The organism is Paenarthrobacter sp. NPDC090520, from assembly GCF_044769205.1.
Taxonomy (GTDB): domain Bacteria; phylum Actinomycetota; class Actinomycetes; order Actinomycetales; family Micrococcaceae; genus Arthrobacter.
In genome coordinates, this window is record NZ_JBIVXM010000008.1 from 114589 (window position 1) to 172259 (window position 57671).

Genomic DNA, 57671 nt, shown 5'->3' on the forward strand with positions numbered 1-57671 from the left:
ATGACTTCGATCTGTCCGATGGAACAACGACAGTTGCTGTCGAAGTCACGACAATTGCTGAGACCGAGACGCTCCGAGACAGTGCGCAATTCAATCACCACTTCCCAAATCTCGCCGCCGAGCTTGAGGGGTTAAAACAGGGTTGGCTGGTCGTGGTCTCTAGTAGCGGAAACGCACGGGAAATTCGTCGGCAGTTGGAGACTTGGCTCGCAGATCTAGAGCGCCTAAACCTGTCTTCCGTCGAGTCAGTGAACTTGCAACAGCATGTATTCAGCGCTGAAGCGGATCGTCCTGTTTGGTACAGCACGCTGGTGGCAATGCAAGCAGCTGGGGTAATTTCTGCAGAGGTGCTGCCAACCCTCCCTGCCGGCCAGTGCAGGCTGCTCAAGGTTGATGATGGGTTCTCGTGGGACCCGTCGGATGCCGAGTACGTTTCGATGTTTGTGTCAGAACAACTTGCCGGTAAGCACGAGTCGGATGTTGAGAAAATGGATCGGGCCGTGGCGGATCGTCGTGTGCTATTCCTCTGGCTGGATTTCGAGAGCCACTTCGACGTCACGCGTCGATTGGACAATGGACTCCTTGGCGGAACTGTCCGGAACGCAGGAAGTGTCGACGAAGTTTGGATAGGTCGACATTTCACAAACGATGACGTCAGTGTTTACCGGTGGTGCGAAGCTGATGGCTGGGTTGTCCATCATTTGCAAGAAGCGGATCTCGTGGAACGCTGATCAGGAAGCGGTAATGGGCCTCGGGATGTCCCCAGCAGGTCCACGGCTGTCGCAATGCGGATATAGGTCTGGGCTCGAGCAAAGTGATGTGACACCACCAATTTGGCTGACGGGATCTATGGCAGCTGTTTCAGAGCAGAATTTGCCACTGTCTTTCATCTGGGTACCATCGGCAGGTACTTTTCCTGCTCTTCGACCTTGCCGCGGCAAAAGTCGTGGGCGGGCCATTGACGAGATGCTTCCCTCTCAAGTGGTGAACCCAGACGCCCTGGAGGGCAGCGCGGGCGGCCGCCGTGTACCCCTTATTCGGCGTCCTGTGCAGCCTCCGAAGGGCGCTACAGGTTTGAGGCTCTGGCGCGCCAACCTCGTCCTTCGCTGAAGGCCCAGCGCTCTACTTCATCCGCGCCCACCGTGCGTTCCGGCGTCGATAGCTCACTGGCCCAATCCTGCATGAGTTCGCAGGCTGCCATGTACGTGGACACGGGGTAGCTGGCGGACGGCGGCTTGAATCTCTTGTCGTTGGTTTCTGCATGGAGCGTCGCGAGCACCCGTGCATCAACGATCACGCTTGGGTGATCCACTTTGCCGGCACCTGCGAAGTACAGGAACTTTGTGAAGAAGTTCGGTCCCCAGTGCTTCAATGCGGTGTGGCTGGGCTTGAGGAGAAGGAACGCTGCCTTGGAATCAGAGACGGCTAGGCACGCCGCGTCGCGTAATAACTGCCCTGACCGAGTGGTGTCAGCGGCCACGGACTTGATGCGTCCGGGAGTGTTCCGGTGATTGGACCCGGTACCCCAGGCCAATGCGTGCCAGAACAGGCCGAGCGCTGCTGTTCCGGAATCGTCCCTCCGTGCTGCCGCGGCGAGTTGAAACAAACTCCGGCGGCTGATCAAGCCAACGTCCTTACCACCGTCTTCGCTGACAAGCGGAGCTCCTGGAAGGAGGCCTACCAAGGCATTCCATTTGCCGATGTTAAGACGGAAACCGTGCCTGTGGATAGCGTCTTGGCGCGGATACTCAGCAACCCATGCGGCCAGCGCGTCGGGTCGTCTTGTCATCGCTGTCCCTTCTTTCCGGTACGCGGCGGGGTCGATGAGCGTCGTGTCCTCGAGTTTGCACTAGAAGCTGGGTACACCGAGAACGTCGTACAGGAAGTTTTCAGCTACGACAGGAATTCCATACTGGCGGGCCTTCGCTGCCTTTCCTGACAGGCTGTCGGGATCCGCAGCGATCACAAGGTCAGTCTTCTTCGTGGCTCGTTCAGCGACGACGTAGCCCATCTCGGTGAGGAAGCTGGACAGCTCACTTCGCTCCCGGGTCATGGCCCCGGTCAAAACAAGTGTTGAACCAAGAGTGATCTTGCCGGTAACCGGCCCGGAATCAACAGGTGCCGTGGGCGGGTTCGTCAGGGCGTGCGCGACAACGGATGCATCTACGTCCAACAGCTTGGCGGCTTGATAGAGCTCGGCTTCCTCATCGGGTGTAATGATGCCGTCGGCCCACGCAGCGACAGCGAGTTGCTCGACGTAGTAGGCGTGAAGTTTCCGGCAGCGGTCCTGACTGATGCCGAGCTCATCAGCCAAGCGAACCAGGGCCCGTGTTTCGTGGACCGATAGGTGCAAATCCAACATGGCTTGACCGAGGAGAGCCAGGTACTGGTCATGCTCTTCCGGTCCGGTGTACTCGGGCATATGTACCGTTATGCGTGAGAGGAAGTGCTTCTCGACCGTACCCAGCGCTTGGCGTTTGTGGGGAACGAAAGCTGTTGGGCCGGGATTGCTGGATGGCCACGACATCGAGGATGCGATGTCCAGGGCTTGGGACCACTCCGGCCGGTCGGGGTCGAGGTCAATGTACCGGCTGAGAAGCCAGGCCGCTGCCTCTGCGTCATCTCCGGCCGAGTGCGCACGGTAGTTTTCGATGCTGAAGAACTCACAGCAGTGCGCCAACGACCTTGCGTTGCCGATGACGTAGTCATGGGCAAGGCGCATCGTGCACAACCCTTGAAGGAACCCGTCAGGGATTACGACACCAGCCCTGGCCAACTCATAGCCGAGGAAGTCGGCATCAAACCGCAGATTGTGCGCAACCATGATGCAGCCCTGAAGAACCTCCGTCAGCGCCGGGGCTACTTCCGAGAAAGTCGGCGCATCGAGTATTTCGGCGGCGCTGATTCGATGGATTCGTTGGGGACCCAGGTCTCTCTGTGGATTGACCAAAGTTTCCCAACGGTCGACGATCCTACCGCTGGCGTCTACGCGCACCACGGCGATCTCAGCAACACGGTCATGCATCGTCGTGAAGAGCCCAGTCGTTTCGACATCGACGACGGCGAACATCGGCTCAGACATGTTCCACCGGCGCCGGTGCCTGCGAAGGCCACGGGCGTGCGACCGGGCCTCCGGCTTCCTTGAAATACGAGCGCGACTTCTTCAGCCGATCGCTTTCGATCTCCTGCCAGTAATTGAGGAGTTGAATACACCCGTTAGCCACACGGAGCGCCTCAACGTTGACCGGATCCTCACAAGCCGGACTGCTTTCCCACACGCTCTGGAGCGGGGGAGCGGGCCAGTCAATGTCCTGAAGCGGGGCCCGGCGTTGAAACTCGGGGAGCGGAAGGCCCGCCGCTTTGGCTTCCTTACGAGCGGCTGCCATGTTGGCGTTGTACTCGCGGCGGCTATCGTTCTCAGCCCAAAAGAGCCCTTGCAGGTAGTCGGTCCACGACGCGCAATCAGCAAGGAATTCCTCAGGCAAAAAAGCCGTGGCCTCCAGCACAACTCTTTCCTGACAGTGCTTCTGCGCCCTTGAGGTCAGGAAGATCGGCCGGTTGTATGTAAGACTCCGGAAGACCCGCTCATCAAAGCCATCGGTGACGACCGCATTCGTTGATCCTGCCCGTCCCGAACCCGTAAGAGATGCGGTCGAAACCTGCCATACAGCCCAGCGGCCATCGTGGACATCCAGGACCGCGATCCCGTGAACATCAGCGCCGATTACCGGCATATTTACCCCCATGAGTAGACGACGATCCAAATCATATGCGTGCTCACGGACAAAAAATTGATCCCACGATTCGACACGCTAGTCATTCGTACAGTAGCGAGCTTCTACCAAATAGCGGACTGCTTTTCACGAAAATGTCATTCATGAGGGCCGCTGCCTACGAGGGTCGAGTCGAAATTGCGATCTGCTTGAGGATGCATTGGCCGCAGTCCCGAACAGTGCGCCAGCAGTGACAAAAGGGACCAGAACTCGGACTTATTGACGACGGTTGTCCCAAGTCAGGCTCTCTGACAATGGTGATTTCCTCTCGATGCGATTGATAGAGTCGGGCCCATACAGGGGTTAAGACCCCGCTTCGGGTGAGGGGAAACAAATGGGGTTTGGGTCTTGGATCAGAGGCATCCTTGGTGAGACACGGGGTGTGCAGCACCCGGATCCCGAGCAAGGAGTCGCCGATCAGCCCATCACGACATTGGCGATATCGTCGCATTATCAACAGTGCCTGGAAGTGGCGGGCACAACCACTTTTGCGAAGGACGCCGTTGCTGCCTTGGCGGACCGACAAGAATTCGCTAAGCGCGGCTATTACGAGGGGCAGGCCCAACTGCAGCGGGAACCGGAGAACCTCGTTGATGCAACGGCGGTGGCCGTCCTGGTGGCCGGTGAGAAGGTGGGCTGTCTCCCTTCCTACGTAGCCCGAGAACTGCCCCTTACTGTCGGAGTGAGTGAACCAGTTCTGTACCAGCTTCACGTATTGCGAGACGAGAAGCTCTTGGCCAAGGCATACGTTTGGCTGGGTGACGGAGAACCTCAGTGGACCTACTCGCATGACAATCCACCAGCGCTCTCGTCCGCGGAGAGAAGCAACAGTTCACATGTGGCTATGTCGACGATGGTCCGAGAGGCTGTAGCGGGTGGGGGTGAAAGGGCGCGACAGTTCAAACGTGGAATGGTTGACGGCGTCCACTACCTTGAATTGGTCGAGCCTATCAAGCAGCTTAAGCGTGAAGGCCGGAATGAAGAAGCACTCGTGCTGTGCTACAAAGCAATTCAAGCTGCCGAACAAGATGCCGGCGGCCGAGAACCCGCGCCTTGGTACACCGAACAGGCAGCCATCGTCCATAGAAAGCTGGGGGAGAAGGACAAAGAGATCGAGGTCTTGAGGCGCTGGTTGGCGCGGTGCCCGGTCGGCCGCCGCGCCGGAAGCAAGATCGCCGAGCGTCTTGCGAAGCTTGAGCAGAAATGAAGGCAAACGGACCCGAAGGGCTGTCCGGCCCTGAGCCGGGTACCAGTGGTATGTTCGCCGTGCGGATGAACAGCCGGACACCCCCGCGAAAGCACTTTGGGGAGACGCTTCGCGCCAGCAAATATGGCCACCGACTGGTACGAGACGAGTACGCCCTTGTGAACAAGCGGAGATCAACTCGACTAGCTCGGGAGCTCTATACAGACGCCGCCTGGGAAGCCGAGGCATGGGCCTTCGAAGACGAAGATCATCTCTTCTTCAACGACGATTACTGCGCGTTGCAGCGGGAAGCAGCACTGGAGAACTTCGATCTGAACATGGAGTTCTTCAGGGGACTCTCCGGAAAGGACTTCCTGGGTTTGGTATCCGAGATGCTCGAGGCGCACAAGAATTTGCGGGTCGTATCGAGTCTGTCCGAGTTCAGTGGCGTGGAAGGCGTCTACGTGATGGTGCTCGACAGGTACAAGCAGATCTACGTCGGTCGTGCGGACGATATCCGGTCACGGATTAAGCGTCATTGGAGCGGAACTAAACAGTTCGATCGCCTCATCTTCGGACATAAGGATTCATCAGTGTTGTCCATTGATTCATTCCGAGCTCTGGACACCACCCGCATTTTTGCTGCGAAGACAGCCAGAGGGTGGGCCCAGGAGGAACGCATGGTTAGGGCACTCCCGGCCGATTTCCTGCTAAACCGTGTCCCGGGTGGCGAGAGAATCATGGGCAACCGCTTCCTCCTTTCGGAGATCAAACAACGACGTCTACGGCAGGTGGATCCTTAAGAGCTGACTCACCAAAAGCCGATCACCTTCATTCATCAGGTCCGATACTGCCGTGGCAGCCCTGCGAAAATCAACGCGATGCGCATTCTGTCCCGGACAGTGTGCTGTACGTTGGCGGCCGGTTTCGCGAGGACGACGCGATCAGCGCCTTTTCGGCGGTAGACCAGGACGCGCATAGGTATCAGCAGGACATCACGTTGCATTCCCGAACCTTCATCGTGGCTGACTCACTCGCGAGAGACCTCAGTCACCTTCTCAGGTCACTGCAAAATGTCCGAGGGTCAGTGGCCACAAGATAACGAAATTCTTCGTAACTAGTGGTCTCTGCCCAGCACGGGCGTCAGCCCACCGCGACCAGGAACTCGGCGACGTCTCGGCATCCTCAAACGCGGGAGCTGCACAAATGTGCCGCAGTCATTGCTTACGGAAAATATCTTGGGCGTCGCAAGTGGTGACTTGAGCTGTCGGGTTAGGAATTACATTACATTTCAGAGTGCCGCCTTGGACGGTGACGAGGATGGTTCTGGGACTCACCACGCCGGGGACTATCACTTCGCTTGAATTTGAGCCGGTAACCTTTACATCACTGGTCTGGTCGCCGACCGAGACACTTGCTACTACTTGTCCCTTGAAGTCGGACTTTGCCGCGAATGAGAGCACAACCTGACCTGTTTCCCCGGGTCGAAGGTTATAGGCAAGCGGAGTATTCGGTTGCCCTGAGCCTGCTGGGCCAAACGCCGTTTCGTCGAAGAAAGCACCTTCGCCGGAATCGAGCAGGAGCCGGCCAGGTTCAGCGACAACGCCACCATCCCCTGATTTATCACACTCCACTACAAATGCAGCGCCTACGGGTGTGGAAGTTTCCGGTACGCCCCGGACATTTGCTACAGCAATTGAGCTGCCGCCACCAGCTGAATTCCTAAGGTCCAGAATGTAATCCCGTTGGAAACGAACACCGTGCTGATCCAGCCAGGTCTCTTGCTCAGCAGTGCACAGTGGTCCCCCTGCCGGAAAGGAGTCAATGGGTGCACCCACGGGGAGGGCGAAGTGCACCACTGTGTCAGGACGGAATGGTTTCATTGAAATCTTGAGGGACTGAGCACTGGATTCGTCTTTAAACAGGATCGGGAAAACCGAAATGACACCGGTGACCAAGGTGACTACCGTCACAATCAACGCCCAGATCCGAGCTGTCCGAGATTTCAATACGGCGCCTCTAGACGCGGCCGCGGGCACCGCACCGAGGGGAATAGCTTCCGACGTGCTTCTCGGAGTCGGACGACCGGACTTTGGTACGGATGCCGGCGCCTGACCTTCCGTCGTCCTGTCGTTCGAATGTCGCAAAGGGGCATGTGATTTCTTCACAGTCGCATGCCCCTGGCCGCGTTGACTACTGTCCTTCTCAGCGGGCTCATGCGCGGATTCCTCTGAAGGATTGAGTTGATCCTTTTCTGTCTCAGCCAAGGTGGTTCCCCGACATCAGTTGCTGAATTGAACAGATGGTTCGGGCCGCGTACTTTGCGCTGCCTTGGGGGCAAGCAGTGCCTCCGTCAATGGCAAGAAGTGGCATTGGCATAGTGATGAACACTGCTTTGCCGCTTTCCAGCGCGGGAAGGGGAATCTGTACTTCTTTCTCCCCATCTGACGCGATGACGGTAGCAAGTGCGCGGCCTGTGATTGATGCGACCTTGGGGGCCACTTTGAGGTCTAACTGTGCGCGGGATGTCTCGCCTGCTGCCAGGTTGAATACCGCGGGTCTACCAGCGGGAATGTGTCGCGTCAGGTCCTCCCCGTAGAGTGACGGACCGCCGAAGATGCCAGTCCCGGCGTCTGAGGGCAGGAGGACTTCGCGGGAGTTTGCATTTCCGGCCGTTGCCCCTCCGGACCAGTCATTGAAGTTTGTACACGCGATGCCGAAGCCCGCATCATCGATAGGTGTAACGACACCTTCCCAGCGGAGGTCCTTAAACGAGAGCGACTGACTCGATTTCGAGGTGTTGGTTAGGGTTACCTGGCCTATTCCGAGCTTTCCGTCGACAGCGTACAAATTCTCCGTGGCAAGTACTGCGTTCTTTTCCAGCCATGCGCGTTGGGCGGGTGTACAGCCCTTCCTTGACCCGAGACAGTCTTCGTGGGCCTTGATCGTCTGGAAGTCTTTGCGCATGCAACTCAAAGATGCCAGAGGAGCTGACTCTATCGGAAACTCTTGAGCATTAGCCCCTGATTTAATGATCCAAGTCTCACTGGTGATAATCATTTCCGTTCGTGGGATGACCTCCAGAGAAAGCCCCTCTGGTGAGACGGGCATCGTTGGTGTCGCGATAGCAAGCTGAGTGGCTGGCATGGTGGGCGATTCCGTCGAGGGCGGAGCAGACGCGGATTGTTGCACCACCCGCCCTGCGTCAACCGTCGCCTTCTGCGCCGTAAACCAGGTGATGCCACCGGCCCCGGCCGCAACGACAGCTAGTGTCGCCCCCAGGCCTGCTAGAACTTTTTGAACTCGTCCAACCATCGATGTGCCTCAAATCAATAGTCTGCACCTGTTTATTGCCATGCTGAAATGATGCGAATTCCACGAAGGACTTCGTGGTCGGAGCCTACAGGGCTGAAATTATGCACCACCATACATTTGAGAAGAATTACTCATGATGTAACAACAGCGGGCATCCTATATCCTGAGCTCAATTCGGCCGGTGGCAGCTGTGCGACAGGGGAACGCGGTGCTTAGATCAGGTGGAATGGCGTGGAGTCACCGCAAGGCCATTGCTGTCGTTCTCGTAGTCTTCTGTCTCGTGCTGGCTTCCTGCTCCTGGCCGTGGGAGCAGAAGCCCAAGCCGGAACAGTCTAGTGACTCTCCCCGCGTAACGGTCAGTTTTCCGAACGCCTCACCGGGGCTGAATGCGAAAATTGAACACTTGGAAATCAACGAGGCCATGAGGGCGGCTCTGCCATCAGGCGCAACGCTTCATGAGGGTGTCGCGCTGTCAATGGTCCAAGGTTCATTTCCCGCAAGTGGGGCTGTGATCTCCTTCGAACTGGAGGAGCCCCTCGCTCCAGACCACGAGGCCAACGTAGCCTACTGGAGCACCGACACAGAGGAATGGGAAATCAGTCCTTCTGAGCTTTCGTCGGACAGACGAACAGTTTCGGCTACGGTCAACCACTTCTCGCCTTACAGCCTCATCGAAAAGGCATACAACGGAATCGGCAAACTCTTAGGCGACAAGACCGATCCACCCACTTGCTCCGGAGGCATCCCTTCTTGGGCCGATCCCCAATTCTCTGAGGACAACATCAATGCACCGGTCCTCTGGTGTGTTGGGACAGACAGGAGTAGCCCGGACATCATGGAAGTCCGGGTCGTGATGAACCGACCAAACGCTGGCTCCATAACAACAGCTATCAAGCCAGCCTGGGTATGGAGTGACATGTGGGACGAGGCGGCGCCTGTCACCTGGACGCAGATGGCCGTCGGCGCCGCGCTGGACGGCGGATGGGGCGACAGCTACCTGGTTCAGCCACTCGGTGAATACAGGTTCGGCTTCAAGCGCGCAGAACTGCTGGAGTTGTGGGGTAGCAACACAAACCAGCCGTTGGTAGAGGTTGACTTCCAACTGCCGTATGTCGTCGCGGGTCTCATGTACCAAGCAGTGGAAGGAAACGCGGGTGGCGGCCTGGTAGGGGCATTCATCATGATGTCTTTGATCGAATGCGGAGGGAAGCTCAACACAGCATCAAAGAATTCATCCGTCAAAGAAGCATTCGGGGCTATTCTGCCATGCTTGAGTGACCGCAAGGACGCGATAGCGGTGGCCACGGCCAAAACGTGGCTGAAGATGAAGCCTGGAGCCAATTGGGAGCAGTCAATTACTGCTGGGAAGACCATCGGAAAAGCGCTAAGGGTCGCAGGCCAAACCTATGCCGTCGCAAAACTTACCTTGACGGCGGGAGCTATCATCGGAGACAGCCTGCTCGACCCGATCCTTCGCCAACTCTTCTTCCTGCCTGCAAACGATGAACTGAAGCGGTATCTGAAGGCGAAGTACACAACTAAGACTGAAATCATCGAGCTGAATCCGTGGACGGACCCGGATACCCTCAAGAAATCGAAAACCGAAAATGGCGGATCTACGATGTCCAATAAGGGCATGTGTGTTGGGTCCAATGTCTCGTCTCGCACCGACGCCTTCAGATGTTTCCCGGACAGAACAGGCCTCTTTGACCCATGCCTCGTCAAGCCAGGGGACGCAACCGTGGTTGCATGTATGGACGGGGACCCGTCGTCATGGAGGATATTCACGGGCATGAAAGTGACACCACGCCCCAACAGTTCTTCTGCGGAGAATGAGCCGTTTTACATAGAGCTAGCCAACAACATGGTTTGCCGCCTGAGTTCGGGGGCCGGCCCAACCCCGCCTCCTGGTTATGACGGTTGGGCAGGAACCTGCAAGTCCAAGTCCGGCTCTGGAGACGTCGAAGTGCTGTGGGCCATGTCGAAGTCGAGAGCCTTGTACGGCAGCTCCGTTTATGCCCGAAAGGGTCCTCAAGGTTACCTCCAGGCGGCCGTTGGTCCCGAGGGGAGTCAACCTGCTCTCATTGACGCGGTCCGAGTGTACCGCTAGCGATCGGCAGGGCGGACTGCCCATGCAAAGGGCCGTAATCTCAGGGTTTGGAGTTCGAGGCCATGTTCCGCTTGCCGCACCAAATGAGCGCTTTTCGCTGGACGAGGACATTGGGCGGGATTTGAATCAATGATTCATCCAATGCATCACCGAGACTCACCTTGCCGCTGGTTTGCAGTCGCTAGGCGCAGAACCTGCTGGAATACCACTGCATCACTCGCCCCTATAGCTTCCGTCCAAAGCGCCCACGGGAAACTCGATCCAATCAGGTTCAGTGGCTCCAGGGCCGACGCTAAAGATCTTCCACCCGAGACCCGCTAAGAACACTAAAGTGATGATATTGACGTTGACTTCAACATATCCGGCCTGATTAGGTACGGGAGGCTTTCCCCCTTGCACCAGTCGGACGTATGCCACTTGCGGTGCCGGGTACCAAATGTGGGCGGCCGTTGAAAAGCTCTCGAGTGCCTTCCCCAGTTTTTGGAAGTCAAGGTCGCTAAACTTATTCCATCCTGAGGCATTTACCGCAAGTAAAGGCGCCACTTCGGCCGCTGTCACAGGGGGTTCCTGCCGCGAAATGAGGTTCATGAAGCCCAAGGCAGCCCCCATTGGGTTGAACGCGTTTGAACTATCTCCGATCTGCTTCAAACCCTCTGTCTCGTTCGGCTCCGGTGCGCTGGTGTCGGGAACCTGCTCAGATAACTGTCCGTCAAAGGACCTCTCCCAGCGGACGCCTTTGCTGTCGGTAAAGAAGACCCTTGCAACTGGGTCAGAAGGAAGACTAATTCCGCCGCTCCGGCCAAGTAGCGCTAAGGTTATGTCCCAGGAGCGGTTCCGTCGAGGTGGCAATACGGGAATGGGGGCGGGAACAGCGAGCGGTCCTATCTGGACAATGGGCCGACCAACGCCTATGACTACGTGAACGTCGAAAACAGGTTCATTGCTCTCATTTGCGAGATAAACGGTTCCTCGCCGAACATAGTTCGCTCCGCTGCTGGACACTTCATATGAGGTCTCAACCCAGGCAGAAACGAGAGAAGCTACCCCTAGCCTGTCGGCCTTCGCTTGCGCCTTGCGCTCTCGAGCGAGGGCTGTCTCCGCGACCGAAGCTCTTATTCCTCCTATAACAGCCAGCAGGACGGCAATAGCCGTCGCTCCGACCGTTCCGAAAGCCTGCCAAGCGTCCCACCACTTAGCGTCCCAAAAATCGGGCATTCCCTACCTCTTCACATCTCTTTTATGTTCGATGCTGTCAGTCCAGGTCAGTTTGAAGGCGATCGGCCGCTCTTCAATGGTGACTGTTCTCGTCAGCAGCAGAATGGGAGTCCCAGCGTTTCCGGGCTCCCTGGCGGGTGATTCCGTAAGCTCTGCCGATTTTGTCCCAGGAAAGGCCGTCGGCGCGTGCTGCGGCCACGGCCTCATCGAGCTGGGTTTCAATCTTCTTGAGTTGATCTCCCAAGGTGCTAATGGTGTGGAGGTGGACGTCAGGGGCTACGTGCTGCTGCCATCGCTCAACGAAAAGGGGTTCCAGGTCTTCACGGTCGCTGACGTACTCCGGGTCGTCGCTGGAGGGATCCCCGGCGTAGATGCGTCCGCCAGCAAAGTCCTCGTCTGCTGGGTCCCAGACCCTTGTCCATAGAGGATCGAGCACAACGTGCTTCTTGAACGGCTCGCAGCTGCACGCGACTCTCCAGCCGATCACCTGCGACGGCGGCCGCCACGCCGCACTGTTCGGGTCGTCGTCGTTCTCCCAGACTGTTTTGCCGTCCGGTGTCATCAGGCTGATCTGCATGTGTTTCCCGCCGGAGCCGTACATACCGTCGGCGAAGACGCAGACGACGTAGCCTTCGTGGTCGCTGCCTTCGGTGAACCAGCCCATCATGCTTCCCCTCATCGGCCTGCCGTTGGTACTCTGAACAGTATGCCTGAGCGCAACCATGGTTCACAAGAGAGGATTGTTAGGCAACCTTAGTTGACGTAATATCGGTTATAGGCGTTGCGAACGAGTCGCGACTGGTCGAGAGGATCGGGCATCTGGTTGATCCCAAAGTGGGCACGAGCAGAGCGGCGGTCCGGCGGTTGGGATACTCTCCGCGTGGTCATGGAGAATGGCCGTTATGGGCGTGCTCTTTGATTATTTCTCGGCTGGATCCGACGAGGAGGCCGCGGCGGTGATTGATCGGCCAGGCGGGCCGGGTTACCCGGCGGCAATCGTCCCGTCGGTTGAATCGAGACGTGGCTTTTTTGGTCTGAGACGGCGATCAGCAGAACGTCTGACCTCCAGTGCACCCGGACCGCTCGTTTATGAGACGGTCTCCGTGAAGGGCATAGATCCTGTGGTGCAGCTCGGCGCGCTCGAAGAGCTTCTAACCGGTCGGGCTTACGACGACGTCGTTGATGACCCTCGAAGCGGCCACACCTTGGCGACGCGAGACGGGGATGAGCTTCTGGTGGTGACTCTCACTGACTCTTTGTTCCAGGCCCTGGCCTGTATCGACGACGACGTTATTGAGCAGGCGGCGGTTCCGTGGTCAGAGTCTGAAGAGTTCTTCGACGCGGCGGATCCCCGGGATCTTGCCGACTTCCTAAAGGACCTTTCGGCCCTGGCACGTCGGGCGGAGGCTGCAGGACATCGTCTTTACTGCTGGGCTTCCTTGTAGCTCGCAGCGGGCTTTTCTCCTCATAATGAGGCCGGTGGTGTTATCCAAACCGCTGGAATCGAAGCAGGAATGGGGCTTCCGCCACGTCGACCGTTCGCAGTCGTAGGTCACTGCCAGCCTCGACGACGGTTTCGGGTGCGCGTGGGTGGCCAGTGGAGGTCAATCTGGACGGGCTTCTTGTCTTCCTTCGGCTCCGGTATGCCCCTCTCGCGTCGCCGGGCCCGGGCATCCCAGTCGCGCCGCGCCCAGAAAAGGAGAAGCCATGCAAAAAGGCCAACCACGACCGGCAGGATCATTCTGGCCCATACCCCGTCCGAAACCGAGGACACAATGGACGTGATCAGCGTAACGAGGGCCAACCCTACAATCATCGCGGCGAATGTCGTCATGAACCACAACGGTGCGACTACAGGCACGTACTTCCCTGTAAGGGTTATCTCATCCCTGCGATAGCTGTAGAGATCACCGTCTATCGTGCGGGCGAGAATACGTTCCTCACCCGTAGAAACGGCGTGGTCATGCCATCTCCAGACGCCTTCATCGATTTCCGAGATACTTCCAGCCCGGCTGCTGGCGTGATCCCTCGCTGAAGGCCGCGTCAGATCACGAGGAGAATCGGTCACCTGCTCAATATAGGCGACATCAAGCAGCAAGCCTGGCGCGACAGCATTTACGACGCCGGGGTGCCTGTCACGATGGCAAAGCAAATATGCCACAGCCTGTGGCACATTTGCGCGCGTCTGAAGACTGGCCGGTCATCCGGGTTGTCAGTGGCCCCCGATAGGGTTGAGGTCATGACAGACTCGCGTGACTTGGACCTGCCCTTTGGCTATCTGGACCTTCTGGAAGGTCTGAAGGCAACGGTCAAGGCAGCCAGGGCCAAGGCGCTACGGGCGGTTAACACCCAGCTCATCGAGCTGTATTGGGCGATTGGTCAAGGAGTTCGGCGGCAGCAGAAACAGCAGGGCTGGGGGAGCGGGGTCATCAAACGACTCTCGGAGGACCTGCGCCAGGAGTTCCCGGACATGAAGGGCCTCTCACCTAGAAACATTCAGTACATGACCACCTTTGCAGGGGCTTGGGAGGAGGGCCCAATTGCGCAACAAGCTGTTGCGCAATTGCCGTGGGGTCACATCACGGTCCTGTTGGACAAGCTTGATTCGCAGGAACGCCGGCTCTCGTACGCTGTGGCGGCAGTCGAACATGGCTGGACCCGAAATGTTCTGCTGAACATGATCATGAACCGAACACTGGAGAGGACCGGCACGGCGCCATCGAACTTTACGCAACAGCTTGTTGCGCAGGATTCGGGGCTGGCACAGCAAATCGCAAAAGACCCGTACAACTTCGAGTTCCTGGGCCTTTCCGGCAGTGTCGCCGAACGGGACTTGGAACTGGCACTGACCAGCCGCATCACCGAAACTCTGCGTGAGCTTGGGCCCGGATTCTCGTTCGTTGGCCGGCAGGTGCACTTCGATGTCGACGGCGACGATTACTACATTGACATGCTCTTCTTCCACATGGACCAAAACCGGTACGTTGTCATCGAACTCAAGACCGGCAAGTTCCAGCCCGAGTACGCCGGCAAGCTCAACTTCTACGTCGCCCTGGTCGATGACATGCTCCGCCGCGAGCACCACAACGAAACCATCGGCATCCTTATTTGCGGCACCAAGAACGACCGCAGTGTCCGGTACAGCCTCGGCCGTTCCACCTCACCCATGGCCGTCGCCGCCTACACCTACGACAAGCTCCCCGCCGACGAGAAACTCGCCCTGCCCAACGAAGGACACGTCGTCGCTGCCCTCGAATGGGCCGAACCCGAGTCAAACCAGCCGGACCAGGAATAACCCGGGGATACTGTCTCCGGTCAAGAACCACAACCTGTCGCTCTTGGCCCAGACTCCACCAGTAACTCCCCCGCTGAAAGTGTTACCGGGATACCGGAACGTGCAACGGTACTCTGGGGACATGGCCGACCGGGAAGCTACTGCGCAGACAACCAAGCCGAAGAGCACGACCAGACCGAAGAACAAAGGCACTTGGAAGCGGAAAAGCTTCGCCAATCGGCAGCTGGACGCCCGCGCGTGGCTTGAACGTCTCGTCCCACCCGAACGGATCACCGACGCCCGCGTGAACCAGCTGGCAGATTTCGTCGACAGGTACCGGCCCGGGTCCAAGTTCCAGATCATCGCCGACGCGATGGTCAAGAACAACGAAGTTCCCACCATGAAGAACGTTGCCGCCCGGTACGAATCCCGTAAAAACGCCTACCTGCGCCGCAACGCACCTATAGCACCCGTGAACCTCACCCTGGCCATCGTCGATCAGCTCACCACACTGATCCGCGTTTCCTGGGAACGTCGGGGCCACGGACCCACTTGGACGGAGATCCGCACCGTCATGGGGTGGGACCGCGGCCAAACCAAGCAGGCCCTCACCCAACTCCGCACCGACGGACTCCTCTCCTTCACCAACGACAGCGGTTCCCTCACCCTCACCGGCAAAGCCGCGCACCACGGCGCGACAGCCAAAAAATCGGCCTGACACCGTCACCTGACGGGCTCAGAACCAGAAAGAAGCAATTGGACAATTAAGTCTTACCGCTGTTCCGAGACGGCCGCCGAAGCCAATTCCTAAGGCCACCCGCCGAGTGAGCGAGTACGCGTCCACGGGATGTTCAGAGACTACTTACCCTGTGAGTCCCTGTGAGTCTTGTGAGCTTCGAAAAAATTAGTTCACCGTTTACCAACGCAGGTAGGCGATCTCTGCCTTTCGGCTTCACGTTGATTGCGTTTTGGGTAACGTAAGGACACTCTTCTGTTCCTGGGCTTGAGCGAGACGAAGGTACTGGTAGACGGTCTCCCGGCTGATTCCATATTCCTTGGCAAGGACCGATTTCGGCACCCCAAGGGCAGCCCGGCCAACAAGTTCTGCCGCCTTATCCAGAGTCAGTGACTTCTTACGTCCACGGTACGCCCCGCGCTGTTTGGCCAATGCGATGCCTTCGCGCTGACGTTCCCTGATCAGCGACCGCTCAAACTCAGCGAACGCGCCCATCACCGAGAGCATGAGGTTGGCCATCGGGGAGTCCTCACCGGTGAAGACCAAGCCCTCTTTGACGAACTCGACCCGTACACCCTTCCGCGTGAGCGTCTGGACAAGGGATCGAAGGTCGTCAAGGTTTCTGGCGAGCCTGTCCATGCTGTGCACTATAACGATGTCGCCGTCGCGGGCGAAACGGAGCAACTCGGTAAGCTCGGGCCGGTTCGAGTCCCTTCCTGAGGCCTTATCCGTGAAGACACGGTCGAGGATTTCACCCTCGAGCTGTCGCCGTTCGTTCTGGTCGAGAGTGCTGACCCGCACGTACCCGATTCTCTGACCCGCCATAAGAGCCTCCAACCTCGGCATGTCAGGTTGAACTCTAAGAATCCCACCCGGGCCTGTCCAAGAAAAGGCCAACGGGCTCTAACCTGACGTGATTTCAGCCGGCACCTGACGTCAGGTTGGGGTGTGGTTCAGTCGGACAGCGTAGAGATGCGAAGTCGGTAGATCCTAGGGCGACTGAGCGCGAGTGGGATCGCGCAGAGGACTGAGATGGCCTCGCTGCCGACGGGATGAGCGGCGCAAGATGCCGCTCATCCCCAGCTGTGGCACCGAGAGCGTGACATTCGGGGCCGCGTCTGGGAAACGCCCCGGATGACTGGCCACGGAAGGTGATCGGGTTTGGCGTCAGTGCGGACTATGAGGATGTCGTGTTCGGAGTACTCGGTCTGACAGATCTGATTGGTCCGCTCCGACCGGCGGAGAACGGTGCTCGTCTTCACCAGGAAGGCGCACGGCGCCACGCGATAGCTCGATGTTCCGGCGCCTGACGCTTGAAGCGCATTTTGCCCCTACGCACCGCAGGTTCGATAAAGTTCCCCGATGTGGCCGGGCTGATGATGGTCAGGATCACGAACGCTCTTCCGTCGCGTCAGGGATCTCGGCGAGCTCGAGAAGCGTGCGACGCAGCGCTGCCTGTTCGACCTCGTCAATGTAGGGCGAATCGACGCAGGCCACAGCGCCCTCGGCGGCGAAACGCACGAGCAGCCATCGTTCGAAAGGAACGCCGTCGACCTCGAAGGCCTGGCGCCACCGATCGGCGTCCGCCCGGGCGATGTTGTGCACAGCCTCGTTGTCGCGAAAGAAGAGAAGTGCGGCCATATGCATGAAGGCGGTTACTGCGCCCTGGCTCTCGCCGAGCAGTGCTCGCACGTACGCCCGAAGGACGCGGCCGGGAGTCTGGTCATCGGGCTCGATCAGCTCGTGGACGCTGGTCCATAGACGCTCTGAGCTTTCCTCGCAGACCGCGATCGAGATCTCGGCCTGTGACGAAAAGTGGTGCAAGAGTCCGCCCTTCGACACACCTGCGGCGGCTGCGACGCGATCGAGCGGCGCGGGTTTGCCGCCCTGAATGAGGAGCTCCACGGCGGCATCGATGATCGCTCGACGCGTATGCGTCGGGTCCTTGACCGAGCGAACCCTTGCGGTCGGTGATGTGTTTTCAATGGGCATGATTTTAGGATACCGTCTAGACGGTCGGTATTCTTGGGATATGAGTCGCGGTATAAATGGATCGGTTCAACCATGGCGTGTCCACGGGCTCACAGATTGTGGCCCTGAGCAACGCGACGCTCGTCGCCCTCGCCCGCGCTCAGGGCCCACAGTGCGAACTCCGACGAGCCGCCGGGGATGATCAGAACCTACCCACTGGTGAAGCTCGCGAACATCAGAGGCATGGAGCAGGGTCATCGATTGTCTGCATCGTCTTTGGCATCGCTGGCGATCGCTCTTCCGTGCAACACCCGCCCCCAGAACTCACCCATCCCACCGTCAATCGCTGACCCGACAAGAACCGAGGTTCGAAATGAGTGCAGTGCGCAGCACGCCCAATAGTCAGGGCTCTTTCCGCCGCAGATCACGCATTGCCAGCACAGTTGGTCTGGCTTCAGAGCTCTTGATCGTCCTAGCCGGCAGCGCCTACGTCGTCAGCCCACAATTATGGATATTCACGGCGTGGATGCTTTTCGCGATCACCTACGTAGGCGTGGGCTGGGCATTGGCGTGGTCCGGGGAGCGGCAGTTCATCGCAGTGGGCGAATCTCGACGTATCCTGCGGTGGTCGTGGATCCCGCCCATCGTCTCGAGCGTCACCGGCATCACCTCGGCGGTCGTGGCCCTAGGCACTAGAGACAGCATTGCCCACGACCTTGAGAGCGCTTACGTGGCCGGCGCAGCATCCATCGGGATCATCCTGTCCTGGCTCCTCCTAAATGCCGGCTTCGCCAAGATGTACCAAGCCATCGACGCCAGCGAACCCGAGCGGAGCGTCTACTTTCCCGACGAGCCGGGACCGACGCTCCTTAGCTACATCTACTTCGCTTTCACCGTCGGCACCTCCTTCGGCACCGGCGACGCCGCCATCCGCTCGGTGCGCATCCGCCGTACCGCCGTCACACACAGCGTCGTGTCGTTCTTCTACAACGCACTCGTCGTTGCCGTCGCTTTCCAGATATTGCAGCAGATCGTCGCCTCAGGAAAGTAGCGTCCGCCATCGCCACTGTGCGTGCGTCGCCTACGCCCAAACTCCCGCCTCCCACTCCCTAGAGAACAGACAGTGAACTCCGTCGGGCCAGCGTAGGCCCTTAGAGCGCCCTTCTTCGAGTCTTGCAATGTAGCGGGTGTGGCTCACGGCCTCAGGTGTCTGGTCGTTGAACTCCTCGACCTCTAACCTTCAACAAGAGTGGATGGCGATCAAGCTGTGACAGTGTTTCCCTCTTACGTTTGTTTGCAGGGCGTAGCCGGTCCAGCAGGCGAAAGGGGAACTATGGATTCCAGCTCTGACCGGAAGATGATCCTCCTTACTCCTACCGAGTGTTCAAAGATCCAGAAGATGTCCTGCTGGACCAGCTCGTCCTCGACTGTGCCTTCACACTGGAAGCCGTCCGGCCAACGAAGCAGAACACATCGCCCGGACAGTTTCGCACTCGACAGATCGAGGAACGTAGCTTCTCCGTCAGATGGTTTCGTAGAGGTCACGGTGTTCCCTCAGATAGCGGTGTACACAAGGCGCTGGTTTGAGAATTCAAGAACTCCGAGCGGACCGAGTTCGCGGCCATAGCCTGAGCTTTTGACGCCTCCGAACGGCAACTGAGGCATCTCGGCTGAGGAGGCGTTAGCGAAGACCATGCCCGTGACTAGATCGGTGGCGACCTGCTTAGCACGTTCAGGGTCTTGGCTGAAGACCGCCCCTCCGAGCCCATATTTAGTGTCATTGGCCAGGACGACGGCTTCATCGTCATTCCCGACCTTGTAGACGACAAGCACCGGGCCGAAGAGTTCCTCATGATAGGCGCGCATTGCTGGTGTAACGCCAGTCAGAACTGCGGGCGAAAAGAATGCTGTGCTATCAGTTGCCAGTTCGCCGCCAACTTGAAGGGTGGCACCCTTACGGACCGCGTCCTGGAGTTGTTCTGCGAGCTGTTGGGCAGCGGCCCTGGAAGCCATCGGAGCAAAGGTCCCCGGTTCCTCGCGCGATGGATCGCCGGGTTGCAAGTCTTTGGCCAATTCAATTAGCTCATCTACAAACGCATCATGAATGTCTTCCATGACGATAATCCGCTTGTTCGAATTGCAGGCCTGACCCGTGTTCTCCATACGGGCAGCCCAAGCGTCCCGGGCGGACTCTCGGACATCCACGGTGTCCAAGACGATGTATGCATCGGACCCACCCAGCTCCAACACCGCTTTTTTCAAGTTTGCGCCGGCGAGTCCGCCGATGACCGCTCCAGCACGCTCGGATCCGGTGTATGAAACCCCTTGCACCCGTGAATCGGCGATAACCGACGCGACTTGTTCGTGGGTGGCGAAAACATTCGAGTAGACGCCGTTGGGCACATCGGCTTCTGCGAAGACGTCTTGGATAGCTTGCGCCGAACCCGGGCACGATTCCGCGTGTTTGAGAAGAACCGTGTTGCCCAGCAGCAGGTTGGGGGCTACGAAGCGGGCCACCTGGTAATAGGGGTAGTTCCAGGGCATGACGCCCAAGAGCGGTCCCAAGGGTCGTTTCTGGACAACCGCCGTCGCGCCGGTGATTCCGGGCACTTGTCCTTCAACCAGCATGCCTGGGCCGGTTTCGGCGTAGTACTCGAAGATCTGTGCACTGAATTCCACTTCTGCTTTGGCCTGGGACAAGGGCTTACCCACTTCGTTAGTGGCAATCAGCGCCAGTTCATCGGCCCGTTCCCGGAAAATTTGACCGACTCTCGCCAGTGTCAGCGCCCGTTCCTGCGCTGGCCGCTGCGCCCAAGAGCGGTAGGCTTGCTCGGACTGATGGAGCACCGCCTGAACGTCCGCATCCGTGGCTGAAGGGAACGTTCTTTCAACTAAACCGGTTGCGGGGTTGATCGCGCGGTAAACGGTTCCCGTGACACTACCGAACATCAAGAGGGCTCCTTCACGTCAGCGCTGCCGCTGGCTTCGGCCCTGGTGAAACGGTTGAGGACGTTCCGAGTGATTTGTTCTGTAAACGGGTCGCGGTGGATCAGCCCGTTAACCCATTCCGTACTTCCGGCAGTGAGGACTTCGCCCTTTCCACGCACGAAGGCGGCAATCATAGCTGCTCCGCGGACGGTATCTGTTTGGTATTCGGGCGGGTTTCCGTCATAGGCCTCTTCGAGAAGTGCCGTGGCCTCCTCGAGTGGGGCGCCAATGGGGACGGTGCCGGACCACCGGTCTTCGGCTCCGAAGACCGCCGGTGTCATAGCGAGGATTTCCAGGTTTTCCGGTGCGCCTCCCTCCCCGGTTGCGTAGGGAAGACCCTTGCGGAAGGTGTAGTCGACCCCGTCGACTTCGAAAGCGGCGACACAAATCGGTGCGGCGCCAAAAACATCACCGTAATACAGGTCCGTGGACTCGAAGATCCAGTGTTCGGGCCGGTAGACGGTGAAACCGCCACTTGCCCGGGGGGATGCTGAGCCGTATCTGATGTAGGAGCCCGCTGCACCGCTGAGGCCCATCGTCGCTGCCCCGGGACGGCCAATGGGCTTCCAGTCCCACATTGTGGTGACCTTGGTTATGTCCTGGTCTATGTATGGATCAGCGAAGGGCATTTTGTAACAGGTTTGAGTCTGTGCCTTTTCATCGAACCGGACTTGCCAGACATAGTTGCCTGCAAATCGTGCCAAGTGACCGCCGTCGTCAACGAAGGAGTCGATTCGGTCGCGCATTTCCCACGTCCAATACTCGTCGTGTCCGACGATGACAACGCACGCATAACCTTCGAGCGCTGCTGGGTCCAAGTGCAAGTGGCTTTGAGTGGTGTGTCCTACTCGATATCCCTGGCCTTCGGCCCAAACGGTAAATGGCCTTTCGTAGGTTGCCCAGCCGGCGTCGGCGTGGTGCCTGCTATACCCGTTGAGCCATGCCCATTCGTACGTTTCGTGCCGGGGAACCCATCCAATTTCAGGGGTGTTGGTGTGGATGTTCCGGGGCGCTCCGACAGGCTTGCGGAGCATGCCCCTTGCGATGGGACGCTGGGACGAGGAAAAGGGTGAGGGCGTATCGTTGAGGTGGCCGTCGGGAAGGCCGCGATAGTGGTTCCCCCCTCCCCAGTCGTTATAGGCGAGCATGGTGCTGGTGGTATGCACCAGCAGAAAATCGACGTCCCGTGGATCGGCAGGGCGAATAATGAAGAACCCCTCGTGTTCCTGGCGCCGACCGTTCTCCTCTGCTTCAAGAATGATTAGATAGAAGCCTGGCTCCCAGCCGGAATCAATGCTAAAGGTGAGACTGTCTTCCCAGTCGCACCCTGTCGCGTAAGCGTCCCAGGGTGTCTCCTGTTCGCGTCCGGTCAGGTTCTTTCTTGTGTAGACCGTGCGCGGTTCCGCTCCATCCCGAACAATGTTCACGTTGAACTTCTCAGCTGTCGTGTGGACCTTCAGCCGCACGGTGTCGCCATGCCCGTAGTCGAAACGGTCGGCGTAGCACCAGAGCTCAATGCTCTCTGATGCGCCAGGTACCTCAAGTAGACCGCCCGGAACTGACCAAGCCATATCGGCTGCGCCTCCACGCACCGGGGTGTCGGTTCGAGTCCTTGTTAAGTTAGGAGTCGCTTGTGTGGGCATCGGACGGGAGGGCATGGGTGTTTCCTTTGTTCTATGTATTACGGTTTGCGGCTGCCGATGTTCAGGCAGAGGCGGGGGAGTCCGGTTGGATGCCGATGAAGATTTTTTCGGATGCTTCAAGGGTGTGCCATACGCCGTTAAAACCGGCAGGTACCACAAACGCTTCGCCCGGGCCGAATTCCCTGCGGCCTCCCGTTTGGTCCTCTATGGCCACTCTGCCCTTTTGGATGACGCAAATCTCGTGATAGGGCCAGTCCGTGATCCTCACCCAACCAGGTTCGCCCCGCCAGGCGGCAACCTGTGAACGAGTGTTTGCCAGGGAGGCATGGTGTTCTTCTTCACGCCAATGGTCGGATGATGCTTCGTAAAGGCTGGCATCGGGTATTACAAGTTCGCCGTTGCCGAAGGTCAGCGTCTGAACATTATTTACGTCGAAAGTTGCCATTCTGGCGTACTCCTTGAAGTGTTTACGGGCGTTTAGCTTGTGAAGCGCCGCAGGACGTTGTGCGTGATTTGCTCAGTGAAGGGATCAGAAAGCCTAAGACCGTTCACCCATTCGGTGCTTCCGGCTGTGAAGACCTCTCCCGCGCCTTTGGTAAACGTTGCCACCATTCCTGAGCCATAGCATTCGCCCTTAAAGCGTTCCGGGAGGTCATCTCCATAGATAGCGTCCAACGCGTCTAGGAATTCTCCGACGGGCGCGCCGAGGGGAACTGCTCCGTCCCACTTGTCTTCTTCGCCGAGGGTTGCCGGTGTCATAGCGATGATTTCCAAGGATTCCGGGGCTCCGTCGACGCCGGTCGGCTCGGGCATTCCCTTACGGAATGTAAAGTCGACTCCGTCCAGTTCGAAGGCCGCGACGTTGATGGGCGCCGCCCCAAAGATGTCACCGTAATTGAGATCAGTGTCCGTGAATGCCCAATGACGCGGCCGGTACACTGTGAAACCTCCGGAGGAGCGAGGGGCGGCAGTACCGTATCGGTTGTAGCAGCCTCCCAATCCGGTCAGGCCGAAGGTAGTGGCCGCCGGCCGCCCGACGACGGGCGAATCCCACGCTGTCGTGACGCGCGATGGCTCCGTTGGAGTCAGCGGGTCTTCTTGAGGCGTCCGATAACAGGCTTGGGTGTTCCCGTTGTCTTCGAGCCTCACCTGCCACAAGAAATTCCCGCCGAAGCGGGCAAGGTGCCCGCCGCGTTCAACATAACCTTCGGCGGTGTCGCGCATTTCGCCTGTCCAGTATTCATCGTGTCCTACGACCACGGCGCATGCATACCGGTCAAGGACAGCCTGATCCTCGTGCAAGTCATGTTGCGTAAGGTAGTCCAGCTCATATCCATGTTGTTCGGCCCACCGGACAAAGTGACGTTCGTAAGTCGCCCAAAACGCGTCCGCGTAGTGCCGGGAGAAGCCGTGCACGTGTGCGTATTCGTATGCGGGGTGCCGAGGGATATAGCCAGGGCCGGGGGTCGATGGGTTGGAGCTGCGGGGTGCATCCTCTGGCTGCCTGAGCATTCCCCGCGCCACGGGGCGCTGTATGGCTGACAAAGGGGAGGGGACATCTTCCCAAGGGTCGTCTCCCAGGCCCCGGTAATGATTCGCTCCACCCCAGTCGTTATAAGCAAGCATGGTGCTAGTGGTCAGAACGAGCGCTGTCGGGGCGGGGTCTGCCTCGGGAGCTCTCTTGATGACTGCGAAGTGTTCCCGTTCGTAGATTCGCCCCTCATGTTCAAAGGACATGATCAGGAGGTAAAAGCCGGGACGCCACTGTTCGTCTACAGGAATGGACAACGCCACCGGCCATTTGCAGCCAACCGCATACGAGTCCACCGGGGTTTCGTAGGACTTGCCGGGCAGACCGGTCCGGGACCAGACGGTCTCCGCATCTAGACCGTCACGCACCAGCTTCAAGTCGTATGCGTCCACCGTTGTATGAGTGTGGACATCGATTGATTCGCCCGGGTTGTATGAAAAGCGATCGGTGTAACACCACCCCTCACCACCGGAGAAGTCCTCGGCCGGACGTTCAACTCTGAACCCCGGGACTGACCAAGCGTGCCGCGGGCCGAGTCCTACTGCCTTGGAGGCGTCGGTGACCCTGCTTTCGGGCAGAACCGGATTGCGAGTGTTCATGCGTTGATCTCCTGGGCAACAGCGGGCGATGACTTAGCGCGTTTCCGTCCGATGATCAATCCGACTATGAGGGCCACGAACAGGGGCGAGCACATAATGAGGTTTCCGGCGGAACCGAGAGACGTAAGCAAGTCGAGATTGGTACTGATCAGCACCAGGGCACCCGCCATCGTTACGATCGAAACTGCGGGAGCTATCAACCTGTTCCAGAGAGACTCTTTGTGTTTCTCGCGGCGGAAGTAGGCGATAACCGAAACGGAGGTCGCGATTTGAAGGACAAGTACAGCCAATATTGTCGGGGTATTAGTCCAAAGAACCACCTGCCTGTAGGGGTCCAGACCAATGACAGCGAAACCGGCTATAGCCACCACAACGAGGAGCGTTTGAAAGATCGCGGCGGCTCCCGGACTCCCCGTACGGTCGTTGACACGGGCAAACTTCCTGTGGACGAGTCCTTGACGCGACATCGAAAACAGGTACCTTGTTCCCGCGTTCTGAAGGGCAAGTACACCGGCCAGGAAACTCGTGACCACCAAGAGTTCCATGACAACTGTCATCGCTCCGCCAAGGTACTGGTTATTGACGTCGAATACGATCGTCGACAGGTTTCCGGTCGCCAGCAGGCTGGGAAGGTTCGCCGGCCCAATAGCCATCAGGATTACCCACGACATGAACGTGTAGATGCCCGTCAACAAACCCACGGAAATGTAGGTCGCGCGGGGGACCGTCACACGAGGGTTCTTGACTTCCTCACCATAGACGGCCGTCTGTTCAAATCCGACATAGACAAGGAACGACACGACGAGCAGCGAACCAATCGTGCCCGCGTCCCAAGTGGCAGGGTCGGCTGCGGTGACCGTTAGGCCATTGGGCGTGCCCTTGATAAGCACGGCAACTGCAAGCACAAAGAGAATTCCGATTTCGGCGATCAGCAGGACCGACAAAACACGCGCCCCCACATTGACTTGGAAGTAAGACAACGCGCCTGTACCAAGGCCAATAAGCACCGCACACAGGCCCCACGGAAGCGACACCCCGAGGAACTTGTCGAGCGCCGCCGAAGCGAACAGGCCTGCGGCTGCACAGAAGCCAATCTGCCCCAATGTGTAGGCGGCGTACGCCAGGAACGCCGCTCCCGAACCGGCCGTGGGACCGAGCCCTTTCCGGATGTAGGCAGAGAACGCCCCTGCGTCCTTGACGTACCGGCTCAACGTAGTGAACCCGACCGAGAACAACAGGTATACGGCGCCGGCAATGAGGTACCCGAGTGGCGTAAGCTCCCCACCAATCATGTACGCAAGGGGAGCAAAGCCGGCCAGAACAGTCAAAGGAGCCGCCGCTGCCACCACAAAGAAGACAAGGTGCCTGGTTGAAATGACACCACTGCGCAGTCGCTGCTCTGGTCTCAAATGGGATCCATCCGCCATGAGATGACCTTTCAAGAAGCTGCGGAGAGCGCACGCCAGAGAGGCGGCAAACCGCAGGATTTGGGGGATAGCAGGAGATGTACCCTGCCGCGTGACTCAACGATAGTGATACGCGCCACGGCACACAATCGCCGAACTGTCTAAAAACTTAGACTTACTTGTTCAACTTGGATAGCCTGACCGGATGACAGTCCCCCTATCGACGATCTTCAAGACCGACGCGGTGCTCAAACTGGAGCTTCGGCCACTGGCCGGTCTGCCGGATCTCAACGGCGCCGTCGCATCGGAATCCCTTGATCCCAGTTCCGCACTGGAAGGCGGCGAGCTTCTTATCACCACTGGGCTGCTACTGCGAGAGCCTGAATTCAAGCGATATGCTGCTGCCGTTAAAGCCAGTGGTGCGGCCGCCTTGGCACTAACGGTTGGACCAGGTTCGCCATTCACCCGCCTGCCGGACCTTCTCAAAAACGCCTGCTCTGAATCGGATTTGGCGCTTGTAACCGTCTCAGAACGCACACCCCACGCATATCTAATTCGTTGCGTCTTTGATGCCTTGGCAGACGCGAGACGTCGTCCGCTGCAGGCCTCTCTGGATCTTTTTGCCGAATTATCCGCGGTCGTGGGGCGCGGTTTGGGCCTTTCCGGCTTGATGGACGTGTGGATAAGCCGAACCGGTGTTTCAGCCGTTATTGTGAACCGGCTTGGACGGGTTATGGGTGGGAACTCCGAGCTCGCCGGGGAGGAACTGGAAAAACTTCTGAGTCAAAGTGGACACCCGCCAATCAGCGCCGTTCTTGCGGGCCGGCCGGTGATGATCAAACCTCTTGGCTCAACCCGGACGCGTGGGTATTTGGTCGTAACCGACTCGCACAAGACAGCACTGGATTCAACGGCAGGATTGGTCCCGCTCCTGAGCTTGGAACTGGAGCGACTCTGGTTATCCGACGAACCCGAGCGCTTGCGACGAGCTGAGACCTTTGCAGCGGTCCTGGCCGCTGGAAATGAAGCCGTCGCTCGGTCCAGGCTACGCGGAGCCGGCCTGACAGGGCGGCTTTTCCGCGTCGTTATCTTCGATCCGGACAAAGACGAAGTGCCCGCCTTTTTGGGCGATCTGGCCCCGGCTTTTCGTGGCGGGATGGGCAGGGTGCAGGCAGGTTTTGTAGAGTTCATTGCCGAGCAGGACGACCCGGTCTTGGAGATGCTGGAGACCTTGGCGCCCGAGAAACCCGTCGGCATCGGAGCAATTGTTAGTCCCGGCCATTTGGACGAATCGAGAACCCAAGCCCTCGCAGCAGTTCAAGCGAGTCGAAGTTCAGGTCGGCCAGTAACGTTCCGCCAAGGAATTATTTTCGATTGGCTGGTTGAAACTGGGGACGCTGCGGCCGCCAAGTTGTTCTCTGACGCAATCCTTTCTCCTGTTGAGCGAGCCGACAGCGACGGCACCCTCCTGTTCACACTGAAAGTCTGGATCGATCAAAACTGTGTTCTCCAAAACACGTGTGATCGTCTAGGGATTCACAGACACACGCTCAGGTCCAGATTGCGAAACATTGAATCCCTGCTCAGCCAACCACTCGATGCCCTGGAAACACGCGCCGAGATTTGGCTCGCGATTCGGTGTCGGCCGACGTCCGAATGGCTTAAGCTTGAAGGTCGGATCACCCTCGCTGACTAGCGACCATCTGCCTCGGTGCACATGCTGAAGCAGACCGGCAGCCTAACTGTCGAGAGGAAGCGTGCGCCGGCATTCGCGGACACCACTTGTATGATCCCGCCGCATCAGAATGAGAACCACCGAACTGATCGCAAGAAGCGCGACAGCACCGGCATACCAGAGAACCGTGACAGAAAGACCTGCAACGGGCACGGCAGCGCCCGCCGCGACAGCCGGAACGCTGAATGCCAGATAGCAGACAACGAAAACTGCCGACATGGTCTCGGCGCGCCGGGAGGCTTCTACGGTGGTCAGAATAGAATGCAGTGCCCCTGGAAATGCCGTCCCGAATCCCGTTCCAGTGATTACGACGGCCACATGAAAGAGCCACTGAGAGCCGAGCAGCACCGAAACGATTGTGAGCGCGCTGCCTGCAGCCAAGGACGCCGCACCGTAGAGAGAGATCGCTTTTGATTTCCACCTGCGCGCCAAGAATCCCATGAGGGCTCCGGACCCGGCCAATAGAGTGACGACCAGCCAACCATTGAAAGGCGACCTCTCTTCAAACACTTTGGTCAACAGGCTCGTTCCAAGTGAGAGATACAGCCCACCGGTAGCCCAGCCCGAGGCGAACACCGGGATCGCATCCAGGAAATGCTTTCGTCCCCGAAGAGGCACAGAAATGCGTGGGAGCAGGGACCGCCAGATCCCCTTCCTCCTGGTGGACGTCTCCGGTAGGAGCCAAGTGGCACCTGCAGACATAAGTGACGACACAGACAGGCTCACAAACGTGACCGCGGACCCACCCGTTTCACCAAGAACAAGCAGAGAGAATCCGGCTGCCAGCGCTCCAAACGCCAGGCCCGCCAAGGCAGACAAAGAATTCCAGGCCGAAGCGGCTCCCGGCTCTCCGGATGGTTCCAGGTCGGCAATTGCTGCTCCCAGCGCCGAGAGCAGCAATCCACTGGCGATCCCCTGCAGGAGGCGGGCGAACATGAGCGCCACTGAGTCACCAGCCAGCCAGAACAGGACCAGGCTGCCGGCTAGAAGGAAGAAGCCAGCGGAAACGACTGGCCTTCGGCCCAGATAGTCAGACATAGAACCCGCTAAGAGCAGGGTGGCCAGCAAGGCTACGGCATAGACCGCGAACACCAGTGTGAGGATGACAGGTGCTAGCCCGAACTTCTCCTGGATGGTGGGGTAGAACGGCGAGGGCGCACTTGCTCCCGCCATCATCACGGTCATGAAGGCCAGCACCAGTCCGAAACGCCAACGGGACGCCACCCCTGACGTGCTTGGGGAACCCGAGGAAGCAACACGCGCGGTTTCGCGGAAAGCGACATTGTTCGAAGTTTTTGGAACCATTTTTGCAGGTTACCTGAGGCCTTCCGGAAGGTTCAACTATTATCGAACTGTGAGCGAAACCGAGAGATTACCGCACCCGGCCCCCGAGGAAATAGAACTGACGACCGTGCTCTTCGCCCTCAGTGACCCCGCGAGGCTCGCCTTGGTCCACGAATTGGGAGCCGGACCAGTCAACATGGTGGACTGCTCTGCATTAGGTCCTGGGACGCCAAAGTCCACTCGCTCCCACCAGGTCAAGGTCTTACGCGAAGCCGGGGTCATCACTAGCGAGCTCTTTGGCCGCAACCGGAGACTGACGCTCAGGCGAGCCGATCTGGAGGCGAAGTTCCCTGGACTACTTGGAGCCGTACTTTCAACGCAGGAGGCCCGCCCACCGCAAGGTTTCAGCAGCGAATCTGAACATTTTTCTGGCTTGGGAAATGACCTGTGACACGGCTTAGGAGCAACAGAATCCGACGAATCGCTTGGCGCCACCGTAGCGCAGCCCAGATCCTTGCGAGCCCACGGAGCGTGCCCTGCGACGACATCTCCAGGGTCAAAGCGAACTGGGCGCGCTCAAAAAGTGGCTTGACCTGCAGCCCACGGCTAGGGGCGCGAGGCCTGCAGCTGGTCCCGGAGGACGTTTTTCCGTATCTTTCCGGACGCCGTCCGGGGCATGTCGTCGACCATAGTCAATGTCTTGGGAACCTTGTAGCGGGCCAAGCGGCCGGCCAGGTACCTCTGGACCGTTTCGTTCGTAAGCTGGGCGCCTTCGCGCGGCACCACTACAGCATGCGGAACTTCACCCCATTTCTGATCAGGCACCCCGATGACAGCCACGGCCAACACCTCGGGCAATTCAAGGATCACTGCCTCTACTTCCGCCGGGTAAATATTCTCGCCGCCGGAAATGATCATGTCCTTGAGCCGATCTGAAACAAAGAGGTAGCCCTCAGCGTCGACGTAGCCGATGTCCCCGGAGTGGAACCATCCGTCTTCGAAAGCGTCAGTGGCGTCCGGGCGATGCCAGTACTCCTTGATGACGTTGGGGCCAGAAATAAGGATCTCACCTTGCTCGCCCGCCGCCCCGACCACACTGACGTCAGTAAAGAACAGGGGCAGCCCGGAAGAGCCGACCTTTTGGCGGGATTTCTCCTCGGGCAACGTAGTGGCACCCGGCGAAGTTTCCGTCATTCCATAACTCATAGTGAAGGCCAGTCCTCTTTCCTCGTAGGCCTCGATGACTTTCAACGCAATGGCGGAACCACCGCATGTTAGGCGCCTTAGACAGGAAAGATCCGCATCCTTCCAACTTGGGTGTTCCATAAGCATCTGGAATGTTGTCGGGACACCGGAGAGGGAAGTGACCTCGTGTTTCTCGATCAACTGCAGAACCCTCCCGGGCTCGAACTTGGACTCCAGGACAAGTGTCGAGCCTTTTAGGACTGCCGGCAGGACCCCCATTCCCAGCGACGCAACGTGAAACATCGGTGAGATCATCAGTGATACATCGTCGCTGCGCACGTCGAAATCCACCAAGGCGTTGACGCAGTTCCACGTGAAGTTGCCGTGCGTCAGACAGGCGCCCTTGGGACTACCTGTGGTTCCGGATGTGTAGAGGATGGCGGCCAGATCGTCCAGCGTAACGGGCACATCCTCACCCCATGGCTCGGCATTCTCCCGCAATGACTCCAATGCGCGTGCGGCATCGTGGTCCCCGTCACCGACGTTCCACCGGGCTAAGTCCAGTCCACGGGCAGCCGGCTCTGCCAACCCCTCCAGTGACGCGTCATGGATCAGAACTACTACCCCGGCATCCTTGAGTTGATAGCGGATTTCTGGCGCGGCCAGCCGCGTGTTGAGGGGCACTATTACAGCGCCAAGCATCCCAACTGCGAAGAAGGTCTCTAGAAACTCCGGACTGTTCTCCCCAAGGAATGCCACGCGGTCGCCCGGGCGGACCTGATGCTCAGACAGGGCAGTTGCAAGCCGCGCAGAACGGTTGTGTAACTGCTCATAGCTCAGCGTTCGGTCTCCGTGAATCACTACGGCCTTGGACCCAGATTTCTTCAGCCGTCGGCCCAGCCAGGACCCAAGTCCTTGGTTTTGCATGGTTAGTCTCCTTGGAAGATATGGGTCTGAGTAATGGCAGGCCTGGTACAGGTCCTGCCTGTGGACCCCTCTACGTTGACGGGCCAGCGCCCAGCCAGGCTCGGTTCTGGACTACGAGGGGGATCGTTGTGGCTGCACTGAAAAACCTGGAAGTGAAGGACAACTCCGTCCCCCACCTTGTTGAATCGGTGCTCCATGCCCGGCTCAAGCTGCGGTGCCCTGACAGGCGAATTCCGAACTCCCGACTTATCCGGGCCGCTGGCCGATCAGGTCAGCCGGAGAGAAGTTCCCTACCTCCGGTCAGACTTTGCGCATCCCACCGTTGCAATCATGATGTGAGTCACAGCCGGTTTATCATCAAATTCGCATGAAACGAATATGTAGGAGAGAAGTGGCAAAATATTCTGCAGGAAGGTCCGGACTCTCTCGGGCAGTTCAGGTACTGGAAGCCTTTGATCCAAGACGAAGCGAATTGACGCTGACACAGGTGGCCGCCCGGACGGGAATGTCGCTCAGCACCGTCCATGGAATCGTTGGCGAGCTGTTGGACCTTGGGCTGCTCGAGCGGCGAGGGCGAGAGCTGATTCTGGGTGTCAAACTTTGGGAACTCGCAGTCCGCGCACCCGGCGTATTCGGACTGCGGGAATGTGCCCGCCCCTATCTTGAGGAAGTACGGGACAAGCTCAATCAACACGCCCAGCTGGGAATCCTTGAAGGGACTGACGTGCTGTATCTGGAACGTCTTTCGGCGGCGGAATCCACGGTGAACTTCACGCTCGTTGGCGGCAGATTCCCGTGGTATGCCACCTCAAGCGGACTCGTCCTGGTTGCAGGGCTAGAATCCGAAGAGCTGAGCCGCGTACTCAGCGCGCCGCGCCCCAAATTCTCGAGGGAACCGACAGAGAGCAATTCCGTCCTGCTCACGCGCCTAGCGCGGGCCAGGCAGGAAGGGCATGCCGTGACCAGTGGCTACCTCCACCAAGGCTCGACCTCCGTGGCAGTGCCGATCGTGGGACCCTACGGTAGAGCCGTCGCTTCACTTTCGGTGATAGTTCCGAGTGAAGGTTTCCACCTGGCATCAGTTCTAAAGGTAGTGGCACCGGCAGCCCGCGCAATAAGCGCCAAAATGAAGAATCCGGCGGGCTGAGTCAGGTTGGCACTTGCCGGTTCGGCTGCTGGGCAGTATCACGAACGGATATGGCACAGAGCCTTCTTCAACAAAGATCTGAGCTGAGAGACCTCACCTTCAGTGAAGGCTGAGAGTTGATTTTTTTCGCAGTCCTCCAACGTCCGGCGGGCATTCTCGTGGAGCTCATTACCGGCCGGGGTCCCGGTGATGATCTTTGCGCGCCTGTCACGCTTGCCCTGCGTCCGCTCAATCAGGCCGCGCCCCTCCAGATCATCAACCAAGCTGACAATCTGGCTCGGATCGAGGCTGAGGAAATCGGCAAGTTCGCGCTGCGTAGGTTCAAGCCCGCTGCAAGCCAGAGCAAGCACGGAGAAGGAACGCTCCCTCAGGCCAAAAACCGCCAAGGCCTCATTGTTCAGGGCCGACGTCGTTGAATGTAATTTGGCGAGCAGCAGCCCCATGGCGTCACCCATCTGAGATCCTGCAAGCCTTGAACCACCGGCATTCGTACCCTGCACAGCCCCACCTCTCAATAGTAGAAAACATGGATCATTGACATTTTCAATGATAAATCTTTACATTGATCTACACACAAGGATCTCACGCTGCGGGCAGGAGGATCTGCCGGCAACCGTGTGGACTAGTTAGGGAGTAAGCATGAGCTTGAATGGCAAGGTCGCGATCGTCACCGGGAGTGGGCAAGGCCTGGGTCTTGCATATGCGCGGGAGCTGGCGCGCCAGGGTGCAGCGGTCATAATTAACGACGTTAACCCGGATACAGCAGCTCAGGCTGTAGCGATTATCAACGCGGATGGCGGCCGGGCAGCCAGTGTTGTTGCTCCTGTAGGAACTGCCGAAGCGGCTCGGGCCCTGGTGGCAGGAGCCGTGGAAAATTTTGGCGGCTTGGATATCCTCGTGACCAATGCGGGCATCCTTCGGGACAAGAGCCTGCTGAAGATGACCGATGAAGACTTCGACTTGGTGATCAATGTCCATCTGAAGGGAACTTTCACCTGCGTCCGTGAGGCATTCGCACACTTCAAGCAAAACGCCATCCCGGGCCGCATCATCACCATTGGTTCCCCCACCGGGCAGCGGGGCAATTTCGGCCAGACCAACTACGCGGCGGCAAAGGCTGGAATAGTAGGCATGGTGCGCACTTGGGCGCTTGAGATGAAGAAGAGCGGAGTAACGGTCAATTCGGTTATTCCGGTGGCCGCCACGGCGATGACCAAGACGGTACCGTACTTCCAGAAGGCGATAGAGGCTGACGAAATGGGCCGGTCTATGCCGTCCTTCTTCCGTCACGATCTCGGCTTTGGCACGGCTCAGGATGTTGCGGGGCTTATCGCCTTCCTGGCCTCAGATCAGGCTGCAGGCATTACTGGGCAGGCCATCGGCGCCGGGGGAGACCGGCTCCAGGTGTGGTCGCATCCGACCGCGGCCACGACCGAATACCGCGAGGGCGGGTGGAGTTACCAAGCGCTGCAAGACAACGCGCTCAGGCTCTTCGGCCACGAAGCTCTCCAAAGCTACGGCGAGGACCTCCTGCCGTTGCCCGAAGAGCTTAGGCCCGAACCGGCCCAGGCGCAGTGACATGGCCGCCCTCCGATACGAGTTGGGAATTGACGCCACCAGGCTTGAGGCCATCGACATGCATGTTCACCTCGAGGTGGATAGCTGCGGCCATAACTCCCTACCCGGCATACTGTCTGAAGCTTCCGCAAAGTATTTCAAGGCTCAAGACCGCAGCCCATCGCTGGATCGGATCGCGGAGCTGTATCGCGAACTGAACATGGCGGCCGTCATCTTTACCGTGGATGCGCGGACCCAACTTAAGCACGAACCCAACAGCATTCCGGAGCTCATCGCGGGCGCAGCCCGCAACAACGATGTATTGATTCCGTTCGGCAGTGTCGACCCCAGGACAGGGGAGGATGCCATTGCCAGTGCCAAACATCAGGCGTTGGAGCTCGGTGCTCGCGGTTTCAAGTTCCACCCTAGTCTCCAGGGCTTCGATCCATCTGATGGGCGCTTTTACCCACTCTGGGAGACCCTCGAAACGCTTGGACTGCCATCGATCTTCCACACTGGCCAGAATGGAATGGGCGCGGGGCTCCCCGGAGGCCATGGCATAAAGCTCGCCTTCTCCAATCCGCTTCTCTTGGATGCTGTTGCTGCCGATTTCCCCGGGCTGCAAATCATCATGGCCCACCCATCCGTGCCGTGGCAGGATGAGGCAAACTCAATTGCAACGCACAAGTCGAACGTGTTTATTGACCTGTCAGGCTGGTCTCCGAAGTATTTCCCGGAGTCGTTGGTGAAGGGCTCCAACTCGTACTTGCAAGACAAAGTCTTATTTGGCTCAGACTATCCGCTGATCACACCGCAAAAATGGATGGGCGCCTTCGCCCAGTTGCCGATCAAAGACGAGATCCGCCCCAAGATCCTCAAACATAACGCTGTCCGGCTCCTCGGTTTGGGCAGTTAGCCAGCCCAGGGGCCCGCCGCTCAAGTCGCTACCGGTTCTTACCTCTTAGCCCGGAGGAACTGCCGGGCAGGGTCATCTCTGGATTCATGCGGTTCCCTGCTCCCTCTCGACCGAAACGTTCTCCTCCGTGACCACGCACACCAGTCGCGACATCCACTGGTTGAACGCCACACCATAATGCATTCATTCCTCCTTACCGACCACCCCTCAGGAGCCCAAAATGTCAAAGCTGATCGTCGATTTCGACTCCCTTCCCACCATGACCGGGCAGAATCTTGGCTTCACCGACTACAGGCAGATCAGCCAGGAACAGGTAAACCTTTTCGCAGACGCCACTGACGACCACCAGTGGATCCACACGGACCCACAACGCGCCACAGAAGGACCTTTCGGAGGACCAATCGCCCACGGCTTCCTCACGCTCTCCCTCATCATTCCCTTCTGGGGCGAGCTGCTGGACGTCGAGGGTGTAACAACAAAAGTCAACTACGGCCTTGACAGGGTCCGTTTCACCTCGCCGGTAAGAGTCGGTTCCAAGGTGCGCATGCAGGCAACCATCGCCGAGGTCGCTGAAGTCAAGGGCGGCGCCCAAATCAAGGTCAATGCCACCATCGAGATTGAAGGTCAGGAGCGTCCCGCAGTCGTGGCAGATTTTCTGGCCCGTTTCTACAAGTAAAGACAGGCACAGCCTGATTGCAATTCCCCCTCTCTTTCAAGGGTTTCCAGGTCGTTGCCGTCCGGCTGACCTGACACGTTCTGATGGGACAAATGATGATAGAAAAAGTGTTCTGGATCTCGTACCACGCTCGTCGTCGTCCAAATCATCCTGCCATTGTCGACCGAGGCACAGGACAGACACTGTCCTACAAAGAGCTTGATCAGCGGATACAACGCCTTGCCGCGGTCTTGGCCGAACGGGGCGTTTCGGCAGGAGACCGGGTGGCCGTCCTTAGCCTGAACAGCCTGCATGTCTACGAGACCCTGTACGCCTGCGCCGTGCTGGGCGCGATCATGGTTCCCTTGAACTTCCGGCTGGCTGCGCGCGAGATCCAGCAGATCATGGACGATGCCACACCGACCATGATCCTGCACGACGATGTGCATCGGGCCCTTGTCACAGCCGTCGTGGGGGAGGACACGCCGATCAGCGTTCTCGAATGGGCCTCGGCAGCTGACGGCAACCGAAACGCCAGCAGCTACGAACGGGCGATCGAAGCCACCGTTGCACGGAACAGTTTTCCCGCCGCTGAGGTCAACCTGCCTTGGGTCATTATTTATACTTCGGGCACCACTGGTATGCCCAAGGGTGTGGTGCATACAGTGGGCTCCGTCATGGCAAACCTGATTAACTCAGCCATGGCCTACGACGTCACATCCAGAACCCGATGCCTGACGGTCCTGCCCATGTTTCACGTTGCGGGCTTGAACCTTCTCGGAAATGACGTGCTGTTCCAAGGTGGAACGGTCACCATCATGCAAAGCTTCGACGCGCGGACGGCGCTGGGAATCCTTTCAGATCCAGCGGAAAACATAACGCACTTCGGTGGCGGTCCGCCCGCTGTGCTCAACATGATGAGTTCGTTGCCGGAGTTCGAGGAGACCGAGCTGCCGCCTTTCCTCGGCGCGGTTGGCGGTTCCCCTGTGCCGGACAGTCTTATCCGCCGATGGGATGCTAAGGGCGTGAGGATTATCCAGGTCTTCGGAGCCACTGAAGCAGGTTCGACAGTGCTGGCTCCCGGCGCAAATACGCCGGAAGGCTTTGTCGGGCAACCAGCAGCCTTGGCGGAAGTCGATGTCCGCGGTCTAGACGGTGCGAGCCTGGAGCCTGGCTTCACAGGCGAGTTGTGGATTCGGGGTCCGATGCTCATGAAGGAGTATTGGCGTCGGCCCATCGAGACGGGGGCCGTCTTTGACGACGGCTGGCTACGCACCGGAGATATCGTGACCCGGGACCGCGACGGGAACTGCCGTGTCGTAGGCCGGGGAAAAGAGATGTTCATCAGCGGCGGGGAAAATGTGTACCCGGCCGAAATCGAATCGGTGCTGTACGACCATCCAGCCATCCACCTCGCCGCCGTCGTCGGGGCACCGGACAAACGGTGGGGTGAAACCGGTGTTGCATACGTCGTGCTCAAGAAGGGGGCCAGCACCTCCGAACACTGCTTGCGTGATTGGTGCCGGGAACGGCTGGCCGGATACAAGGTACCCAGCCAGTTTCTCTTCTTGGACGAGTTGCCGCTGGGGGCTTCGGGGAAAATCCTTAAGCGCGAACTCCAAAGAGGAGTTCCTCCTGCTATCTGAACCCAGCCCAGAGGATATTCTTCGCCGAGACCTGCGGCGGGAGGGCGAAGCGCTCGACCAACTGGTCGCAGCACTCCCGCCATCCGCGTGGGCCTTGGCCACGCCAGCAGAAGGCTGGACCATCGCCCATCAGATCGCGCACCTGACGGCCACTGATGAAAACCTCCTGCAGGCCCTCATGGACCCGCAAGGGTTTTCGCTGAGGGCCTCCAAGATGGCCGAAGATCCCTCTTACGTCGACAAAGAAGCGGCTCGGGCAGCCACGGAAGGTTCCACACAGATGCTCGCGCGGTGGCGGGCCGGCCGTGCCGCGATCCTGGAATCCACCGAGGGAAGGAACCCCCGTGACCGTGTGCCGTGGTTCGGCCCCGACATGTCTCTACTGACAGCTTTGACGGCCCGCCTCATGGAGACCTGGGCCCATGCCCAAGACGTGGCCGATACCCTGGCGGCACCATATCCCGTCACTGAGCGCCTGAAACACGTCATCACACTGGCCATACTCGCCCGTGACTACGCGTTCCGCACGCACGGGTTCCAACCGCCCCAGCAACTTTTCCGGATTTCCTTGGAAAGCCCAGACGGTGGCCTCTGGACTTGGGGGCCAGACGACGCCCAAGAATCCGTCACCGGTGTCGCCCTTGATTTCGCACTCCTGGCGGTCCGTCGCAGGCATCGCAGAAATAGCCGGGTGTTCCCTACCGGGCCGCTCGCTGATCGGTGGCTTGATGTAGTCCAAGCTTATGCAGGGTCCCCCGGAACGGGGCGCGAGCCAGCGTGAACACGTAAGCCGCCGGTCATCCAAGTTTGCCGCCCGCACCACCAGGCCTCACGTGATCGGAGGCTGACCTGATCGCCCCCAAGCGGATTGACAATGCCTCGGTCCCGCCTATCAACACTGAAGTACCTGCTCAAGGTTGAACGGGAAGACTCAACAACGACCGGCAGGTAGACAAGCGCAAACTGTACCGTCCGGTCGGTATAGTTATATTTATGACCCCGGATCCCACAGCTCCCGCCCAAGACGTCCCCTATCGTCGCCGATGGGCTGCCCTATGGGTTTTGATCGGGGCAGTCATGCTCCTCGCAGTCGATGGCACGGTCCTGGCCCTGGCCGTTCCGGCCTTGGTTCGGGATCTAAGCCCAGACGCTGCAGAGATTCTCTGGATAGGTGACATCTATTCGTTGGCTTTGGCTGGGCTTCTGGTGACCATGGGTAGCCTCGCGGACAGGATAGGGCGCAAGCGGCTCCTGCTCATCGGCAGTGCTGCATTTGGCGCTGCGTCCATCCTTGCCGCACTTTCGATAAATCCGACGATGCTCATCGGTGCCCGCTTCCTCTTGGGACTGGCTGGTGCGACAATCATGCCCTCGACCTTGTCGATTGTTCGCAGCATGTTCTCAGACCCACGTGAACGGACTCGCGCTATTGCGATTTGGTCTGCTGCAAGCGCCGGGGGAATGGCACTGGGTCCATTGGTGGGCGGCGCCTTACTGGAACATTTTTGGTGGGGCTCCGTCTTTCTGATCAACGTACCCATCATGATGTCCATTCTGATAGTGGGTAAACTGCTGCTACCCGAATCAAAGAATCCTCACCCCGGGCCGTTCGATCTTGTTTCGGCAGCACTATCGATGGTGGCTATAGTTCCGTTGGTTTATGTGGTCAAGCACATCACGACCAAGGGGCTGGACGGTTCGGTAGCGCTTTGGTTCCTCGTTGGCGTCGGCGCATCCGCAGTATTTGTGCACCGGCAGCGTAAATTGCCTGCTCCCTTGCTGGATATCGCACTGTTTCGGAACCGGGCATTCAGCGGAGCGGTGATAGCCAATCTCATCGCGATCTTCGCACTGACTGGCACGCTGTTCTTCTTTTCGCAGTATTTGCAACTGGTCCGTGAGCTGAGCCCCCTTCAGGCCGGGCTCTTGGAACTGCCAACAACCTTGGCGTCGATGGGCGTAGTGACAATTGTGGCTTGGGCGTCGCGGACGTTGGGGCTCGGAAGGGCAATCGCGTTGGGACTCGCCACAGCCGCGGGAGGACTGTTGCTGATCGCGGCGGCCGAAGGGAGCCAAGACGTTGTCTGGCTTATCCTGGCGCTGATCCCGATCGGGCTGGGAGTCGGGCTCGCCATGACGCTCACCACCGACGCCGTCGTCTCCGCGGTGCCGACATACAAAGCGGGATCGGCGTCAGCGATCGCGGAGACGGCTTACGAGCTCGGCGTAGCGTTCGGCATAGCAGTTCTGGGCTCCGTAGTATCCCTGACCTACCGTTCGGCTTTGGTGCTGCCGGACGATGTCACAGGGAACATGATGGTTGCTGCACAGGACTCATTGGCGCAGGCGATGGCTGTACTGGCACCGGGATCGGCTCCTGCACTTGCGGCGAAACACGCCTTCATGACGGCCATGCAGACCACCGCCGTCATCGCCGCTGCAACTGCTACGCTGGCCGCCGCAGTAGCCTGGTTGACGATCCCTTCACATCGTGAGCGTTCTTCCGCGAAGATCTTCCGTGAAGGCACACCGTCAAATGAAAGTCAGGAGGTGTGATGTATGGCGCGAACCGCAGGCCGGGCATCCAGTGAGACCCAACGTCTCATTCTTGAAGCGGCCGGGTTGATTTTCCGCACCCGCGGTGCCCAGGCAACGCTCGACGACATCGCCCGCGCCGCCAGGCTGTCCAAAGGCGGGCTCACCTACCACTTCGCAAGCAAGGACGATCTGATTCGAGCCGTTATAAGCCACAAGCTCGAGGAATTCCGACTCGCCGTACAGGCACAGAAGGACCTTGCGGATACGCAGCCAGGATCACTGACGAGGGCCTATGTTCGCGCCTCGCTGTGCCGTGTCGAAGGCGATGAAGAACTACAAATTCGGGAAGAAGCGTCCCTGATGACGCAACTCATGGTCATTCCACATGTGGTTGACTTGGCCCAGAAATATGCGCGGGCGTGGAACGAAGACCTATTGGCGGACGGGCTGCCGGCCGGTATTGTGCGGCTCGTGGTCGCAGCAGCCGACGGCGCCGGCAGCTCCATCCTGTGGGGTGCGGGCCTGGCACCGACGGCCAGGGCTTCCCTGGAACAACAATTGCTTGGTCTGACCTATCCATCCTTGGCTTGGGATCACCTGAACGTACTGCGCGCGTAGTTCCACTGGGTTCCACTGGGTCAGATGAAACGCGGCTTCTCCCGGATCGCCTATGAACGAATATGGCCGACCAGGTCAGTCGGTCTCCTCGCGGGCTCGATGCCGACCTGCGTTACCTGGCCGGGCATCGCCCGCACCCGACGACCAGCTGCTGAAGTCCGTGAGCCACGCTGAAGAGGATCCTCCAGCGCTGACACGGGAACTGTACGGTTTCAAATCAGCGGAGCCCTGCCAAGGGGATTGACCATATGGCGATCAGCCCCGGTAGAGATTACCTTCCCCTAACCGCGATTCAGGCCAATTTAACCTCCACAGGCAGCGATTCCCAGGAGCGCAGGGTGTTGTTGTGGTGTCGCTGGGTTGGTCCGGATACTTTGATTGAGGAAACTCGGTCGGCCAATGCGGTCAGCACTGTTGCAGCTTCGAGGCGCGCAATGTGTTGGCCCACGCATTGGTGGATGCCAAACCCGAAGCCGACGTGGCCTGAAGGATCACGATCGAGATCGAACGCGTCCGGTTGCTCCCAGCGGCGGGGGTCGCGGTTGGCGGACCCGAGGAACATGAGGATTTTCCTGCCTTCGGGTATGAGACTTCCACCGACCTCAATGTCACGGGTGGCGGTGCGGAAAAACGTTTGAACGGGTGATTCGAGACGCACAGCTTCATCGAAAGCGATACGGGCAAGAGACGGGTTCTGCCGGAGACGATCCCACTGGCGCGGATTGGTGGCGAAGGCGTAAAGAACGGCGGCCAGGCCGTTGACGGTCGTGTCCACCCCGGCGGTCAGCAGGGACCTGACGATCAGAGGAGCTTGGGCCTCTGTGATATCGCCCTTGTCCGCCGCCGCCCAGATACGTGCACCGAAGCCGTCGGAAGTAAGCACGTGTCTGGCACAGTTCGCAGCAATCGAGGCCGACAGTTCACCTACTCGGGACGCTCCTTTGGCGACGAGCTCGTTCGGTGGCCCAAAAGCGTTGAAGACATGGTCACCGTATGGCAGGAGATCTTTGCGGCCGGCTTTTGGAATGCCCACGGCGTCCGGGAACACGCGGAGTGGGAAGACTGCGGCCAGGTCTTTGACAGCGTCGAACTGCTCTCCTTTCGCCAGCAATTCGTCAACGAGTTGTGCCGCATCTTCTGCCCAGGACTCAGCCAGACGGCCGATTTCGCGTGGACCCAGAATCTTTGTAAGCACCGATCGAGGCGCGTCGTGATGTGGCGGATCCGCCTCCAGGAGAAGACTCGGCGGCCGCCATGGCTTCTCGTACCGAAAGTTGCTTAATCCGACCCCTGCGGCGGACTGGAAGGTTTGCCAGTCAATCAGGGCTGATTGGACCTCCTGGTAGCGGCCCATGGCGTAGACCTGGTACTTGTTCAAAAACACCACTGGTCCGGCGTCCCGCAGATCGGCCTGAAAGGGAAGCGGGTCCTCCAGGACCTCGTAGCTGAAGGGGTCCGCGTCACTGACGGGCAGATCTAAAGTAGAAAGCGTTGAATTCATAGCTGGTCCTTTGTCAGAAAGCGTTTAGAGGTCGATCATGAGATGGTCGCTGCGAGAACGTGAGACACAGGGAAACATGCAGCGGCCGGAGGCCCGTTCTGCTTCGTCGAGGATGGAGTCTCGGTGATCGGGGTCCCCGCCCAGTACGGTTACCTCGCATGTTCCGCACGTACCTTCCCTGCATGACGTGAGGATATTGACTCCTGCTTTCTGGACTGCGTCCAGGATGGTCTGGTCAGGGGTCACGGTCACCGACAGTCCTGAACGGGCAAGTTGAACCTCGAAGGCTGTTCCCCGGGCCGGGGCCCCTTGTTGCTTGGCTGCGAAATGTTCTACGCGCAACAGTCCCACGGGCCAGTTCCTGCAGTGCTCTTCGACCGCGGTGAGCAGCGACCGGGGGCCACATACGTAGACCTTGGTTTCCTCTTTCGGCCCGGCGAGCTGCTCCAGCAGATCGCAGCGTCCCGATTCGTCTTTAGCGACGACTACCACGCGTTCACCGTAGCCAGCTAGTTCGTCAAGAAACGCCATGGTCCTCCGGGACCTGCCAAGGTAGAGCAGTTTCCAGTCTGCTCCCATCAGGTCCGCCTGCCGGATCATAGGAAGCAGGGGAGTGATACCAATGCCGCCGGCGATGAACAAATACTCTTCGGATGGAGCCAGTGGAAAGTTGTTGCGCGGTCCACCCAAGCCAAGGACGGCCCCCTCTGTTAGATCGTGATGGATGTATGCCGACCCGCCGCGCCCATGATCTTCGTGAAGCACAGCAATGCGGTAACTATAGGGATCCCACCGGTCGCCGCAGAGTGAGTATTGCCGGCTCGTCCCAGTAGGTAGGACAACGTCTATGTGCGCTCCCGGAGTCCAGTCCGGCAGTCTGCGGCCTCCTGGGTGGTTCAAAGTCAAAGCTACGACGCCATCGGCGGCTTTGATTTTCGCGCCGACTACCAGCTTCAGCTGCGCCGCATCTGCTGCATGGTTGCTTCCGATGAACATCTTGGCTCCTTTGCTCACGTTGTTCATTCTTAGACTGGCGTCAACGTAGCGCAGGTCACTACATGATTCTCAATGATTGAGATGAAAGATCGAGAACGGGCTCAGAAGTCTGTCAGGTGGGGTGCAGTTGGGTAGGCCATGGACCGGGAAACCGCGGCCGCGGCCGCTTGAAGAACTGCGATGCGCGAGCGGGCAGAATCATCATTTGGTACTATCGCCGCCAAGGCAGCCACGACCCGCCCCGTTGGATTGCGCACAGGCACGGCTATACCTGTGGCATCCGGGTGGATGTGCCCAGCCAAGAAGGCAAAGCCTTGTTGGCGAACGTCGGCCAAGGCCCGTCGCAGCTGGAACGCAGTGGAGATGGTCTGCGCCGTGTAGACCTCCAAAGGCTTTGAAAGAATCTGTTCCTGCTGTTCGGTCGGAGCGTAAGCCAGCAGGAGCAGGCCAGCGGACGAAGCATGCAACGGCAGTCGCCCTGCAACACGGGTGAAATTGACGACCGCCCCAGGTGCTGTCAAACGTTCCACGAACAGGACGTCGTCGCCTTCCATGACGCCGAGCTGGATGTGCTGGCCGATGATGCCGTGCAGGTCCTCCATCATTGGCATGGCCGCCTCGCGAAGGCCCTGTGTCGGTGAGGCGCGCGAGACAACTTCCCACATCCGCACGCCGATCATCACCCTCCGCTTCGCATCGCGTTGTAGCCAGCCGAGACCGCACAATTCCTCAACCAAACGTGATGCCGTTGCAATATGCAGGCCAGATCGTTTAGCAATTTCGGTGACCGTTAGGCCAGTGTCGCCAGCGGCGAAAGATTCCACGATACGGACAGCGCGGGAGAGTACAGACTCACCGCTTTGAGTGCGGGGCATAAGAAGTATGCTCCCGCGCCCAAAGTTGACTGTCCAATCTCCATCCGCCTCCACGGCTTCACTCGGGTAACCCGATGTCAATGGCGGGGTATTGCACCTCGCATCCGATTGTGACTTTGGTGCCGACCTCCAGGCCCACGCGTAATGCCTTCTAACGGACGTGCCGCGCCATTGTGCACAGCCTAACGAAAACTTGTCAGACTTCATTCGGTGAATCCTCGCTTCCCTACACCTGACTTCGGCGGTCGTGTCACTGAGAGTTCAGGAAGCGGAGCTACTGATTCAGTCATTCTGATGACGGGAATGCAGAATCTAAAAACGGTGACGGCTGAGAAAGCCCTCAGCCGTCACCGTTGTGGTAGTCGTTAGTGCTAGTGCTTTTCAGGTCCCGATGCGGCGGCGTGTTCGAATTCCGGGAGCACACCGACGTCCTTAGCCGTCCGGCGTTCCCAGCGCTTCATAACCTGCGGCACGATAGCCACGAGGATCACCACTACATAGGCTGCGATGGAGAATGGCGTGGAAACCAGCGCACCGAAATCGCCGTCTGCGATGGACATGGCCCTGCGGAGTTGCGTTTCTGCCAGGGGGCCGAGGATCGCTCCGATGATCAGTGGTGCTACGGGGAACCCGTATTGGCGGAGGAAGTATCCGAGGACGCCGATGATCAGCATGATGAAGACATCGAAGACGGATCCGTTGATGCTGTAGGCGCCGAGGAGGGCGAAGGTGGAGATTCCTGCGTACAGATACGGCGTGGGAATGAGTAGCACCTTGGCCCACAGCCCGACCAGCGGAAGGTTGAGGAGCAGCAGCATGACGTTGCCGATCAGCAGGGCCGCGACCAGTCCCCACACCAGTTGTGGTTCCTTTTCCAGCAGCAGCGGGCCGGGTTGGAGGCCGTACTGCTGGAAGGCGACGAGAATGACGGCGGCTGTTGCCGACGTCGGGAGCCCTAGGGTGAGCAGTGGCATGAGTGAGCCGGCGGCGTTGGCGTTGTTGGTTGCTTCGGGTCCGGCGACGCCTTCAATGGCGCCCTTGCCGAATTCCTGCGGGTGCTTGCTGAGCTTCTTTTCCAATGCGTAGGACAGGAAGGTGGGGATTTCGGAGCCGCCGACGGGGATGGCACCGAGTGGCCAGCCGATCGCTGTTCCGCGGAGCCAGGCGGGCCATGACCGCTTCCAGTCCTGCCTGCTCATCCCCGTCATGGACTTCCCGGACTTGTTTTTGAGGTCCAGGAGTTTGGGTTTGCCGGGCCGCATTTTGGCCGCGAGGTAGATGGCCTCTCCCATGGCGAAAAGAGCCACGATGAGGACTACGGTGTCGATGCCGTCGAGGAGCAGCGGTACGCCGAAAGTGAATCGGGCGGAGCCGCTTTGAGCATCGAGGCCGATGATGCCGATGACCAGGCCAATGGCAACGCTGACGAAGCCGCGGGATGCCGATGATCCGAGCAGGGCACCGACGGTCATGAAGGCTACGACCATGAGGGCGAGGTAATCGGAGGGGCCAAGTCCGATGGCGATGTCGACGACGTAGGGTGCGCAGAACGCGAGGGCAAGGGTTGCGATGGTGCCGGCGACGAAGGAGCCGATGGCTGCGGTTGCCAGGGCTGCGGCCGCCCGGCCGGCCCGTGCCATCTTGTTTCCTTCGATGGCGGTCATCATTGAGCCGGACTCGCCGGGGGCGTTGAGCAGGATTGATGTTGTGGAGCCGCCGTACATGGCTCCGTAGTAGATGCCGGCGAACAGGATGAACGCGGCAGATGGTGGCATGTTGTAGGTGACCGGCAGGAGCAGGGCGATGGTCAGTGCCGGGCCGATGCCAGGCAGGACGCCGACGAAGGTTCCGGCGATGACGCCGAGCAGGGCGAAGAGCAGGTTTTCCGGTGTCGCGGCGACCGCGAATCCCTGGATGAGCCCGTTGATTCCTTCCATGGAGAACTTCCTTAGAGGATGCCTGCCAGCACGCCCGGCGGTAGGTAGATGCCCAGGGGTCGTGTGAACAGGAGGTAGATGGCGAAGGACAAGGCGACGGAAGCGACGGCGACCCGCCAGCCGAGCCGGGCACCGAGCGTTACGGCGATGCCGAAGAACGAGACGGCACAAGCTATGACGTAGCCGGCGGGTTCGAGGAGGACAGCGAACGCCAGGATGGAGGTGAGGAGCAAAGCTACGCGCTTCTTGTTCATGGGCAGCGATGGGTCGACGAGTTCGCCGTCTTCTGGTGCTGCACTGTTGCCGCGTAGTACGTCCACAATCACGAATGCTGAAGCTGCGGTCAGCAGCGCGCCGATGATGTAGGGGAAGAACCTTGGGCCGACATTGCTGGCGGCAAGGGGTTCGTTGATGAAGGTGGTTCCCACGAGGATGAAGATGCCGAGCGCGAGGGTGAGCCCGGCGAAGACGAGCTCACCCTTGCTTTTGATGCTGGTGATCATGCCAGTCCCAGCGTGGTCAGGATGTCGTGGGTCTTGGCTTGCTGGGATTCCAGGTCGGCCTTGAACTTGTCGCTGTCCAGGTACTCGTCGGACCAGCCGTTGGTCTTTACGGTTTCTTTCCAGGTCTCGGTCTCGACGAGTTTTGCGAAGACATCGGACAGGGCTTTGCGGTCGGCGTCGCTGACACCAGGCGGGGCGAAGATGCCGCGCCAGTTCACGAGGACGGCGTCGGGGTAGCCAGCGTCCGTGATGGTGGGAGCATTCGGAGCAACATCGATCGGCTTGTCCGAGGACACCGCGAGGATCCGCAATTTGCCGGCATCGACTTGGTCGCCGAATTCGTTGTAACCGGCGATTCCCGCGGCAACCTTGTTGCCCAACAGGGCAACGAGGGCCTCACCGCCACCGGAAAAGGTCACGAAATTGACGTCAGCCGGCTTGACTCCTGCGTCCTTGACGAGGGTGCCGCCCCAGATGTGGTCGACGCCGCCCTGGTTGCCGATGGCAATCGGGTTGGCTCCGGGGTTGGCTTTGAGAGCGGTCAGAAATTCCTTCAGAGTCTTGTAGGGCGAATCGGCGGGCACAACGATTACCTCGTATTCGCCGATGAGCCGGGACACCGGGGTGAGGTCGGTGAGCTTGTTGGGAGCGGAGTTGGTGATGGTCGCTCCGACCAAGGAAAGGCCGCCGAGCATCAGGTCTTTGGTCCCGGACTTCTGGACGAATTGGGACAAGGCGACAGTACCGCCGGCACCCTGGGTGTTCCGTACCTCGATCTTGTTGCTGAGCTTTTCGCCTTTCAATGCCTTCTCCAGAGCGCGGGCTGTCTGGTCGTAACCGCTGCCCGGCCCCGACGGGGCATCGATAGTGATCTCCTTTGCTACCGAGCTGTTGGAGGCAGCATTCGGGTTGGTCGCGGCGGGGCCGCAGGCTGTGATGGATACCGTTGCGGCGAGGGCAGCGGCTGCGGCTGCCACCAGCCGACCGCGCCGGAGGGAACTGATCTTCATTGATTCATCCGCTTTCGTTGGGTGCGTCGAGTGACGTGCGCAACAAGCATGACAACGAAGATGGTTTTTTACAAGCTAAAAAACCAAAACACGGTATTTTAGTTCCACAAACAACCACGGCCTCTGGCGCACGAAATCAGCTTGTGGTGACCGGCGAGTCGGTATGCGGCTTCGCAGCTAGCGGGATTTTTCGCTACCGACGGTGGAGAGATGCCGGCGCAAGTGGTCCGAGGCGGCCTGCAGTTCGCCCGCGAGCAGGAGTCGGGCCAACTCAACGTGCTCGGCGCACCGCAGGACCGCCCGTTCCGGGACGAGTGCTTGCCGGTATTCGATCAGTCGGCGCAGCCTGTTGATGCGAGCCAGGCTTTCGATGAAGAAGTCATTGTTGCTGCATTGGGCCACGGTTTCGTGGAAGCGGGTATTCAGATCGAATAGTTCCGATCCGGTGACGGTGAAGATCCTTCCGTTGACCAGATCCTGCTGCTCGGCCATGCGTTCCCTAATGCCCTCCCGGTCCAGGATGAAGGTGTCTTCCAGGATGGCGGCAGGTTCGACGACGAGTCGGAAGTGGTAGCTGTCCCGGTAGGATTTCACGGAGGTCAGAACGGGGAGGAACTCCCACCCATAGCCGGGCAGTGGCGAGATCCAGCCTTCAGCAGAGATCCGCAGTAGCAACTGGCTGACCTGGCCGCGGGTTAGATCGTAGCGCCGCATGAGCGCGTTTTCTGTGATCCGCTCAGGGATTGCCTCGTTGAGCCTGTCGGCAGCAATGCGCATGTAGGCACTGTCATCGCTTGTGGTGTCCTCGGTCTGGCCCTGCGCCACGTCGGAACCGGTTCTAGCTACGATATATCCGCCACCGTCGGTGCGGGACAGGGTTCCCTCGCGCAGGAGTTCCTGCAGTGCCTTGCGCACCGGGGAGCGGGAGACCCGCAAGCGGTCGGCGAGGAAGCGTTCGGTGATCCGCTGACCCAGGGCAGGGGCCTCATCCCGCAAGTATGTGCGGATCTCGGCTTCGATCATGGAAGTCAACTCGGTACTTCCCGTGGCACTCACTGTCACCCATGACTCCGTTCACTGCGCTGAATACACAACCAACCGTAGCGGTCGCTGCGCGTCACAGCTCCTTTCTGGTATTTTATCCCATCAAAAACCGGCTAATGGTTTTTTATGCTTGCAAAAAACCATTAGCGGTCTTACGCTTGTGGTGTTTGTCAATGACGGGCAACACACCGCAGTGAGGGAGTTTCCAATGTCAGATGTGATCCATCGCGTAGTACCTGAAGGGTCTATCGACACCCACGTACACGTCTTCGACCCCACGTGGTTCGCCTATGCGGAGGACCGTGACTACACTCCCGCGGAAGCGAGCCTTGAAGACGTGCAGGCCCACGGAGACTCCCTCGGACTGGAGCGATTCGTCTTCGTGCAGCCCAGTGTCTATGGCACGGACAACTCCGCACTGTTGGCGGCCCTGAAGCTCCATGGGGCCGAGCGCTCCAGGGGAGTGGCCGTCGTGGGGCCTGAAACATCCGACGGCGAACTGGCCGTCCTCCACGCCGCTGGCGTGCGGGGGTTGCGGTTGAACGTCAAGTCAAACCCCGACGGCGGCAAGGCTGACATCCGCGGTCCGCTCGGGACTCTCATGGAACGGGCCGAACCCCTTGGCCTGGCGGTTGAGTTGTTCTGCAGCGCCACGTCACTGGCCAACGCGGCCGACATCATCGCCGGCTCGCGGGTACCGGTCATCCTGGACCACTTCGGCGGTGTCAAAGTCTCCGACGACGGCAAAGTCCACGGCCTCGAACAGGTCAAAGAATTGCTGTCCCTGCCCCACGTATGGGTCAAGCTCTCGGCACCCTACCGCGTAGCTGCGGAAGGGGCCGCATCGCCGGCCATCCCCGGCATCGTGCAAACACTGTTCGACGCCCGGGCCGAACGCCTGGTCTGGGCGTCCGACTGGCCCCATACCGGTGGCGGCGCCGACCGCAAACGCCGGGGAACCGCCGTCGTCGAGCCCTTCCGAGACATCGACGATGTCACGGAAACCAGCAATTTCCTCGCCTGGCTCCAGACCGCCGGTGCGGCCCGGCAAATCCTCGTGGACAACCCCACCAGGCTCTTCGACTTCTAAACCCTTCCCAACAACTCTTTCCGAGGACGACGATGTCTACTCCAAAAACCAACACCGCATCCCAACCAGCGGCAACCAAGGGAGGCGTCATTCCCAAGGGGCGCGCCTTCTGGTGGAAGCTCATGGACACCGATGTCGGCATCATTCCCTTGCCGGTGTATCTTCTCCTGATCATCCTTCTGATCGCCTTTACGGCCACCAAGGGTGTCACCGGTGAACTGGCCATGGTCATTGCGATCTCCGCAGTGTTCGCCTTTACCCTCGGTGAAATCGGCAACAGGCTGCCTTTGGTCAGGCAGATCGGCGGCGCTGCGATCCTGGTGACCTTTGTCCCGTCCCTGTTGGGCTACCTCGGCCTCGTTCCCGAGCCGATGAAGAAAGCCGTCGGTGACTTCTTCTCCTCCAGCAAGGTCCTGAACCTTTTCATCGCCGCCGTCATCGTCGGCTCGATCCTCAGCATGGACCGCCGGATCCTGATCAAGGGCTTCCTGAAGATTTTTGTCCCTCTGCTGGCAGGCAGTGTCCTTGCCATCGTGTGCGGCACCGCCATGGGCACCCTGCTCGGTTTGGGACTGCACGACACGTTCTTCTTCACCGTCGTTCCCATCATGGCCGGCGGCGTCGGTGAGGGTGCGATCCCGCTGACCATCGGCTACTCCTCGATCCTGGGAATGGACCAGGGCGAAGCGCTGGCCCGGGTCCTGCCACCGATCATGGTCGGCAACCTGACCGCGGTCCTCCTCGCAGGCATCCTGTCCCTGATCGGCAAGAAGTTCCCCCACCTGACCGGCAACGGCCAGCTCCAGCCCGGCGGAACCGACATGCTGGACGAAAAAGAAGAAGAAAAGCCCGCCGGACTGGACCTGAAGGCCATCGCTGCGGCCGGTATCACCGCCGTCTCCCTCTACCTCCTCGGCGTCCTCGCCTTCGAACTCTTCGACTGGCCCGCACCGGTGGTCATGCTCTTCGCTGCAGTGCTCCTGGCCCTCGCCCACGGCGTCTCGCCCCGCATCCAGGCCGGCTCCAAGGTCGTCTACAAATTCGCCCTCACCGCGGTCGCCTTCCCCATCCTGTTCACCTTCAGCCTGATCCTGACCCCGTGGCAGAGCCTCGTGGCAGGGTTCGCCCCGGCCAACCTGATCACCATCGTCACCACGGTGACCGCGATGGTCGGCGGCGGGTTCCTCGCAGCCCGCTGGGTCAAGCTGCACCCCGTGGAATCGGCCATCGTCGCCAGCACGCACAGCGGCATGGGCGGAGCAGGCGACATCGCCATCCTCACCGCCAGCAACCGCATGCGCCTGATGCCCTTCGCCCAGATCGCTACCCGCATCGGCGGTGGCCTCACCGTAGCCGGCGCACTCATCCTCATCAGCATCATCAAGTAACTCTCTCCATACCCCCTGAAACTTCGCGAAAGGCACCATCATGAAAATCCTCGTACTCCCCGGCGACGGCATCGGCCCCGAGATCACGGAAACCACCCTGGACGTCCTCAAGACCGTGGACCAGATCCATAGCCTTGGACTTGAATTCGAGCAGAAAGACATCGGCCTCAAGAGCTTGGCCGAGCAGGGCACCACCCTCCCGGACGCCGTCATGGAACGCATCCCGCAGGTGGACGGCGTCATCCTCGGCCCCGTCTCGCACTACGACTACCCGTCCAAGCAGGAAGGCGGCTTCAACCCCTCGGCCGAGCTCCGCGTCCAGTTCGAACTGTTCGCCAACGTCCGTCCCTGCCGCTCCCGCGACGGCCTGAGCATCCTGCGCACCCCCATGGACCTGGTCATCGTTCGCGAAAACACCGAAGGCTTCTACTCTGACCGCAACATGTTCGCTGGAACCGGCGAATTCATGCCGGACGAAAACATGGCACTCAGCGTCCGGAAAGTCACAGCCAAGGCGTCCGAACGAGTCGCCCGTGCCGCTTTCGAAATCGCACAGGGCCGCAACAAGAAGGTCACCGCGGTCCACAAGGCCAACGTCGTCAAGCTCTCCGACGGGCTGTTCCTCCGTGAAGTCCGCAAGGTCGCCGCCGAGTTCCCCGACGTCCAGCTCGAAGAACTGATCGTCGACGCGGCCGCAGCACTGTTGATCCGCAAGCCCCACGAGTTCGACGTCATCGTCACCACCAACATGTTCGGTGACATCCTCTCCGACGAAGCCTCCGAACTCTCCGGAAGCCTCGGCCTCGGAGGCTCGCTCAACGCAGGCCACAACATCGGCGTGGCACAGGCCCAGCACGGCTCCGCCCCGGACATCGCCAACCAGGGCATCGCCAACCCCACCTCCTTGATTCTCTCCGCCGCCATGCTCCTGGACTGGCGCGGCCGTCGCGACAACAACCCTGCCCTCATCGCGGCAGCAGCCGACATCGAAATCGCAGTCGAGACCGTTCTCGCGAACCCGCTCACCCGCACCGGCGACATCGGCGGCTCTCTCGGCACCCGCGAATTCGCGGATGAAGTCATCGCAACCCTTCCCCGCGAACGCGTCGCCCAAGCAACCGCCTAACCACCACCATTCTCGTTCGAAGGAACAACCATGATTTCGACTATCAACCCAGCAACGGGTGAACACGTCCGGTCTTTTGATGCCCATACCCCGGAGCAGGTTGATGCTGTTCTGGATGCTGCTGTCGCGGCGCAGAAGCAGTGGCGCCTGGTCCCGGTGGAAGACCGTGTCCAGGTGTTGCGGAACACCGCGAAGGTACTCCGTGAGAACAAGGCCCAGTACGCTGCCCTGATCACCCTGGAAATGGGCAAGCCCGTGGCCGAGGCCGAGGCCGAAATCGAGAAGTGCGCGGTCACGGCCGATTACTACGCCAAAACCGCACCCGCCCATCTGGCGCCGGAGTCCATTGCGTCTTCTGCTGCGTCGTCCGGTGTGGTGTTTGATCCCCTGGGCGTGGTGTTGGCGATCATGCCGTGGAACTACCCGTTCTGGCAGTTCTTCCGCTTCGTACTCCCGGCCGTCGCCGCCGGCAACGGGGCCATTCTGAAGCACGCCAACAACGTTCCCCAGGCCGCGCTGGCGGTGCAGGACGTCATGGACCGGGCGGGCCTGCCTGCCGGGTTGTTCGCCACCGTCCTGATCGAATCCAGCCAGGTGGCGGGCCTGATCGCCGATGACCGGATCGCCGCCGTCACGTTGACCGGGTCCACGCAGGTCGGTTCCATTGTGGCGTCCCAGGCAGGGTCTGCGTTGAAGAAGCAGGTCTTGGAGCTGGGTGGTTCGGACCCGTTCATTGTCCTGGCGGACGCCGACGTTCAGGCCGCAGCGAAGACCGCGGTGAAGGCCCGGTTCACCAACAACGGACAGTCCTGCGTGAACGCCAAACGCTTCATCGTCCACGAAGACATCGCCGATGAGTTCGTGGCCGCGTTCACCGCCAACACCCAGGCCCTCATCGTCGGGGACCCGACCGACCCCGCCACGACCATCGGCCCGATGGCCCGGGAGAACCTCCGCACGGAACTGCACGACCAGGTCACCCGCACCCTCGCCGCCGGCGGCCAACTGGTTCTGGGCGGGAAGATCGTGGACGGGCCCGGGTTCTTCTACGAACCCACCATCATCGACCACGTCGCCCCTGGCCAGGCCGCGTTCGATGAGGAAACCTTCGGTCCCGTCGCCGCGATCATCCGCGTGAACTCGACCGAGGAAGCCATCACCCTGGCCAACCAGTCCGAGTACGGCCTCGGCGCCGCCCTCTGGACCGGTGACACCGCCACCGCCACGGCTGAGCTGCTGCCCAGAATTGACGCCGGTGCCGTGTTCATCAACGGCATGGTCGCCTCCGACCCACGCCTGCCCTTCGGCGGGATCAAGAAATCCGGGTACGGCCGCGAGCTCGGCTCCTACGGCATCCGCGAATTCACCAACATGAAGACCTTCTGGACCGGCCCAGCCAACTAAGGAACCCCACCATGACCCGAATCCCCACCTCCATTTCCTCCCTGGACGCGGTGATCCTCCGCCCCAAGGACCTGCCCCGCAAAGACCGCGGCAACGGTGCCTCCACCGTGCCCCTGGTCGGCTCCCACCTCGGTGCGACCTCGTTCCTGAACGGCATCACCACCTTCGCCCCGGGAGCTGCGATCGGGCACCACTCCCACAACTGCGTCGAATCGGTGATGGTCATCGAAGGCACCGCCTACGTGGACATCGACGGCACCGAACACTACCTGGACACCTACGACACCACGTTCGTGCCCGGCAACATCATCCACCGGTTCCGGAACGCCTCCGAGACCGAAGAGATGAAGATTTTCTGGACCTACGCCTCGATCGACGCGACCCGCACCATGGCCGGCACCACCGACCGCAACCGCATCGACGAAGAACAAGCCACCCAGCCACCCGCTACGGAAGGAGCCACCGCGTGATCACCGAATACGCGACCCTCACCATCAAACCCGGTTCCGAAGCAGACTTCGAAACAGCAGCAGCCCAAGCAGCGCCTTTCTTCCAGAAGGCGCCCGGGGCGTTGAGCATGCGCATCGAGCGGACCATCGAAACCCCCAACGAATACACCCTCATCGTGCAGTGGGAAACCCTCGAACACCACATCGTGGGGTTCCGCGAATCCGCCCAATTCCAGCAATGGCGCGAACTCGCCGGACCACACTTCGCCGCACCACCACAGGTCAAACACACCCAACACACCTACCTGGGATTCTGATCGTGCTGACAAACACATGCGAAGGAGTCGCGGCCATTCTGCTGCCAACCGGCCGGGTTGTCCGGGATTGGGGAGAGCTGGCCGTGGACTCGTGGGTTGATGTCGTCGCCGATTCGGAACCGCTCACCCATGCCCGGGTCGACGCCAAAACAGAGGATGGGTCCATCCTGTGGCTGGTTGAGGCGGGCACCGGCAGACGGACGCTTCGTCTAAAGACCGATCCTCTGGTGCTCTACCGCACCAGCCACTAATCCAGCAGGGGATGTCAGGGGCCGGATGCCCCCTGACATCCCTTGCTTTGTCACGTCCCTAGACCATCAAAGCCTTCACCCCCAGGAGCATCATGACCATCGTCGCCGGATACGTCCCCACCCAGGAAGGTGCCGCAGCTCTGGACTACGCCATGGCGCAGGCCAAGAAGACCAACAGCCTTCTCGTAGTGATCAACTCTTCCCGCGGCACAGCTCTTGTTGACCGAAACTACGCAAGTCCCGAAGACGTCGAGAACGTCGAGGAACGACTTGCCGCGGAGGGAATCGAACACCTGGTACTGCAGCCGGTCCGTGGACGGGACGCCACCGATGAAGTGCTGGACGCAGCACAAACCCACAATGCAGACCTGATCATCATCGGCATGCGCAGACGCACCCCCTTCGGCAAGCTCATCATGGGAAGCACCGCCCAGAGAATCCTCCTCGAAGCAGACTGCCCGGTCATCGCCGTCAAAGCAGGTTGGCACGCCAACTCATCCCGTGAGGTGTGAACCAAGCGTTCACAGGACAAACCCCGGGCGTACGCACCTGCCCGTGGCGATCACGGAAAAGCAACGTCCCCTACGGATCAACAACTCAAAGGAGAGCCAAGATTCAGCGCGCGCCCAGAAACCCCGAACCAGCCGCGACGGGATGGTCCATCCCTAGGCGCACCATCGTCAAGGGCCTCGTCACCGGCGCCGCTCTCGCAACTCTCGGCCCCGCCACCGCCCAAGCAAGCGAGGCCCTGGAAGCACCCTTCTCGGCAGGAACAGGGCGGCACGCTACAGGGTTCCCGGACAGGCCACGGAAAGCCACAAGCACATCTACGACGCAGAGAGGTTCCCCTCCCCGTTCCCTCGATCTGCACCCCTCCCCAAGCGACCGTGGCCGACTACCGCCGCCTGCAACAACGCATCGGAACCAAACGGACGGTCGTGGTAACCCTGTCAAACTACGGCACTGACAATCGGTGCACATTGGACGCCATCGACCAGCTCGGCCTCCGCAGTGCACGAGGTGTCGCCGTCATCGACGAAAGCTTCACAACTGCCCAACTGAAGGACCTGGACCAAGCAGGCATCAGAGGTATCCGCTTCAACCTCACCCGACCCGGCGGAGCCGGAGCCGAGCTCATCCGACCCCTTGCCACGCGAATCGCACCCCTCGGCTGGCACGTGCAGATCCACATGACTGCCGAAGGAATTCTCGAAAACCTCTACAACCTCAGCGACCTGCCCACCGACCTCGTTATCGATCACATGGGCAGGTTACCCGGCACGGCAGGAACAACCCATCCCAGCTACGAAGCGATCACGCGGCTCATCGACCAAGGCAAAACCTGGGTGAAACTCTCCGGCGTCTATCACGAATCCCACGACGGACCGCCTGCCTACACAGACCGGGCAGCCATCGGAACCGCCTTCGCCCGGTACGCTCCCGAACGCATGCTCTGGGGCAGCGACTGGCCCCACCCCACAGCATCCAGAGGTGAAGTCCCCATGCCCGACGACGCCGCCATGCTCGACATGTTCGCAACCTGGGTCCCCAAACTGCAGGACCGCAAACGCATCCTCGTCGACAACCCAGATAGGCTGTACCGCTTCTGATGCATGAGCGGCGTCAATACCAACAAGCGATTCGACGATGGCCCGGTCGAGCTCCAGCGGACAACGTCCCTCTGCCAAGTCCAAGGTCAGTTCGGCTTTGACGTGCGGTATGCGCCTACCGACAGGATCCCCGACACTGGTTGCCGGCCACCGCGGACCGGCTAACCGGTGCGATTCGAGATGTTCCGTGCACTGGCCGACGAAAGCTGCTGAACGGCACAACTGCTGTCTTGGCCGTAAAGCGGAAGGTCATTCGTTCTCGAGTTCGATGTTCTATAACGCAAACGAATGTAGTCAAGTGAATGGATCCAGCGGGTGCCCGACGGGACTAATTCTCTTGAGGGATGGTGAGACTTTTTTGAAAATTTTCTCGGGCCGGGCCTAGGTCGTAGGCCGATACGAGGGCCTCAGCCAGGCGGACGGGGTCACCGAAGAAGAAATATTCGTAGAGGCCTTGGCGACCGGCAAATCCTGAGACCGAGGCGTCTAGGGCAACTTTCATGAGCTGTGCGCGTGATTTTGCATCGAGCGTTGAGGACTGGAGGTAGGTCTCTAGGTGCCCGCTGCCATCTCCAGCGAAGTCGGCTTCTGACGGCAGAGCCATGAGACCGGATGCCGAAAGCTTGCGGACAAGCTCACTCAATCGTGGCGCCACCTGCGTGGGAAACCAGTTTCGTGCCGCGTTCAGCGCATTCCATTCCGGAAGGAATATCCCGTCATCGCTGACATCGCCTTTGGCCTCGGCGGCGTGAATCAGTGCCTTTTGAATCTCGACGTAGGTGATGAGCTCGGCCAAGTCTTGTTGGACATGCTGGAAGCCCCCTATACCGATAGAGTCGGCAACACTTGCCGCCAGCCCTAGGTAGAATTCCGTTTTTACGAGCGTTCGAATGGCTACTTGATGGGTCATCAGCTGCCCGGCCCCTGTGGCGGTGTAGAAGGTGTTACACAGCTGCGGATCGCCCAAAAGAAAGATGCGGTCGTTAGGCACGAACACATCGTCAAAAACGACCACGCCGTCGGGCTCGTCAAACTGTGAAGCGAGCGGTTCATCGAAATGGCTCCGCCCGTAAGACAAGGGCGCCCGGCAGTAGAACTTGAGACCGGGCGTATCGCAGGGGATGGCGAAGGCAAAAGAGTAGGCTGCATCTTCTGGGGTGTTTCGCAGGACCGTGGATGGGAAGACGAGTAACTCATCGGCAATGGGTGCGATGGTGGCCAGCATGCGGGCTCCGCGGACGATGATTCCATCCTCACGTTCATCGACTACGCGTGCGGCAAGACGACCGTCGCCTTGTTGGGCTGCTGGTACTGCCCTATTCACCTGGGGTGGGATCAGAGAGTGCGCGGCAAGTAAGTCGTTCTCCCGCATGTATTCGACATATTTCTTAAGGCGCTCACCGAAAATGGGGTCAGCCTTGCTGAAGAAAGCCTCTGCTGCTTCGAGGGCAGTCAGACACGAGTTCATGTAATCCCCGGTCCGACCAAGAAAGCCATGCGACATTCTCGCTTGGAGTTCCATGCCCTTACGCCGACGAACCAGTTCCTCTCGTGACCTTGGCGCCAAAAAGGAGACCGGAACTGCGTCTCCAGTGGATGGGGATGCGAAGGTTAGGGTTTCCCGGATAGCCGTTTCGTGCTGCATATCGTATAGACGCCCGTAGGTGCGGGTAATGCCCCGGAATGAGGGGTGGTCTGCGATAGGGCCACCGATCCTCTCGCCATCTATATAGACCGCCGGAGTGGTCTGGTTGAGCCTATCGATATAATCTTTGCCTGTTCGCGCTGGCATGTGATTCCGTTCCTAGAAAAGTGACTCGAGGCCGCGGACGGTCTCGAGGATCGAGGTGAATTGGCCGTTGACGAAACCGAGCGCGTCACCGTTGCGGTAGCCGAAGTCCTGCACTTCACCAATGAACAGCGTGTGGTCGCCGCCGTCATAGCTCGCCCAAGGCGTGCATTCGAACCAGCTCAGGACGCCAGCGAGGCGTGGGGCGCGTTCACCTTCGATCCAGGTTGGCTCCAAGGACGGGCGGCCAGCGAACTGCAAGGCCAGAGCCTGCTGTTCTGCTCCCAGAATATTGATGGTGTACGGGCGTGAGCCGATCAGATCGTGCGATCTAACGGTACGTTGGAGCGAGACTAGGACGAGTGGGGGGTCCATGGAGACTGATGTGAATGAGTTGACGGTGATGCCATGGCGTTGACCCTCGCC

The 57671-nt window shown here is 59.6% G+C and carries 53 protein-coding genes (2 of these 53 only partly in view); 26 read left to right on the top strand and 27 right to left on the bottom strand.

The features are described from left to right. Positions 1-731: the 3' portion of a hypothetical protein gene (locus ACIQTZ_RS12075; protein WP_402980857.1), read on the top strand. 127 nt of this gene lie to the left of the window's left edge; 731 of the gene's 858 nt are visible here — the last part of the coding sequence; its start codon lies beyond the left edge, outside the window; it ends in the stop codon at positions 729-731. Between the two features lie 335 nt (positions 732-1066). Here ACIQTZ_RS12075 and ACIQTZ_RS12080 read toward each other — a convergent pair whose 3' ends face one another. From ACIQTZ_RS12080 to ACIQTZ_RS12090, 3 genes are read right to left on the bottom strand one after another with little or no spacing between them, the layout of a single operon-like run. Next, entirely contained in the window at positions 1067-1789 is a 723-nt protein-coding gene (locus ACIQTZ_RS12080; RefSeq protein WP_402980860.1) for a hypothetical protein, read from the bottom strand. A 60-nt stretch (positions 1790-1849) separates the two neighbouring features. Then, complete coding sequence (locus tag ACIQTZ_RS12085) at positions 1850-3082, bottom strand: exonuclease domain-containing protein (protein ID WP_400270912.1); 1233 nt, start codon at positions 3080-3082, stop codon at positions 1850-1852. Further along, the gene (locus ACIQTZ_RS12090; protein ID WP_402980864.1) at positions 3075-3734 is read right to left on the bottom strand and encodes a hypothetical protein; all 660 of its coding nucleotides are present in this window, start codon (positions 3732-3734) and stop codon (positions 3075-3077) included. The genes ACIQTZ_RS12085 and ACIQTZ_RS12090 overlap by 8 nt, the downstream gene beginning before the upstream one ends. A 421-nt stretch (positions 3735-4155) precedes the next feature. Between ACIQTZ_RS12090 and ACIQTZ_RS12095 the strand changes: the two genes are divergently transcribed. Further along, a complete protein-coding gene (locus tag ACIQTZ_RS12095) occupies positions 4156-4980 on the top strand; it encodes a hypothetical protein (RefSeq protein WP_402980867.1) in 825 nt (274 codons plus the stop codon). Continuing rightward, complete coding sequence (locus ACIQTZ_RS12100; protein WP_402980870.1) at positions 4977-5762, top strand: GIY-YIG nuclease family protein; 786 nt, start codon at positions 4977-4979, stop codon at positions 5760-5762. Before ACIQTZ_RS12095 ends, ACIQTZ_RS12100 begins: the two co-directional genes overlap by 4 nt. Positions 5763-6176: 414 nt before the next feature. Here the strand turns inward: ACIQTZ_RS12100 and ACIQTZ_RS12105 are convergent, their stop codons facing one another. Further along, complete coding sequence (locus ACIQTZ_RS12105; protein WP_402980873.1) at positions 6177-6968, bottom strand: hypothetical protein; 792 nt, start codon at positions 6966-6968, stop codon at positions 6177-6179. Between the two features lie 250 nt (positions 6969-7218). Then, the gene (locus tag ACIQTZ_RS12110) at positions 7219-8106 is read right to left on the bottom strand and encodes a hypothetical protein (protein ID WP_402980876.1); all 888 of its coding nucleotides are present in this window, start codon (positions 8104-8106) and stop codon (positions 7219-7221) included. Between the two features lie 571 nt (positions 8107-8677). Here ACIQTZ_RS12110 and ACIQTZ_RS12115 point away from each other — a divergent pair. Then, on the top strand, positions 8678-10384 hold the full coding sequence (locus ACIQTZ_RS12115; RefSeq protein WP_402980879.1) for a hypothetical protein: 1707 nt from the start codon (positions 8678-8680) through the stop codon (positions 10382-10384). A 213-nt stretch (positions 10385-10597) separates the two neighbouring features. Here the strand turns inward: ACIQTZ_RS12115 and ACIQTZ_RS12120 are convergent, their stop codons facing one another. Then, positions 10598-11599, bottom strand: a complete 1002-nt coding sequence (locus ACIQTZ_RS12120) for a hypothetical protein (protein WP_402980882.1) — start codon at positions 11597-11599, stop codon at positions 10598-10600. Positions 11600-11672: 73 nt separating this feature from the next. Beyond that, positions 11673-12266, bottom strand: a complete 594-nt coding sequence (locus ACIQTZ_RS12125) for a hypothetical protein (protein WP_402980885.1) — start codon at positions 12264-12266, stop codon at positions 11673-11675. Between the two features lie 235 nt (positions 12267-12501). Here ACIQTZ_RS12125 and ACIQTZ_RS12130 point away from each other — a divergent pair, with 235 nt between their 5' ends. Continuing rightward, on the top strand, positions 12502-13044 hold the full coding sequence (locus ACIQTZ_RS12130) for a hypothetical protein (protein WP_402980888.1): 543 nt from the start codon (positions 12502-12504) through the stop codon (positions 13042-13044). Between the two features lie 107 nt (positions 13045-13151). Here ACIQTZ_RS12130 and ACIQTZ_RS12135 read toward each other — a convergent pair whose 3' ends face one another. Next, on the bottom strand, positions 13152-13697 hold the full coding sequence (locus tag ACIQTZ_RS12135) for a hypothetical protein (protein ID WP_402980891.1): 546 nt from the start codon (positions 13695-13697) through the stop codon (positions 13152-13154). 141 nt (positions 13698-13838) lie between these two features. Between ACIQTZ_RS12135 and ACIQTZ_RS12140 the strand changes: the two genes are divergently transcribed. Beyond that, positions 13839-14894 carry a YhcG family protein gene (locus ACIQTZ_RS12140; RefSeq protein ID WP_402980894.1) on the top strand — a complete coding sequence of 352 codons (1056 nt, stop codon included), beginning with the start codon at positions 13839-13841 and terminating at the stop codon, positions 14892-14894. A gap of 283 nt (positions 14895-15177) precedes the next feature. Continuing rightward, a complete protein-coding gene (locus ACIQTZ_RS12145) occupies positions 15178-15591 on the top strand; it encodes a hypothetical protein (RefSeq protein ID WP_402980896.1) in 414 nt (137 codons plus the stop codon). Between the two features lie 234 nt (positions 15592-15825). On the opposite strand, the gene ACIQTZ_RS12150 is transcribed toward ACIQTZ_RS12145, so the two are convergent. Together ACIQTZ_RS12150 and ACIQTZ_RS12155 are read right to left on the bottom strand one after the other, a co-directional pair. After that, entirely contained in the window at positions 15826-16434 is a 609-nt protein-coding gene (locus ACIQTZ_RS12150) for a recombinase family protein (protein WP_402980899.1), read from the bottom strand. A 564-nt stretch (positions 16435-16998) separates the two neighbouring features. Continuing rightward, complete coding sequence (locus tag ACIQTZ_RS12155; protein WP_402980902.1) at positions 16999-17601, bottom strand: TetR/AcrR family transcriptional regulator; 603 nt, start codon at positions 17599-17601, stop codon at positions 16999-17001. Positions 17602-18043: 442 nt separating this feature from the next. Between ACIQTZ_RS12155 and ACIQTZ_RS12160 the strand changes: the two genes are divergently transcribed. Continuing rightward, positions 18044-18631 (top strand): DUF1345 domain-containing protein, encoded by a 588-nt coding sequence (locus ACIQTZ_RS12160; protein WP_402980905.1) that lies wholly within the window; start codon positions 18044-18046, stop codon positions 18629-18631. A gap of 503 nt (positions 18632-19134) precedes the next feature. Here ACIQTZ_RS12160 and ACIQTZ_RS12165 read toward each other — a convergent pair. The 5 genes from ACIQTZ_RS12165 to ACIQTZ_RS12185 form a co-directional block, all read right to left on the bottom strand. Further along, the gene (locus ACIQTZ_RS12165) at positions 19135-20529 is read right to left on the bottom strand and encodes an NAD-dependent succinate-semialdehyde dehydrogenase (protein ID WP_402981118.1); all 1395 of its coding nucleotides are present in this window, start codon (positions 20527-20529) and stop codon (positions 19135-19137) included. Then, positions 20529-22139, bottom strand: a complete 1611-nt coding sequence (locus tag ACIQTZ_RS12170) for a N,N-dimethylformamidase beta subunit family domain-containing protein (protein WP_402980908.1) — start codon at positions 22137-22139, stop codon at positions 20529-20531. The genes ACIQTZ_RS12165 and ACIQTZ_RS12170 overlap by 1 nt, the downstream gene beginning before the upstream one ends. Before the next feature lie 133 nt (positions 22140-22272). Further along, complete coding sequence (locus tag ACIQTZ_RS12175) at positions 22273-22656, bottom strand: cupin domain-containing protein (RefSeq protein ID WP_402980911.1); 384 nt, start codon at positions 22654-22656, stop codon at positions 22273-22275. A gap of 32 nt (positions 22657-22688) precedes the next feature. Next, positions 22689-24110, bottom strand: coding sequence for a N,N-dimethylformamidase beta subunit family domain-containing protein (locus ACIQTZ_RS12180; RefSeq protein ID WP_402981121.1), 1422 nt, complete (start codon positions 24108-24110; stop codon positions 22689-22691). A 227-nt stretch (positions 24111-24337) separates the two neighbouring features. Beyond that, on the bottom strand, positions 24338-25768 hold the full coding sequence (locus tag ACIQTZ_RS12185) for an APC family permease (protein ID WP_402980914.1): 1431 nt from the start codon (positions 25766-25768) through the stop codon (positions 24338-24340). Positions 25769-25952: 184 nt separating this feature from the next. On the opposite strand from ACIQTZ_RS12185, the gene ACIQTZ_RS12190 reads away from it, so the two are divergent. Further along, positions 25953-27443 (top strand): helix-turn-helix domain-containing protein, encoded by a 1491-nt coding sequence (locus ACIQTZ_RS12190; RefSeq protein WP_402980917.1) that lies wholly within the window; start codon positions 25953-25955, stop codon positions 27441-27443. 42 nt (positions 27444-27485) lie between these two features. Here the strand turns inward: ACIQTZ_RS12190 and ACIQTZ_RS12195 are convergent, their stop codons facing one another. Beyond that, complete coding sequence (locus ACIQTZ_RS12195; protein ID WP_402980920.1) at positions 27486-28667, bottom strand: MFS transporter; 1182 nt, start codon at positions 28665-28667, stop codon at positions 27486-27488. A 705-nt stretch (positions 28668-29372) separates the two neighbouring features. After that, the gene (menE, locus tag ACIQTZ_RS12200) at positions 29373-30878 is read right to left on the bottom strand and encodes an o-succinylbenzoate--CoA ligase (RefSeq protein WP_402980923.1); all 1506 of its coding nucleotides are present in this window, start codon (positions 30876-30878) and stop codon (positions 29373-29375) included. 367 nt (positions 30879-31245) lie between these two features. Between menE and ACIQTZ_RS12205 the strand changes: the two genes are divergently transcribed. Next, positions 31246-32025, top strand: a complete 780-nt coding sequence (locus ACIQTZ_RS12205; protein WP_402980926.1) for an IclR family transcriptional regulator — start codon at positions 31246-31248, stop codon at positions 32023-32025. A 38-nt stretch (positions 32026-32063) separates the two neighbouring features. Here the strand turns inward: ACIQTZ_RS12205 and ACIQTZ_RS12210 are convergent, their stop codons facing one another. Then, positions 32064-32480: a MarR family winged helix-turn-helix transcriptional regulator gene (locus tag ACIQTZ_RS12210; protein ID WP_402980929.1), complete on the bottom strand. Its 417-nt coding sequence runs from the start codon at positions 32478-32480 to the stop codon at positions 32064-32066. 184 nt (positions 32481-32664) lie between these two features. Here ACIQTZ_RS12210 and ACIQTZ_RS12215 point away from each other — a divergent pair, with 184 nt between their 5' ends. The 7 genes from ACIQTZ_RS12215 to ACIQTZ_RS12245 all read left to right on the top strand — a co-directional run bounded on the left by ACIQTZ_RS12215 (position 32665) and on the right by ACIQTZ_RS12245 (position 39955). Further along, positions 32665-33603: an SDR family oxidoreductase gene (locus tag ACIQTZ_RS12215; protein ID WP_402980932.1), complete on the top strand. Its 939-nt coding sequence runs from the start codon at positions 32665-32667 to the stop codon at positions 33601-33603. A gap of 1 nt (position 33604) precedes the next feature. After that, on the top strand, positions 33605-34498 hold the full coding sequence (locus ACIQTZ_RS12220) for an amidohydrolase family protein (protein WP_402980935.1): 894 nt from the start codon (positions 33605-33607) through the stop codon (positions 34496-34498). A 220-nt stretch (positions 34499-34718) separates the two neighbouring features. Beyond that, positions 34719-35174, top strand: a complete 456-nt coding sequence (locus tag ACIQTZ_RS12225) for a MaoC family dehydratase (protein WP_402980938.1) — start codon at positions 34719-34721, stop codon at positions 35172-35174. A 95-nt stretch (positions 35175-35269) separates the two neighbouring features. Beyond that, the gene (locus ACIQTZ_RS12230; protein WP_402981124.1) at positions 35270-36799 is read left to right on the top strand and encodes a class I adenylate-forming enzyme family protein; all 1530 of its coding nucleotides are present in this window, start codon (positions 35270-35272) and stop codon (positions 36797-36799) included. A 31-nt stretch (positions 36800-36830) separates the two neighbouring features. Further along, positions 36831-37580, top strand: coding sequence for a TIGR03084 family metal-binding protein (locus ACIQTZ_RS12235; RefSeq protein ID WP_402981127.1), 750 nt, complete (start codon positions 36831-36833; stop codon positions 37578-37580). 296 nt (positions 37581-37876) lie between these two features. Further along, positions 37877-39355 carry an MFS transporter gene (locus ACIQTZ_RS12240; RefSeq protein ID WP_402980941.1) on the top strand — a complete coding sequence of 493 codons (1479 nt, stop codon included), beginning with the start codon at positions 37877-37879 and terminating at the stop codon, positions 39353-39355. A 3-nt stretch (positions 39356-39358) separates the two neighbouring features. Then, positions 39359-39955, top strand: a complete 597-nt coding sequence (locus ACIQTZ_RS12245; RefSeq protein WP_402980944.1) for a TetR family transcriptional regulator — start codon at positions 39359-39361, stop codon at positions 39953-39955. 292 nt (positions 39956-40247) lie between these two features. Here ACIQTZ_RS12245 and ACIQTZ_RS12250 read toward each other — a convergent pair whose 3' ends face one another. The 7 genes from ACIQTZ_RS12250 to ACIQTZ_RS12280 all read right to left on the bottom strand — a co-directional run bounded on the left by ACIQTZ_RS12250 (position 40248) and on the right by ACIQTZ_RS12280 (position 47839). Then, on the bottom strand, positions 40248-41456 hold the full coding sequence (locus tag ACIQTZ_RS12250; RefSeq protein WP_402980947.1) for a cytochrome P450: 1209 nt from the start codon (positions 41454-41456) through the stop codon (positions 40248-40250). Between the two features lie 24 nt (positions 41457-41480). After that, complete coding sequence (locus ACIQTZ_RS12255) at positions 41481-42479, bottom strand: PDR/VanB family oxidoreductase (RefSeq protein WP_402980951.1); 999 nt, start codon at positions 42477-42479, stop codon at positions 41481-41483. A gap of 74 nt (positions 42480-42553) precedes the next feature. Further along, positions 42554-43534, bottom strand: coding sequence for an IclR family transcriptional regulator (locus ACIQTZ_RS12260; protein WP_402980954.1), 981 nt, complete (start codon positions 43532-43534; stop codon positions 42554-42556). Between the two features lie 164 nt (positions 43535-43698). Beyond that, positions 43699-45264 (bottom strand): tripartite tricarboxylate transporter permease, encoded by a 1566-nt coding sequence (locus ACIQTZ_RS12265; protein WP_402980957.1) that lies wholly within the window; start codon positions 45262-45264, stop codon positions 43699-43701. An 11-nt stretch (positions 45265-45275) separates the two neighbouring features. Next, positions 45276-45767, bottom strand: a complete 492-nt coding sequence (locus tag ACIQTZ_RS12270) for a tripartite tricarboxylate transporter TctB family protein (RefSeq protein ID WP_402980959.1) — start codon at positions 45765-45767, stop codon at positions 45276-45278. Beyond that, positions 45764-46777, bottom strand: coding sequence for a Bug family tripartite tricarboxylate transporter substrate binding protein (locus ACIQTZ_RS12275; protein WP_402980962.1), 1014 nt, complete (start codon positions 46775-46777; stop codon positions 45764-45766). The genes ACIQTZ_RS12270 and ACIQTZ_RS12275 overlap by 4 nt, the downstream gene beginning before the upstream one ends. A 177-nt stretch (positions 46778-46954) precedes the next feature. After that, positions 46955-47839, bottom strand: coding sequence for a GntR family transcriptional regulator (locus ACIQTZ_RS12280; RefSeq protein ID WP_402980964.1), 885 nt, complete (start codon positions 47837-47839; stop codon positions 46955-46957). A gap of 190 nt (positions 47840-48029) precedes the next feature. Here ACIQTZ_RS12280 and ACIQTZ_RS12285 point away from each other — a divergent pair, with 190 nt between their 5' ends. The 9 genes from ACIQTZ_RS12285 (at position 48030) to ACIQTZ_RS12325 (ending at position 55456) form a co-directional block, all read left to right on the top strand. Further along, the gene (locus ACIQTZ_RS12285; RefSeq protein WP_402980967.1) at positions 48030-48911 is read left to right on the top strand and encodes an amidohydrolase family protein; all 882 of its coding nucleotides are present in this window, start codon (positions 48030-48032) and stop codon (positions 48909-48911) included. Between the two features lie 32 nt (positions 48912-48943). Next, positions 48944-50299, top strand: coding sequence for a 2-hydroxycarboxylate transporter family protein (locus tag ACIQTZ_RS12290; RefSeq protein WP_402980970.1), 1356 nt, complete (start codon positions 48944-48946; stop codon positions 50297-50299). 40 nt (positions 50300-50339) lie between these two features. Continuing rightward, positions 50340-51425 carry an isocitrate/isopropylmalate dehydrogenase family protein gene (locus ACIQTZ_RS12295; protein ID WP_402980973.1) on the top strand — a complete coding sequence of 362 codons (1086 nt, stop codon included), beginning with the start codon at positions 50340-50342 and terminating at the stop codon, positions 51423-51425. 30 nt (positions 51426-51455) lie between these two features. Further along, positions 51456-52829, top strand: coding sequence for an NAD-dependent succinate-semialdehyde dehydrogenase (locus ACIQTZ_RS12300; protein WP_402980976.1), 1374 nt, complete (start codon positions 51456-51458; stop codon positions 52827-52829). Between the two features lie 11 nt (positions 52830-52840). Continuing rightward, positions 52841-53299: a cupin domain-containing protein gene (locus tag ACIQTZ_RS12305; protein ID WP_402980979.1), complete on the top strand. Its 459-nt coding sequence runs from the start codon at positions 52841-52843 to the stop codon at positions 53297-53299. Further along, the gene (locus tag ACIQTZ_RS12310; protein WP_402980982.1) at positions 53296-53595 is read left to right on the top strand and encodes an antibiotic biosynthesis monooxygenase family protein; all 300 of its coding nucleotides are present in this window, start codon (positions 53296-53298) and stop codon (positions 53593-53595) included. Before ACIQTZ_RS12305 ends, ACIQTZ_RS12310 begins: the two co-directional genes overlap by 4 nt. 2 nt (positions 53596-53597) lie before the next feature. Further along, positions 53598-53846, top strand: a complete 249-nt coding sequence (locus tag ACIQTZ_RS12315; protein ID WP_402980984.1) for a hypothetical protein — start codon at positions 53598-53600, stop codon at positions 53844-53846. A gap of 92 nt (positions 53847-53938) precedes the next feature. Further along, positions 53939-54358: a universal stress protein gene (locus ACIQTZ_RS12320; protein WP_402980987.1), complete on the top strand. Its 420-nt coding sequence runs from the start codon at positions 53939-53941 to the stop codon at positions 54356-54358. A 351-nt stretch (positions 54359-54709) separates the two neighbouring features. Then, entirely contained in the window at positions 54710-55456 is a 747-nt protein-coding gene (locus ACIQTZ_RS12325; protein WP_402981129.1) for an amidohydrolase family protein, read from the top strand. Between the two features lie 328 nt (positions 55457-55784). Here the strand turns inward: ACIQTZ_RS12325 and hpaB are convergent, their stop codons facing one another. Further along, positions 55785-57248: a 4-hydroxyphenylacetate 3-monooxygenase, oxygenase component gene (gene hpaB, locus ACIQTZ_RS12330; protein ID WP_402980990.1), complete on the bottom strand. Its 1464-nt coding sequence runs from the start codon at positions 57246-57248 to the stop codon at positions 55785-55787. Between the two features lie 12 nt (positions 57249-57260). Further along, positions 57261-57671 carry the 3' portion of a flavin reductase family protein gene (locus ACIQTZ_RS12335; RefSeq protein WP_402980993.1) on the bottom strand. The gene runs 126 nt beyond the window's last position, so only the last 411 of its 537 coding nucleotides appear in the window; its start codon lies off the right edge, out of view; it ends in the stop codon at positions 57261-57263.

Coding starts and splice junctions, on each gene's coding strand:
- ACIQTZ_RS12260 (WP_402980954.1), bottom strand. CDS start 43,534: ATGAAGTCTGACAAGTTTTCGTTAGGCTGTGCACAATGGCGCGGCACG.
- ACIQTZ_RS12255 (WP_402980951.1), bottom strand. CDS start 42,479: ATGAACAACGTGAGCAAAGGAGCCAAGATGTTCATCGGAAGCAACCAT.
- ACIQTZ_RS12090 (WP_402980864.1), bottom strand. CDS start 3,734: ATGCCGGTAATCGGCGCTGATGTTCACGGGATCGCGGTCCTGGATGTC.
- ACIQTZ_RS12190 (WP_402980917.1), top strand. CDS start 25,953: ATGACAGTCCCCCTATCGACGATCTTCAAGACCGACGCGGTGCTCAAA.
- ACIQTZ_RS12265 (WP_402980957.1), bottom strand. CDS start 45,264: ATGGAAGGAATCAACGGGCTCATCCAGGGATTCGCGGTCGCCGCGACA.
- ACIQTZ_RS12270 (WP_402980959.1), bottom strand. CDS start 45,767: ATGATCACCAGCATCAAAAGCAAGGGTGAGCTCGTCTTCGCCGGGCTC.
- ACIQTZ_RS12290 (WP_402980970.1), top strand. CDS start 48,944: ATGTCTACTCCAAAAACCAACACCGCATCCCAACCAGCGGCAACCAAG.
- ACIQTZ_RS12175 (WP_402980911.1), bottom strand. CDS start 22,656: ATGGCAACTTTCGACGTAAATAATGTTCAGACGCTGACCTTCGGCAAC.
- ACIQTZ_RS12165 (WP_402981118.1), bottom strand. CDS start 20,529: ATGTTCGGTAGTGTCACGGGAACCGTTTACCGCGCGATCAACCCCGCA.
- ACIQTZ_RS12305 (WP_402980979.1), top strand. CDS start 52,841: ATGACCCGAATCCCCACCTCCATTTCCTCCCTGGACGCGGTGATCCTC.
- ACIQTZ_RS12285 (WP_402980967.1), top strand. CDS start 48,030: ATGTCAGATGTGATCCATCGCGTAGTACCTGAAGGGTCTATCGACACC.
- ACIQTZ_RS12275 (WP_402980962.1), bottom strand. CDS start 46,777: ATGAAGATCAGTTCCCTCCGGCGCGGTCGGCTGGTGGCAGCCGCAGCC.
- ACIQTZ_RS12125 (WP_402980885.1), bottom strand. CDS start 12,266: ATGATGGGCTGGTTCACCGAAGGCAGCGACCACGAAGGCTACGTCGTC.
- ACIQTZ_RS12210 (WP_402980929.1), bottom strand. CDS start 32,480: ATGGGTGACGCCATGGGGCTGCTGCTCGCCAAATTACATTCAACGACG.
- ACIQTZ_RS12085 (WP_400270912.1), bottom strand. CDS start 3,082: ATGTCTGAGCCGATGTTCGCCGTCGTCGATGTCGAAACGACTGGGCTC.
- ACIQTZ_RS12230 (WP_402981124.1), top strand. CDS start 35,270: ATGATAGAAAAAGTGTTCTGGATCTCGTACCACGCTCGTCGTCGTCCA.
- ACIQTZ_RS12185 (WP_402980914.1), bottom strand. CDS start 25,768: ATGGCGGATGGATCCCATTTGAGACCAGAGCAGCGACTGCGCAGTGGT.
- ACIQTZ_RS12140 (WP_402980894.1), top strand. CDS start 13,839: ATGACAGACTCGCGTGACTTGGACCTGCCCTTTGGCTATCTGGACCTT.
- ACIQTZ_RS12150 (WP_402980899.1), bottom strand. CDS start 16,434: ATGGCGGGTCAGAGAATCGGGTACGTGCGGGTCAGCACTCTCGACCAG.
- ACIQTZ_RS12250 (WP_402980947.1), bottom strand. CDS start 41,456: ATGAATTCAACGCTTTCTACTTTAGATCTGCCCGTCAGTGACGCGGAC.
- ACIQTZ_RS12300 (WP_402980976.1), top strand. CDS start 51,456: ATGATTTCGACTATCAACCCAGCAACGGGTGAACACGTCCGGTCTTTT.
- menE (WP_402980923.1), bottom strand. CDS start 30,878: ATGCAAAACCAAGGACTTGGGTCCTGGCTGGGCCGACGGCTGAAGAAA.
- hpaB (WP_402980990.1), bottom strand. CDS start 57,248: ATGCCAGCGCGAACAGGCAAAGATTATATCGATAGGCTCAACCAGACC.
- ACIQTZ_RS12295 (WP_402980973.1), top strand. CDS start 50,340: ATGAAAATCCTCGTACTCCCCGGCGACGGCATCGGCCCCGAGATCACG.
- ACIQTZ_RS12245 (WP_402980944.1), top strand. CDS start 39,359: ATGGCGCGAACCGCAGGCCGGGCATCCAGTGAGACCCAACGTCTCATT.
- ACIQTZ_RS12215 (WP_402980932.1), top strand. CDS start 32,665: ATGAGCTTGAATGGCAAGGTCGCGATCGTCACCGGGAGTGGGCAAGGC.
- ACIQTZ_RS12220 (WP_402980935.1), top strand. CDS start 33,605: ATGGCCGCCCTCCGATACGAGTTGGGAATTGACGCCACCAGGCTTGAG.
- ACIQTZ_RS12320 (WP_402980987.1), top strand. CDS start 53,939: ATGACCATCGTCGCCGGATACGTCCCCACCCAGGAAGGTGCCGCAGCT.
- ACIQTZ_RS12080 (WP_402980860.1), bottom strand. CDS start 1,789: ATGACAAGACGACCCGACGCGCTGGCCGCATGGGTTGCTGAGTATCCG.
- ACIQTZ_RS12155 (WP_402980902.1), bottom strand. CDS start 17,601: ATGCCCATTGAAAACACATCACCGACCGCAAGGGTTCGCTCGGTCAAG.
- ACIQTZ_RS12205 (WP_402980926.1), top strand. CDS start 31,246: ATGAAACGAATATGTAGGAGAGAAGTGGCAAAATATTCTGCAGGAAGG.
- ACIQTZ_RS12225 (WP_402980938.1), top strand. CDS start 34,719: ATGTCAAAGCTGATCGTCGATTTCGACTCCCTTCCCACCATGACCGGG.
- ACIQTZ_RS12195 (WP_402980920.1), bottom strand. CDS start 28,667: ATGACCGTGATGATGGCGGGAGCAAGTGCGCCCTCGCCGTTCTACCCC.
- ACIQTZ_RS12100 (WP_402980870.1), top strand. CDS start 4,977: ATGAAGGCAAACGGACCCGAAGGGCTGTCCGGCCCTGAGCCGGGTACC.
- ACIQTZ_RS12240 (WP_402980941.1), top strand. CDS start 37,877: ATGCTCCTCGCAGTCGATGGCACGGTCCTGGCCCTGGCCGTTCCGGCC.
- ACIQTZ_RS12110 (WP_402980876.1), bottom strand. CDS start 8,106: ATGCCAGCCACTCAGCTTGCTATCGCGACACCAACGATGCCCGTCTCA.
- ACIQTZ_RS12120 (WP_402980882.1), bottom strand. CDS start 11,599: ATGCCCGATTTTTGGGACGCTAAGTGGTGGGACGCTTGGCAGGCTTTC.
- ACIQTZ_RS12170 (WP_402980908.1), bottom strand. CDS start 22,139: ATGGCTTGGTCAGTTCCGGGCGGTCTACTTGAGGTACCTGGCGCATCA.
- ACIQTZ_RS12130 (WP_402980888.1), top strand. CDS start 12,502: ATGGGCGTGCTCTTTGATTATTTCTCGGCTGGATCCGACGAGGAGGCC.